We start from the raw sequence: 55598 nt of genomic DNA on the forward strand, positions 1-55598 counted from the left end.
GCAGCATTCGACATTAGGTTACCGCTCTCCCGTTCAATATCTGGAAGACTGGATGAAGAAACAAAATCAAGAGAATCTCGCTGCATGACATTCACCTGATGGTGAACTAATTATCGAGGGAAGCTCAAATTGAGCTTCTCCTCAAATTTAGTTCCCCAAAAGTGACGTAAAATAAACGCAACTTTGGGGAACAAAATTTCAGGGGAAGCTCAGGAGAATAAAAACGAACATTGGGATAGTGCAGACTGATAGAAGAACATTTGCAATGACAGCAATCCATACGCCTTGTTTGAAACCTAAAGTCCCGTTGTTGGCTGCCTGTGCTTTACTACCGAGATACCATCCGCCAAATCCAAGTTGCATTGCTAATCCTATCAATATCGTTACTGGTACAGGAATTAGGTGCTCTGTGAGTATGGTTAACGCTGCATAGGACATCGATACGACAGTAATGCCAGTGGTATATATAAAGGCATGCTTCCAACTTAAAATGGTTCTCTTGTATAAAAATGCCGCTAACTTGACGAGCGAAGTGTAGATGGCAAACATGCAGAGAATAGGTAAGAAGGAGAAGATCGACATGAAAATGGATATTGTTTGATTTGATTTAATATTTTATCAATCTTTATAGTACGTTACGATTCTTTTTCATTGTTCTTCGATTCCATTTCCAGTTGCGTCGTCAACCCTTGTGAACTCAGGCTATGAGTCACTTTCACAATCAACCATTCCGCATTTCCTATTGGCGCTTTTAATTCTGGTATCTGCACGCCCATCATGGGCGATACATCTGGTCGGCCAAGGGCAAGGGTGAATTGCAGTGTGGCTTTGCCGCGTTCTATGCGGTGCCATTCGGATTTGGCGGCGTCTTCGGCGTCTTTTTGATTGGCGTAGACGTGGCGTAGGCGTTTGGGGTTGTCGTCTTCGCCGATGAGTTCGGTTTTTTCTTTGGCGTCGTCGGGGTCATGCCATTGGGCGCGTACCCCGCTGTAGGCGTCGCGGTTGGCGGTATGGTAGCGGTGTTTGTCGCCATCGCGGCGGTGCAGGGTGATGGTGGGCAGTGCTTGTCCTTTGCTGTTCGTGGCTTCGCCTATTGGCAGAAACAGCAGGGCGTCTTTTTTGATCGTTGCTACTGCATCGAATTTCTTACCCAGGCGGTTTAAAAAGTGGATGTCTGATTCATTCGTTTGATCGATGTGGTCGACGATTTTGCCGATGAAGATTTTTCCGACACGCGGCGTCAGTTTATTGTCGCTGGCGATTTGGTTGACGATGGCGTCGATCGTTTGCGCATGAAAACTTCGACTCTTTTTTACGCGTATTGGCTTGGCCATCTGGGCGCTGCGGGCGCGTAAGGTGATGGTGTCGGGGGCACCTTCGTGTTCGACTTCATCGACGATGAATGTGCCTTTGTCGACCATGCCGCCGTTGGCGGTAAAGCCTGGGCCACCTAGTTTGAGCGTGATTTTGGCGCCAGTAGCGGGAATGGCGACACGGCCGTCGCTGTCGTCGATCGTGATGTCCAGTTGGTCAACGGCGTTGGCTCGTTCTTCGGTCAGGGTGAGACTAACCAGCCGTGGGTAAATCTTGCTGGTGATGTCTTTGCCTTCTAAGGTGATGCTAAAGGTAGGTTGTGGGTAGCTCATTCGGTGTCTGATTCTTGATGGGGTGAGCCGGAATAGGCGTCGATCTGGTCGCCGCGGTCTACCCGTTTAAGACTGACCGAAAATTCGATGCGGCGTGGCATGCCATCGGTATAGAACAGGGTGCGGCCTTCAGTTAGTTGGGTAATGACGAATTCACCAAAGATGCGGCCGGTGCCTTCTACCAATACATAGGCTTCGCCACGGCTGGCCATATCGCGAATGTCGTCGAGCGAGGTGATATCGCCGGTGAGTTCTGGGGCGATCCAACCAGAGAGGGTGATGGTGTCATCGCCTTCGCCCAGGTATTGATGCGCATCACGCTCACCAACGCGTGAGGTGGCGGGGTGCTTCCATTCTTGTTGTCGCTGAAATTCTTGATACGCCAGCGTCGGCAGACTGAATACAAATTGGTCGAGACTCATCATCATGAGGGCGTTTCCTTACATGTCATCGTAATCGTGCATGCTCGAGCGACGTGTCGCCGCGCGCTGCCGTTCGCGTTTGTCCAACTCCGCTGCCACGGCTTTGGCTATTGCCTGCGCATCGGTACCGGCTGGTGGGTTGATGGTGATTTGAATGGTGTCATTGCTGTGCATTGCCGGCGCTGCATTTGTACTGTTGCTGGCAACGGGTGGGCGCCGGTCCACATTCAACGGGGTGAGGTTGAGTGCGGGTTGATCTACGGCTTTGCGGGGTGATACTAACGGCGGTAACGTCGGTGCAGGGTATGATCGGATTGTTGGTGTCGCGGATGCGCTCAGTGGGTCAAATGTCGCATGCGGCATTGCTGCCATCGCTGGCACGATAGATGTGGTCAATGCGAGTCCGCCGGCCATTTTAGTCAGCCGATTGGCTAATTGACTAACCTGATTAACGGCTTGGCCTTCGCCATTAGCTAAACCATTTGATAAACCCTGCATTGTAAATTGGCCAAGCTCGGTAAAGACGACGCTGGGGCTGTGGATGCCGAGTTTTTCTTTAAACCAGTCGACGACGTTGCTGCCTAAGCTGGTGATGGTCTCTTTGACTGCGGTCATACCATTGCGGATGCCGTTGATTAATCCTTGAACCAGGTTGCTGCCAAATTCAGTAAATCTGCTGGTTAAGGCACTGAGCCAGGCGATGCCATCGTTAAAGCTTTGGCGTATCTGCGCCCACAAACCTACAAAGTAGGCTTTGACTGGTTCCCAGTTTTTGTACAGCAAGTAGGCGCCTGCAGCGAGTAGCGCAATGGCGGCGATGATGAGACCAATCGGGCTAGCCAAGGCAGCGATGCCAAAGCTGACCAAGGCGCGGCCAGCAATGAGCAAAAAACTGCCTGCGCGCATAGCGAGTGGACCAAGGCGTACGAAGGCGGTACCGAGTCGGGCCAGGATGCCTGGTGCAGCGGCGCTTTCTATTTTTAACAAAGTCATCCCATAGCGGAAGAGGGCGAAGGGACCAATGATCGACGCAAAGACGATGGTCAGTGTGCCCAGCACCACCAACAGCGCAGATAGCCCTGCAAAAGAAATTGCCAGCACCTTGGCGGTGGTGGAATGTTCTTTCATAAACGTGGTGACAGTTTGCAAGACGCTGGCGAGCTTTTCTAAAGCGCTGGCATACAGCGGCAGGATCTGTGTGCCGATCTGTTGTTTGGCGCTGCTGATCTTGGCTAATGCTTCAAGCTCACGGCCTTTGGTCGTGGCATGTGCGCCGCGGTTGAGTGTGTCTATATCGGCTGCACCGGCATTGAGCTTGGCGTTTTTGTGGATCTGCTCTCGCTGTAAGTACATTTGCGTGAACAGATTAGACGCGGTGCGATTGGTCATGATGGTCGCGATCGTGTCTTTAATTTGCTCTGGGTCTGTGATGCCTTTAGCGGCTAATTTGGGTAGCAAGACCGTTTCTAGCCACGCCATGGGGTCAGATTTGAGCACTTCACCGCCTGCCAATGCGCCAGGTTTGATCTGCTTGATCATGCCTATTTTGTTGTATTCGACCTTGCCGGGGTCGAGCAGATCGAGCCGGCCCATCTCTTGTGCGGCACGCACGGTAGTGTGACCTTGATACAGGTTGGCGTAGGCGGACATCAAACCGGTACCAACGCGGTGGCCGCCCATTTCTTGAATCAAGGGTTCCATCTTGTAAAAGAAGGCTTCATCTTGCAGCGATTTGGCAGCGACGCCGCCGGTCTTGATAAAGTTGAGCCATTCGTCGGGACCAACGCGGCCGCCGGTGGCGGTGAGCACTTTTTGCACCAGATTGGCTTCGTGTTCAAACTTCTTCTCGCTGGCGAGGCCACCACGTAGCTCGATGACCTTAAGCATGTTCATGAAGCTTTGGCCTTTTTCTGCACCGGTTTGTTCATCGTACATGGCGGCATTGGCAAACTTCATCTTGGCTAGGGTCGGTAAGACCATTTGCGCGTGGTGCAAGTCGGCAAAGACGGTTAATGAGTCGCGCATCAGTTCCAGATTTTCTAACGAACTGGTGCCGTAGGTTTGCATTGCCTGGCTAAATTTAATCGCATCATTTGAAATGGCGTCGCCCATGCCTAAAGCGCGGATGCGTTGGATCTCCGTCTCAAAATGTTTGGCCTCGCCGAGAGATTGGATGACCGGCACGCTCATGGCGGTGCCAGCCATCGCCATGCCCATGCCAGACATGGTGGCATTGCCCGCGGCTGTGCGAGTGCTTTCCATTTTCTTTTTTGCCGCGCTGACTTGTTCGTGGCGCTTGGCCAGCTCAGAAAGTTTGTGTTGCTGGGCGGTGATTTGGGCGTTGGTGTCGGCGATATTGTTGCGCAAACTGCGCTCGTGTTGGGCTAGCTGGTACGTGCTGATACCTGCGGCGCTGAGTTTGTCGCGCAAGACTTGCAGTTGTTGTGTTTCGCGTTGATGCTGTTCTTTGATGAGTTTGGCGGTTTTTGTGGCGCGTTCAAATTCACGCGTCATGGTGCGCGTTGGCTGCTCGGTTGCCTGCATTTGTTCAGCCAGCATTTTTGCGCGCTGGCGAGCAGCATCCAAGCGATTGGCGGTTTCTTGCAGGCCGGTATGTAATTGCCGAAAGCCAGATAAAGCTTTTTGCTGGCTATCGAGGTCCTTAAGGCGATCACGCAGCGCTTTGAGCGCCTTGCCGCTGGCGGTGGATTCGCCGATGATGCGTTTTAAGGGGGCGGTGATCTTCTCTATCATCGAGAACACCACCTGAAGTTTTAAATCACGCTCAGACATGGGTTTCCTTGAGTTATTCTGCACCGCTGCGGATTCTGGCGCGCTCGCGCCAGTCCATCAGTTCTGAGAGGCTTAAGGCATCCATTGCGGTGGGTGGCCAGTGGAACACCACCGCAATATCTGCCATGGCGTCTTCGACTATTTCTGGAATGCCGTACGGTCCGCTTTCTTGACCAAAAAAGAAGCCACCTCCGCGCCGATTTCTAACAGATCAGCCGGGTCAAGGTTCGCTACATCTTGCGCCGTCAAAATGGGTGTTGTAATGCGTGGCAAGACCTGCTGCAGGGCGACGACGTTGATATTACCCAGATCGACCAGCGATACGCCGCGCAGTTCGCCTGCTTTGGGTTTGCGTAGGGTGACTTCCTTGATGAGGGTGTCGCCACGTTTGAGCGGTTCGTCAAGAGTGATGGTTTTTTCTGTCATGGTTGTTCTCTTTTAGGTTCAAAGTGGGTCAAACGCCGATGGCGCGGCGTATCTCTTCGGTGCGATCGACGCCGCCGATCATCTCTACCCCGTTGATAAAATCAAGCTCGATGATGTTTTCACCGTTGATCATCAGCTTGTAATAGCTGCAGGTGGTTTTGTATTTGTGGTCGGATTTGTCACCCATTTTGGTGTTGCCCATCTCGATTTCTTTATGGCGACCACGGACGACAATTTCGACGGCATCGACTTCGGCAGTGTCATCACGCTGATATGCTCCGGCAAAGCGCAGTTGAACGGCATTGTGGCTGGTCGCGCCGTATTGCTTTAAAGCGTCGATCAATAAGCCACCGGCAGTCCATTCGAGTTCGATTTTTTCATTCATGTAATCGATCTCGATGGGGCCGGTCATGCCGCCAGCGACGTAGTCTTCCATTTTGCGGCTGAGTTTAGGCAAGGTGATTTCTGGCACCTGGCCGAGGTAAGAGATACCGTCGTTGAATAAATTAAAATTTTTGAGTTTGCTGGGTAAGCCCATGATTGCTCCCTATATGATTAAGCGGTAATGCGCTGCGCAAAGTTCGCCAGATAGCTGTCAGTAATACGTTGATGCATGATCAGATCTTCCAGCGGCGGTACCGGCGTGTAGTCGTAATCAATTGTCAGCGAGCCCATTTTTAAGCTGTCTTTGCTGTTCGATGCCGGATCAAACCAGGCATGGGCGTCGATGATGTAGCCTTCAGCTTTCAGTTCACGGAACTTAGCGTTGATTGATTCCAGCAGGTCACGCACCAATGATGGATGTACGGGCTTATCGACATAACTAAAATGCGCTTCGGCAATGCTGTCGGCCAGCACCTGGGCGGTACGCGTGTAGTTTTCGAAGAAGAAAAATTCGCCTACTTCTGCCGTGCGCGATCCCCAGAAGCGGTAGCCTGACTTATTGATCAGCGTAGTGACGCCTGCTTGATTGAGGTAGCCAGCATCGGTAGCACCGCTTTGCAAATCCCAGAACACATCACGAGAAATGCCCAGTGGGCCATTGACCACCACGTTAGAAAGCGATTTATGCCAGCCAATGTCATTGTCAATCTTTGCCCGTACACCTAAAGCATAGGCCACGGCTGAAATGGATGCGTTGGCGTTGGTGGAAGTATCCCAGTCAACAAAGTCTGGCCAGATAAGCATTAATTCGCGTTGGCCAAACTGCTCGCGGTATAAAGCAGCCGCTTCTTTGGTCTGCGCACCCCAGCAGTTGGCATAGACAAAGGCACGCAATTGTTGGGCGACAGCGACCATCTCTGTCGTCACCGCCTGCGTATCTAAACCCGGTGCGCCGATGATGCGCGGCTTCATGCCAAATTTGGCTTGTGCAGCCAGCAGGGCTTTGACACCCGTATATTGACCAGATGGCGAGACGCCACCGATGGTGTTGCTGGTTTGCTCTGCTTCGTGCTCTGCCTGTGGCACACGCACCACGATGGTAAAAGGATTGGTTTGTTTGCCAATCGCATCTAACGCGCGCGACAGCGTACCGCGTTTGCCCGCTTTACCAATTGCGCTGGTGACATTGGTCAACAGCACCGGCGTATTGAGCGGAAAGGTCGTCGCATCTGCATCATCCGCGGTGGCAATTAAGCCAATCACAGCGGTAGAAACGGTGCGAATAGGGCGTGTGCCTTCGTTGATTTCAATGACGCGCACGCCGTGGTGATAATCTCTGGACATAGATTTTCCTTAGGTTAAAGGTATAAATGCACCGCGATGAACACCAGCAATCCACCGCTGGTTGTCGCTATAAAATCCCAGAAATCACAAGTGTGTTTTTCTGGATGATAGGCGTCGTAGACTTCTTTAAATACACCCACGGCAACGACCACCATCAAGGCTTGTGGTGCAACCAAAGTGACGGGTACAAACTGCAATAGAGCGATGCTGGCAATGAGGTAAATCACCACACCCATCAAGGCATGGCCTTGTTTGTCGGCGGGGATTTTTGCTAGCAGGGCGAGTAGTTTTTCCATTACGCCGCTCCAGAAACAATCTTTTGAAGATTGGCAGGATCAGGATTGGTGCCGTTAGACCAGGCGCGGCAGGCGTCAATGAAAGCATCCATCTTGGCCTTTTCGTCTTTGGTACCAGAACGAAGAATATTGAGCTGCATGTACACTGGGTAAGTGCGCTCAATATAAGCAGAACAAAGATCACGGGCACGAATCTGCGCAGGACTTTCTAAGCCGCGCGTGGTCATGATCAGCGTACTTTCGTCACTTTGATCAGAATAATTGGTTGGTAAATTTCCCATGGAGAAGTCCTTTCTATTAACGATTGCCGCTATTGATGCCAGCGAAGGTTCCACCCAGCCCACTTAAGTTGCCACTACCGACCACGTCAATAATGGCGTCATAGATGTTGTGCACTTGTGGACAGCGGTGCTGTGGATTCCATTTGCCGGCAATAACTTGTGGTAAGGCCAGATACAGCGTGTCGCCTACGGCAATAGAACCGCTCAGGCCTATATCGATATGGGTGTATGCACCAGCGGCATCGCCGGCATAGATGTGATGTGTGACTTGGTTCCATACTTCTTTTTTGGCGTTATCCATCCATCGCCAATCAGCTTTCCCAACAATCTTGTGGTACACGACAAAGCTGTTAAAGGCACCTTCAAAAATATGCTGATACGGTGTGTAAAAGACATAAGGACCAAAGCTATTTGTAATCGACTTCACGGTCAGTTTTAAAATATTGAACCCTCCATGAAAATACAAACTATCCATATTCATGTACTGCAGCAGTTCACGAACGACAGGCGGTCTGGTAATTGGGTCAAGCCCTGATGTAACCGGGATCATCGTGACATCAAATTTGCTCCAAAAATCACCACCCGCATGCACGCCCATGGCAAGCGGTAACTGCTGTGGTGCGGTACCACCCAAGGCAGTCATGCGGGCATTAAAGTTAACGGCAATGGCAGGGTGCTCATCTAGATGGCTGCCACGCCAGGCTTCAAGTTCATTGATTTTGGCAGCGACTCGTGCATCAACTTGTGCCTGTTTGTTGCTGACTTCTTGGGTCAAGGCAGTGGTTGAGTCAACCAACGCAGCGATTTGTTGCTCTAGGCTCATAGTGGGTTCCTTTTATTGCAGATAAGGTTTGAGGATGGTGCGTTGTAGTTGCACGAGCGCTTTTGCCAGGCTCGCATATTCTCCGGCCATGTTGAGACTGAGCCCCGCTCCGGTAGATTGCACCGTGACACTGTCAGCCGGTACCGCTGACAAATTCAAGTCATACGCCAGCAGCAGATCGATGCCCGGGGCTTTGTAGGCGAGTGGTTTTGCCGGATCACTCCAGACGGCAAGACAAGTGCCATCGGCTAGGTAAAAGCCAACCTCACGCACCCAAAACTCTGTATTGCCATCAGCCAGAGCAGTCACGTGAATTTGACGTGGGCTGACGCGTTTGCCATCGGCGACAGGGTAGCGTGCACGTTCTGAACGCAGTCCTGCCTGGCCTTGGTTGGGTGCATAGCCAGCGTCGCCCAAGGCAATATGCGTGATTTGAGCGGCGACACCATCGTTACTGCCGCGCCAAATCGCATTGAGGCCGACTTCTAACATCGTCGGTAAAAGGGGCGTACTCATTGAACCTCCATCGCTACGCGTAAAACGGAAAGCGGCTTGACTGTGGATGCCAGCCGCAAAGAATTGATTTGCGCACCCAATTGCACCGCCACAGGCGTGGCCATATAACTGGCGACAGCGTTGATCTGCTTGACGTTGGCGACGCATGCGAGTTGTGCCGGGGTCGTGGTTTGTACTGCTTGCACTGTTCCACCATTGCGGCTGCAAGCAATGGCCTGCTGTACCTGCGCAAAGCCCAGATTAGTTTGATCAAACAGCGCACCGACCTTAAAGTAGTAGCTGGCACGTACTGGTTTGGCTTGATCAACGATGCGTTTGATGCGCTCATACAGGTCACGATCCAACACTGCTTCATGCGCATGCTGGCTGCTGGTAACCCACGCGGTTAAGGCAAAGGTGTAGGGTGCGGCCAGCGGTTGCTGCTGCCACCATTCCAATAATTCTGTGGTGATGTTGACCACGGAAAGCGCTTTTTTTACTGCCCAGACGGTGCCTTTTTTGCGATGCGTCGCTAGACTGGCTGCAATCGCCTGACGTTGGGTAGATTCGTCCCAGCGGTCATCCCATTCGTCGACCGAGGTTGCCCAGGCCAGCCATGGCAACAAATTGCTAGGGCAAAGTTCAGCATTCCATAGGCGGGTAACGACGCTGGCATCGACCTTGGGCACACACACCGTTGCGGTGGCCACTTCTAACGGCGATCGATTCGGTGGCAGCAAATTAAGCGAGTTGGCTAGGTCAGACATCGTTCACCCCCATTGTGAGGTTGATTGATGTGCAATACGCCGCCTGACGTTCGCTGATTACCAGATCGACAAGCGGGGTTTGTAAAATCACCCGTTGCACGCCAACCTGATGCAAACTCGCATACAGGCCAGATAGCGTGATGTCGTGTCCGAGCTTGTGATGTTCATTCACAAAATTCTGTACCGCGATTTGTGCGGCGTGGATGACCGTGGTAGAAGAGGGGCCAGGGTAGGTATTCAAGGTTGCATTAATCGCAAAAGGCACAATCTGCGCCGCTTCTACAATGACTTGATCAGTGAGTGGACGGCGTTCTTCTGCCGACAAATACGCCGCCACCGTTGCGAGTAGATCTGCATCTGGCACGCCATCGCCAGACGTTGCCAATACCGTGACCAACACCTGGCCAGGCTTAGGGCTAGTTACCGCCACGTCTTTGACTAAATTAGATGCCGAGAAGGTATGCGCAATATAGCTGCGGCGACTGCCCGCTACGGTAGTGCCTTCTAACGCCATTTGTGCTCTGAAGCGTAAGCGGCTATCGGTCTCTTGCTCTAAGCGCGTTACACCCAGTAAGGCCGTTAAATTATCCAGATCACTGCCTCTGGCATAGGCCAGCATTACGGCGTGTGCGGCATCATTGACGCGCTGCCGCCACAGCATTTCGCGGTAGGCGTTTTCTTGTAGTAGCTTGGTGATGGGTTCAGATTCCAAATCCAGCGTAGCCGCGATTGCTGCTCGCTCGTCTGCCGGATAGAGTGCTAGAAATTCTGCTTTACGTTGCGCAAAGATCGTCTCAAAGTCGATGACTTCAACGACATTGGGTGCAGGCAAACTGCTTAAATCAATTAAGCTCATACACGCCCCCGTATGGCTATAGGCATGCTGAGACCCACATTGATGGCATTGCGATCTTTCACCATCTTGCCTTTGAGTTCTAGTAACACGCGACCAGGCACATCAGTGCGGTAAATATTGACTTGCGTGAGCTTGATACGTGGTTCCCAACGCAAAAGAGCCTTTGCCGTTGCGGCATATAGGCGCAATTGCGTCACACCGTTGTGCGGCTGATCGATTAGTTCAAAGAGCAAACTGCCATAGTCACGACGCATGACGCGTGTGCCGATGGGGGTGGTCAAAATATCGGCAATGCTTTGGCGTAAATGATCGAGGCCATCAATCTGCTTGCCAGTGACGGTGTGCATGCCTCTCATAGCGGCTTACTCACGTTGTTGCCGTCGCCTTGTTCGCGATGTGTGTGGCCAGTGAGGCTGATGCCATTGGCGACGATGTCGGTATCGGATTGGATATGTTCTGTCGCGTGGACAGCACCTTTGATCACGGCCGCAGCACCTGTACCAGAGCCTTGACCACTCATGCCGCCCATATAGGTGAGGGCTTTTTGTACCAGCAAATTGCCAGTGCACGTAGTTTGTGGTGCATCGAGTGTGATGGCGGCAGAACGCACAGTGACAGACGCGGGCGCCTCAATCACGGCCGAACCGCCATCGGGTAAAGTCACATTGAAGGCATGCGATTGATGGTTGTAATCAATTTGCGCACCATCAGGATAAACGATGCGCGTATTGTGCGGGTCATCATCCGGCGCCTGTTGGTGGCTGCTATTAATACCTGCCAACACCACACCCGCCGCCAAATCACCTGAAGGAGAAAACACCAGGCATTGCTCATCGATCGCAGGTGGCGCCCAGGTCTTGGTCGCAGCAGCATGCGCAGTGACAACAGGCAGCCAGTTAGTCGTGATCTCACCCACCGTCACGCGCACACGCGGAATGCGGCTGTGCTTCACTTCGGCAATCGTGCCTAAGCGAATCAGATTTTGTAAGCGGCGGGAGAGGTCAGCAAGATTAAATTCCATGCTGACGATGATGAAGGGAAGTGCTTAGCTGGTCACGTGGCGGCGAGTTGCTATGGGGAATAGCAACTCCGTCCTAAGCACATACTAGAGTCGCGCATGCGATAGTAAAAAAAGGACGCGGCGACGTGACTGATGCGCTAACATCAAACACGCCACCGCTTTCGCAGATAGATCCTGCAAAATTGGCCGAAGACCGCGTCACCTGTGCACAGGCGCGCCAAGGCTACCATATTTTTCGTTACTATGAAAATGCAGGATATCCGCTGCGGGAGCTGCTCCCGCAAACTCGGTGAGGGAGAGTTCATTTCTCTCACCATCAAATGCCCACGTTGTAAAACCATGAATACCCTGAGAGTCACGCGCTCCGAACCAGTGTGCCCTAGCGCATCACCCATTGGAGTCTCCATTGAGCAAACCCATCATCCCGTGGATAGGCGGCAAACGTCGTATGGCTAAACACATCATTCCACAGTTCCCTGAGCACGAATGTTACGTCGAACCGTTCAGCGGCGCTGCTGCGATTTACTTTTTAAAACCTCCGGTCAAATGCGAAGTGCTCAACGACATTAATGGCGAACTGATGAATCTGTATCGAGTGGTAAAACACCACCTCGATGCGCTGATCGCCGAGTTTCGCTGGTCGCTTGTTAGCCGACGTCAGTTCGATTGGTATCTTAAACAGCCAACTGAACAACTGACAGACATCCAGCGTGCCGCACGTTTCTACTACCTGCAAAAGTTGGCGTTCGGTGGCAAAGTGAACGGGCAATCTTTCGGCACTGATACCACACGTCCACCGCGCTTGAATCTGCTGCGAATGGAGGAAACGCTAAGTGAAGCACATCTGCGCCTGACCGACACCGTGATTGAAAATTTGCCGTGGGCAGACTGCATCCGCCGCTACGATCGAGCGCATACCTTGTTTTACTGCGACCCGCCTTATTGGGGAACAGAAGGATACGGCGTTGATTTCGGCTTAGAGCAATACGCAATCATGGCGGAATTTGCCCGCACCATTAAAGGCAAGATGGTGATTAGTGTGAACGATATTCCGGCAATGCGGGAGGTGTTTGCGGGGTTGAATATGGAGAGCGTCACGATTAATTACACAATAGGCGGTTCGACGAAATCGAAGGAGAAAGCGGGGGAGTTGATTATTCGGAATTGGTAGTCAAAAGGGCGATTTTATATAGGGAATGATGCATGATCTGACGCTGATGGATACGGGAGTGCCAGATCATGACTGCCCGGAATGTGCCCATAACCGTCATAGGATTTTTGAAAAGCAGACAGTCAGCTTACTGGATAGAAAGCCACGAAGTTGTTTGCATTTAGTATGCTGCCCAGGGCTGCGATCTCGCCATCTATAATTAGCTGACAGGTCGTAGCCAAGACTGCCACGCCAAACCAGGCAGCAGCAATCTGGCGTAAGCAACTATTGATTGATATAAGCATCTATAAGACTAACGTCGGAAATCAGCGGCGGCGGAACGGCATCCGCTGGATTTACTTGTTATGTGTATTCGAAGTTTATGAAGCACTATTCTCTGGGAAAAGAGCCCTAACCTTTTCACGATGCTGCCTAGTGTCTCCGAGCATTTCAAAGAAAAAGAAATCAGGACAGTTATTATTAATATTCTTTATAAAATTCTCAACAATAATACGATGCATCAGTAGCGTTGGATTAGTAGGAGAATCCATATTTGCAATTGCACGAGTGGGTTCATAGATGCTATTCCCTTCAGCATCAGTAATCATATTGGTTATCTGGAATACCACATCAAGCAATGTATTGAACTGCCTAGTAGAGAAGTGTGAATATACAGTGGATGCTCCTTGGGAGGTTTCAATATAAGTGCCATAGGTTTCATATATGCCAAACAACATGCTGAGTAATAAGTCATCATTTTTATTAAGATGATATATGATTCCTTTTGCGTCTGCTATTGTAACTCCCTGAAGAGCGCCTAAAGACTTATGGATTTCTCCAATGCCATCTTTGTCCTTTGAATAACATCGAATGACGGTGTACTGGCTATTAATAATTAACGAATAATTGTCGAATAAAAGTGAACTTAAGCTAGGTATGTAGTCCTGACGCGGGCTGCATCGCAATAGTCACGCTCGAACGTAACGTTGTCTATAATACCACCATTAGAGAACAACTAGCTCTGCAATATTTTCCAAGCTACCGAGTTCAAGGTCGACGTATAGCAGATTGATCATCGGTTTTACTGGCCTCCACACAAAGCGGTATTCGCTCTGATACTCGTACCGGAAGTGCTTCGACATTGGGACATCAATGTTCGCAGTTGCGGGAAGGTGTGGATCGACGTAAATGGCTTTCCCATGGCGATGGCCTGTATCGGGAAACTTGGCCGCGCTCTGAAGCGTAAGGAGGTGTTGGAAGCGGTCTTTATCCTTGATGATGACACACGAGTCGGCTTGAAAATCTACGAACAGTCGAGGCTCAACTGCGCAACTTACACAATATAGCCAATAGTCCGTGCCCGCGTTGTAAGTAACATCTAGGCGCTGTAGAATAGGGCCATCTGGTACATCTTGCGGATTGAGGACGCCTTTGATGATGGCATCACGAGATAACGCTAGGGAAAGGGGCAAAGAAAGTTCATCATCTCTTATTGCGCCATTATGGTTTGGCGTGGCGTAGTAGCTTGCGGATTGAATGCGCAAGGATCCTTTTTCAACCAAAGACCTCATATGCTCAGCCTTTCCGAATTTGACGAATACATCGCCGGATCGCAATCCCTTTGACGCGAGGACACCTGCTGCCTTTGCGCCAACCTCTCCAGCAAAGTCTGGGAAAGGCTCGGAATGCAAAATATCTCGCGTAAAACCGTTTGGATATGGCCCGTGACGGAGTGCCATTTCTTCCAGCACGTGTGCCCAGATTTCCATTGCCTTCGCACCCTCTGGTTCCAATGGAGGAAGCCCTATCTTCACATCTGGCATCAAGCGAAGCATATTTAGAAATACGTCTCGGATGCGCTGATTCAACTCCTTCTGGCTAAGATGTCGACAGTATCGGTTTTCGCGATACATTTTTCTCCAAATCTCTTGACGTGGCATGCCAGTACTCATGTGATGCACTCAGCGCGGTTCTTGTTAGCTTGGTGTGTTTTTAATTTTTCTGCGATCAAGTCAGCGTATGAGATCAATATGTTGGTCAGTAAATTAAAACGACTTTGTGACAGAGTTAAATCGCTATGGTTGGAATAATGATCAAGAAGTAATATCGTATCTTTATATTCGTTCTCTCCAAAAAATTGACCAATGAAATCAACGTTTTCCTTTTTTGGGTGCCCATTATTGTACATGCCACAAGTATCAAAAACATCTCTCAGAAAGTCAGATCTGTTTTTTACAACACCACTTGTATGAACAATTTGATGGCGCAATTTCTCAATTAACGTTATTGAAAAATTTAGATCGATTCCTAGAGTATTTGTTTGTTCTACCGAAGTGAGTTCTTCCGAGAACTTATTTCTGAATTGAGTCAGGATACTTTTCGGACTATTTTTTTTCTTATCAGCCCGTGCTGCGTACCATTCCCAATTTTTTTCAGATATTTGATTCAATGAAATATCACCGAAATCAGATGCGTGCCAAAAATTGTGATCGCTCATTCCCGCGCTCGCATATGAAAGTTTTAAAAAATTCTCAAAATTCTCATACGCTTCTGCTAAAAGCCATTGATATTGCTTATTTAGATGTAGGACAACGTATTCTTTATGTTTATCAATTGTAAGTTTTCGTCGACCATAAAATTTAAATTCTCCCGAAATTGCAGTTTTATAGAACATATTATGTGATGAGAAACCGGTTGTTCTAAAATTTTCGTTCTCGGAAAGTATTTTTGAATAGTCATTGAATTTTTCACATTCACTCTTTGCACTTTCGCCAACCGATCTTTGATGTAAAGATATTTCTGTCATTTTTTCAAAAAAATGCTCTAAAATTTGGTTAATATTCATATAAATTTTTAATGTGTTATGTGCCGTATTTGGAATAGAAGATCAAATACGCCGATATTGATTATTTGTAAAAAGCTTGCTCATTTTACAGTTTTAGTTATGTAATTTAAAAATATTGTTTGAATTTCAGCATCGTAAGAACCAAATCCAAGCAGCTTACGTTCCTCATACTTGACCCGCGGCCCGTTACTGTTGACCCTATCCCTTAACCCAAACTGATGCACCCGCGCAATCCGCGCGACTCTTCCGTAAAACCCCACCTCGATCTGATTTGCGTCTACCTTGGTCTTCAGATGCGTATTTGTGCGCAGCTTGGTGAACATGGCTGCTTTCTGCTTTTTTATCCGGCCTTGTTTATTCTTGAATGCTTTGCGCTGTTTGCGCGGCGTGTAGGCGATGCCTTCTGGTGTTTGCTGTGCCTTGATTCTTTGTTGCTGGCTGCGGCGCAGGTTTTGGGCTATTTGTTGTGTGAATTTGCGGCGTGCGGCGGGGTCGAGCTGGGCGAGGAGGGTGCTTGCCCAGGTTTCTAGTGCCGTTAGATCGTGGGTCATGTGTTTGCCTGACTATCTGGTGTAGCCCATTCAGCCAATAGCGTGTTGCCTTTGTAGAGTTGCCAGTAGTCGGCGCTGTAATTGGGTGCCGGTTCTGGCTCGGCGGCGTGCTGTATCGTCAGTTTGGATTTGTCTTGCTGGACGATGACACGTTCGGTCAATTCGATCTCGAGCGAAATATCGACACTGCTGTGGTTGTTGAAATCGACGATGAAGCGGATGCCGCGTTCGCGTTTGTCGGGGTTATTCAGTAGATCGGGCTGATGATGGGCAAGCCAGTCTAAGAGCGGCACCATCAGCGCATCTTCATCGCCACCAAAATCGGTAATGATGACATTGAGTTTGTAGGCGTATTCAAACGAGCGTGAATGTGTACCGGTGGCGATCAGGCGGCCTTCGTCAGCAAACACTAATAGCTTGTCTGGGTCGCGTTTGAGATCGGGGTTCGCGGCCGTCAGGTGTTTGCGCAGGCTATTGGGCTTGTACATTCAATCGGTCCCGGACGAGGTTGTATGCCTTGACGCAGGCGTTGAGGTCATGGATGGCGTCGTCGCCGTCGGCGGCGATACTTGCCAAAGCTGCTGCAACCTCTGGCGCAAGTTCGGCTCGCGGGTTTGTATCTCCGCTGGCAGCGGCGGGATCTGTACCGTTGGTGGTTGTACTACACGTACGGACGGCGACTGACACCCGCTGAGTACCAGTGCGCAGAGCAGTAATGGTGGCGTTATTTTTAACTTGCTCATTTTGTTTTTCCTTTCGGTAGGTGCTTGCCTGGTGATCGATTTCGTCACGCAAGGCGCGTTCTTTTACGCGACTGGCTTGGTTTAGCTGTTCGTATTGTTCAATGGCGGCGAGATTGGCGCGATTGAGCGCGTTTTTGTTGTCCTGGCGTTCGACCAATAGATAGACGATGGCCAGCATCTGTATTGCCAGTAGCCATAGCGTTGGGTCGAGATAGTCGGTGAGCTTTTTCATGTGGGTGCTTTCAGGCAGAGTTCACGCTCGGCGGCGCGCCGTTTGGTGAGGCCGGGGTAGACTTTGCCCTCGGCTGTGTTCCAGAGGGGCAGTTGGTTACAGGCGCCGGCGATGTTGCTGGCATTAAGCATCGTCACCATGGTGGATGGTCGGCCAGATTTGAGTACGCAAAAGCCGTCTTTGACGCCAGCCTTGCCGTGACCGACATTGAACACAAACGAGGCGAACGCCGCGCGTTGGTTATCGTTCAACGGGGTATGCATACAGCTATCGATGGTTTCTTTTGCCTTGACCAAGTCTTGCAGCGTGTAGTCGTCGCATTGTTCTGGCGTGGCTACCTGGCCTAGCTGGACGCCGCCGGTATGACCGCGACAAATAGTCGGGATGCGCACCGGGTCGAGGTAGGCCGCATAGAACGTCCCTTCAAAAGCGACGATCAATGGCAGCGCTGCCGCAAGACCGGCAGCGGCTAAGCGTTGTTTGACGTTATCGATTGCCATGCTTGACCTCGCTTGCTCCTTGCGATTTGTGCGCCTTGCGACGACGTTCTAGCCAGGGGTTAATCAGCTTGTCGCGCAGCAGAAAAATGGTCAGCAAGACCGTGTAAATAATGGTGCAGATAAATACCCATTCGTTGAGCGGGATACCCATCAGTGAAATGGTGCTGATCGTGACGGGCGGTGCGGCTTTGGCGTATTCAAGGGTTTTTTCCATGCTTAGTCCCATAAATGAATCATCTGTATCGTTGTGCTCTGGGTCGGCTGGTCGGGCAGGGTGACGGTATACCCCAGCGGCAGCGTTACCCCGAGACTGGCGATGTCAGGATTTAGCTGCAACGCTTGCTCAACCACGCCTGCGGTACTGCCTAAGTGACGCCAGCACAGCAGATCGAGCGTGTCGTTTTGTTGGGCGATGACGCGCATACGGGTTAAATTAATTCGACGGTGGTATGCGGCCGGCCGATGATGTCGCTGATCGCCCAGGCGGCATTGCGGCGTTGATCGTCGGGGCCGTTACTGAGCCAGCCAACCAGCTTTTTATCGTCAAGCGAGGTCGCGGTTGTGTCGTAATCGGTATAACGCTCGATCAGATCGGCCTTGGCGGTGCAATAGACGGCACGCAGATAATGTGCGATCAGCACGCTGCTGCGGTTGATCTGGGCGGCGGGTATGTCTTGCAAGCGTTGGTAGCCCAAAAGCATGCTGGCTTGTTTGTAGTCGTTTAGTTGGTCATTGACATGAATGATTGCTGACACCGTCGCATCGATCAGCCTATCGTCCGTTACCGTGCCGTCGATGCGGGTTTTATCGCGCATCACAGGTAAATCAACATCGGGGAAGAAACCATCGTTGCTGATGATGCCTGCTTGCGATGCATCGTTCTGAGTGGAAGGGTTGGCGATGAATGACATGTAGATCTCACTACGAGTACGTTGCTTTGAAGAAGTCGGCGGTGGGCGGGCGTCAGACAGAAAGAACATCGTCATCGGTCATCAACCCGCGCCGCCGTGCGCCAGGGGGTGCTCTTTACTCTGGTGTGGCTTTTTTAATGCGCCGCTCCAGTCTTTCTATGTCTTTCTTGACACCGATGCCGTTGAACAAATCGAGTGCGCGTAGCAAATGCGTCATCGCGGTTTGTGCAGTGGGCAGTTGCTCTGGCGTCAGCTCATCGTCGCTACTCTGTGCGATGTAGGCGTACGCGAGCGCCTTATGCAGCTTTGCGCGTGCTTGGTCGGGCGCATCTTTGCCTGTAGTCAATTGGTCAACGCGCTGCAGAATGTCGATTGCTGCCGCATCGAGTGCTGTTCCTTGCGCAACCTCTTGCAGGTAGGCATCAGGAATTTCATCGAGCAGCAAAGTCGGTGCATCGCGCTGGTACTGATCGGGCAAAGGCAAGTTGTGCGCAATCACATATTCAGCAATTTGTAATGCTCGCGCAAATTCACCGGTGTCGATATGCCAGATCATGACCGTGGTCAATACGTCGTCTTTACCGCCGAGGCCAGCACTGAGGGCGCCATCGATCCACGGCTGATAATCTAGCAGCATGCCGCGTTTGGTTTCTATCTTGCGTTGCACCGACTGGATCTGCTTCAAACGCTGTTTATCAGTAATGAGCTTGGCGAAGATCAATTGATAGTCGCTGCCCGTGACAACGTCGCCATGCACGGTTGTCGCAGCGGCTTTCGCCGCCACCGTGCGCTGGTAGTGTTGCTGGGCTGGAGAAAGCCGCGTCATGATTACGCGAACTCGATTTGTTCAACCAAGGCTGCCATGCCGTACTGCTCGATGACATAGGCATCATTGGATGATTCATAGTTTTCGATACGATCGCGCTTAGCGTTGTCTAATACCTGGCGACGACGGGCGCCTTCTTGGTAATAGATCGACAGGTTATCGAAGCGGGTGATCAATACGGCGCGTGGTGGGAAGTAGGGTACGCTGACTGCTTGCAAGCCACCGATGCGTTTCTGGCTGATGATGATATCGGCCGCCAGCGTTTCGACATTGGTTTGCTTGGTATTGACCAAAGGGAAGTATTTGTCGTGCATGAGCTCACGGCCGACAATCGCAACCAAGCCAGCGTCTTCGCGGTACCAGGGATCGAGCAGGGTGATCGCATCAAAGACGACAGCATCTAAATTGGCGTAGTCGCCCGCATTGCCGACGATGAGCTTACCTGGTGCTTTGCCGGAGCTCAAAACGCGTTCTGGTGCGTGTTCACGCATCTGTTGCAGCCAGCCTTTGTTCACGTCTTGTAGCAATGGGTTGGCGGCGATATCGGTATCAGCTGCCACCGACGTGCCATGAAAGCCAATGACCATGCGGTCTAAAGCCTGACGCTGGACGATTACATCGCGAATACGGGTTTGAAAGTCTGGGAACTTGGCCCACGCATCCAGTTTTGCATACGGGATGTGGGTATCGAAATCGGTTTTAAAGCATTTGTAGCCTTCTGCGCTCAAGTCGGTCAGGTCGCGGGTTTGGCGGTCTTTTTTGGTCGTATCAGTGCGGCCAGCGACGGGGCTGGAGATGCCGAGTTTGAGCTTTTCACCTTCCATTTCGGTCACGCCGATGATGTTGATACGGGACAGAAAGGCGCTCGATTCCTGGATCTTGGTTTCCAGTTTTTGCTGTACGGATGGGGTGACGGCAAACTTTTGGGTGGCGTCGCTGACTTCGTTTAAGGTGCTGATGCGTGTCAATAAGCTGTTAAAGGCGACGCGGGTGGGGTTCTTCATTGCAGATTTCTCCGGTTATAGGTGATTCACAAAACTGCTGCTGGACTTGAATTAGCAGTCGGTTTGTTGCGTGCCGTCGCCACCAGTGGATGCGGCGCGTGATGTGCTGGCTGGTTCGGTTTCGAGCTTGGTTTTGAGACTGTTGAATTGCTCGGTGACGGTTTTTAGGCTGTTTTCTAGTTCTGTGATGCGCAAAGTGGCGGCGCTGAACTGTTCGTCCTGCTTAGTGAGATGACCGAGCATCGATTCGACCGCCTCAGTCATGTCAGCAAAACGTGCGTCGTCGCCGGTCTTTTTGCTATGGAAACGGCCGAGGATATCTTTGACCTTACTGGCAAGGGAGTTCACTTCGGTATCGACTTCATCGAATTCCAGCGTCACTTCGGTCGCTTCTGAGAACAGCGTATCCGGGCTGGTTTTACGTGAAGCCAAGGGATTGGCGCTTGGGTTTTGGGCGGCAAAGCTTAAAATGTCGGTACCAAGACTGGCTGGGCTGTCGGTGACGGCCAGGCCGACCAGGTAGGCTTCGCCGGTGTCGGCAAATTTGTCGTTGATTTCGATACTGGTGTAAATCTTTTGGCGGCCTTTGGTCATCTTGACCAGATCCGGTGTGGGTTCGATTTGTGCAAACAAGGCGAGTTTCTTTGCGCCATCGATTGTCACTTCTTCTGCCTTGACTGCCGTCACATCACCATAGGCACGGAAAGGGCTATCCGGCAGCGTGCCGCGGATATGCTCCATCCACACGCGGGCACCATAGGTGGTGGGGTTAAAATTTTTCGCCATTTGGGTAATCCAGCTGCGCTCAATCTTGCGGCCGTCGGTGGTCGCACCTTCAACAGCGACCCGGAAAAATTTAGAGGTGAATTTTTTAGACATGGTGTGATGGCGATCAGTTTGACGAAGAAGTCCACATGGTCGGCCTTGCTGCGACCGCCATCAACGAGCAATGGGTTAATAAATTTCTTACTAACTTCTTGCCAGTGCCTTCGTCCGCGCAAAGCCCCTACGCTGACGGCATGATTGAAACTGAAGACGATCTCGCCCCACCGATAGCTGCAGAAACGAGCACCGAGCTCGTTTTGCATACCCCTCAACGACCGCAGGGCGAGCCGGATGCCGACCTACGCAGGCAGGCACGCAGCTTGTACTTTCAGGGGTGGCGGGTGTCATCGATTGCGCAGCACTTAGCACTCAAACGCAGCACCGTGCAAAGCTGGTGCGACCGCGATAAATGGAACGACGTCCCCGTCATCGAAAAAATCGAATCGTCGCTGGAAGCACGGCTGGTGCAACTCATCGTCAAGGATCAGAAAACAGGCAGCGACTTTAAAGAAATCGACCTCTTGACCCGGCAAGTAGTGCAAATGGCGCGTGTGCGCCGCTATGAGCAACCGGGTGGCAATGAGGTTGATTTGAATCCCAAGCTGGCGAACCGCAATGCCGAACCCAAGAAGAAAGCCGCTCGCAACGATTACAGCGAAGAACAGCGCGAACAGTTGCTGGAATCCTTCCGTGACTCACTATTCGACTATCAAAAGGTCTGGTTGCGCAATGGCGATCAACGTACCCGCGTCATCCTTAAATCACGGCAGATCGGCGCGACCTGGTATTTTGCGCGGGAAGCGTTGGCCGATGCGATGGCGACGGGTCGCAATCAAATCTTTCTATCTGCCTCAAAAGCACAGGCGCACGTGTTCAAGCAATACATCATCCAGTTCGCCAAAGAAGCGGCAGGCATCGAGCTGGCCGGCGACCCCATTGTGTTGCCGAACGGCGCGCATTTGTATTTTTTAGGCACGAACGCCAGAACCGCGCAGGGCTATCACGGCAATTTCTATTTCGATGAATTCTTTTGGACGCATAAATTCCAGGAGTTAAACAAGGTCGCCTCCGGCATGGCCTTGCATAAGCAATGGCGCAAGACGTATTTTTCAACGCCGTCGAGTATCTCGCACGAGGCTTATCCATTTTGGACGGGCGATCTGTTCAACAAACGTCGTCCTAAAAAAGACCAGGTCAAGATCGATATCAGCCATACACGACTGCAAAGCGGCTACACCGGCGAAGATAAAATCTGGCGCCAGATCGTGACGATCATGGATGCTGAGCGGGGTGGTTGCAATCTGTTCGATATTGAAGAGCTGCGCACCTACGAATACAGCCCCGACCAGTTCGACAATCTGTTGATGTGCAACTTCATCGACGATACCGAATCGGTGTTCCCACTCTCGGAATTGCAAAAATGCATGGTCGATGCCTGGGTTGATTGGCTCGATTACAAGCCGTTCACCACACGCCCGTATGGCGATAACCCCGTCTGGCTCGGCTACGACCCGGCCAATACCGGCGACAGCGCTGGCTTAGTTATCCTGGCGCCGCCGCGCACAACGGGCGGCCAGTTCCGCGTTTTAGAAAAGACCCAGTTTCGGGGGATGGACTTTGCCGCTCAAGCTGAGGAAATACGGCAGGCGACGATACGCTACCACGTTGATTTCATCGGCATTGATGCGACCGGCATGGGGGAGGGCGTCTATCAACTTGTTAAACACTTCTATCCGGCGGTCACCAAGATCCAATACGACCCCGCCATCAAAAGCCGCATGGTGATCAAAGCGCAGGACGTGATCAGTAAAGGGCGGCTGGCCTTCGATGCCGGAGCAACCGACCTTGCACAATCGTTCATGTCCATCAAAAAAACGCTGACCGCCAGCGGCCAGCACGTGACCTATAAAGCCGACCGACATGAAGACACAGGCCACGCCGATCTGGCTTGGGCGTGCATGCATGCGCTCGATCACGAGCCGCTCGATGGCGGTATCAGCAACAGCCTATCCTTTATGGAGATTTATACCGGATGACTAACACCACTCAGACAATTAGCCAAAGTGGCATCGAAGCCTTTACCTTCGGCGAACCGACGCCGGTGCTCGATAAGGCCGAGATCCTCAGCTACATCGAATGCTGGTCAAATGGCCGCTACTATGAAACACCGTTGAGTTGGGACGGCCTGGCGCGCTCCTTCCGCGCCAGTGTTCACCACAGCTCAGCGATCTACGCGAAACGTAATCTGCTAGCTGCCACTTTCGTGCCGCACAAGTTTTTAACGAGAGAGAATTTTGCACGCTGGGCGCTCGACTTCCTGGTGTTTGGCAACGGCTACCTTGAGCACGTTAAAAACCGCCTGGGCGATACGTTGATGCTGAAACCGGCACTCGCCAAATACACGCGCCGCCGCACCGACGATCTGAGCGCTTACTTGTACGTGCAGGGTTGGAAAGAAGCGCACGAATTTGATCCGGGTGCGATCTTCCATTTGATGGAAGCTGACATTAATCAGGAAATCTACGGCCTACCGGAATATTTGAGTGCCTTGCACAGCGCATGGCTGAACGAAGCAGCGACACTATTCCGCCGCAAGTATTACCAGAACGGCTCGCACGCCGGTTTCATCCTCTACATGACCGACGCCGCCCAAAACCAGACCGACGTCGATGCACTGCGCCAAGCGCTACGCGAAAGCAAAGGACCTGGCAATTTCCGCAATGTGTTCATGTACGCACCGAACGGTAAAAAGGACGGGATCCAGATCCTGCCGGTGTCAGAAGTCGCAGCAAAAGACGAATTCTTCAACATCAAAGGAGTCACCCGCGACGACATGCTGGCCGCGCACCGAGTCCCGCCGCAATTGCTGGGACTCGTTCCTAACAACACCGGCGGCTTCGGCGCCGTCGAACCCGCCGCACACGTGTTTGCGCTGAACGAACTCGAACCCTTGCAGGCGCGATTTAAAGAACTCAATGAATGGCTAGGAGAGGAAGTCGTGCGCTTTAGTGAATACAAATTACTGCAAACAACGGGAGTCAAACCATGAGCGATATCGCCGACGTATCGGACAAACATATCGAAACTTTTATTAACTCAGCGATTGCGAATGCGAGCCGCAAAACACAGCTGCACAGTGATGGACATTGTGCATTTTGCGACGAGGCGGTGGATATCGGGTTACTGTTTTGTGATCGGGATTGTCGGGATGATTATGATAAACAGCAGCGGGTGATGAGGATTGTGGGTTGTAGATGAATATTTGATTGTCGGAAGAGAATTAACGTTTTTCTCGTTTTACTGGCGGCACCTCTCCAAGCACACACAACCAAGACTGTGCATAGTCAACAATACCCTTGACCGAAGACATGCGCTCGAAGCCCGTTATCGTCATTCGGTTACCCTCGATCCACAGAATTTGCGGGTCGAACAGCGTATCGGAATACTGTTTTGTATCACCGTATTCAAAGCGGGCGACTCGCGCAAGTCTGTGCAAGCCCTGATCGCTTGTTTCACGTAAGGAAAGCTCGCCAATCTTTCCGTGATGAAATCGGTCGAGAATTTCGCTTTTACGCAATGCAACCCCAGACAGACGCAGTTTAATGAGGTGAACTTGCATGATAAATATACTGATTAAATAATCAGTATTATGCACGAAATCTGGGCAATGTCTATACTGGCATTTTTACACGAATGTTTTGTCACCTATGTGCGTGAATTACACCCCGACCCGTCCGGAAAAAATTGAATATTACAACGCGACCGGCAAAGGCCTGGACGATTGGAAAAAAGAGACCTGGCAAGACTATGCCGCACCCATTATTCGTCACAGTACCGGCGGCAATCGCGAGGCGTTGCTGGCGATTTATAGCATGGTTCCTAAAACCAAAATGCCACCCGGTGTGAAGCGCTTTTCGACAATGAATGCACGCGCGGAAACGATCAGCGAATTGCGTACCTATGCCAAACCATGGCGCGAAGGTATGCTTTGTTTAGTTCCTATGCAGAATTTTTTCGAGCCCTGCTATGAATCAGGTAAAGCCGAACGCTGGCGTATCGGGCTAACTGAAGAGACTGATTTTGCGGTCGCTGGCCTATACAAAGAATGGGACGAGGGCGAAGGCAAGAAAAGTTATTCTTTCACGCAGATCACCATCAATGCCGACGACCATCCGTTGATGAAACGCTTCCATAAGCCCGGCGATGAAAAACGCTCGCTCGTTGTTGTTCAACGAAACGATTACGACGATTGGCTGTCGTGCAAGAACCCCGAATTCGCGCGCGCTTTTTTGCAGCCATATCCTGCGGAACTGATGTGCGCTGAACCTGTAGTGAAGCAAGAGGAAGTCCAACAACAGAATTTGGGATTGTTCGATTAGAGGAGGGAGTAAGTCGCGAATGTCCGCTTACGCCCCAAAGCGGTCAGTCGAGCCTCATCATTGCGGTCATTCAAAATGAGATGTTTATTAATTATGTGGATGTATTTCAACTAGGCGGTATATATAACTGCCCAAATTTTTCTTACATTGCGTCCTCAAACGCTTTTAAAATGTTGGGACGAAATTGGGTTCGCTGATTCAAGAGCAAAATAAAATTGGTGCGTATTTTTCATACTTTTGGACGCTTACCAGCAGAAAATAAGATACCCAGATGACGCTAGCACTTTTTTGCATAATTTAAATAAATTTCAAGAGTTTTAATAGTTCAAAAATATGAAAATAATGTTAAGAGAAAATGGCCGAACTGCGGGAATTTCAAAGATCGTTTCGGAGCTCGGCACTTTTCAAAATTATTTAGACACTTGCCCACTCGAGAATTTTGGCGGCGATATTGATCTAATCGGAATTTGGTACAAAGTCTCAGACGTATCGGAAGTGAAACTGAATTTTGTAAAAGTGCGTAAACCCTATAAATTGAGAACAATGATAGTTGGTAAATCGATACTCTTTAAAGGTTTTTTGGAAATTGAATTACTTGCTCCAAAGATTATTGAAAATATCATAGATATAAAAGAAATTTTTGAAGTAATTTTTTCTGCCCTTGACATATTTTCAGTTGATATTAAGAAAAAAATAGATGGGTTTGACATTAAAAAATTAATATCTTATCTAAAAAAATTCTCTTCAGATTGGATAAGAAATGAAAAAGAAAAAATTGAATTTAATTCACAAACATTATTCGAAAAACATATTGTCGTTCCAGATAATGATAACGATGAAAATTTTAGAAAATTAGCGACGCCAATTGATAATTTCTTGGAATCTAATTTTGTTAGTAATGATGCAGCTTTGATTTTTTTAGAAGATCAAAAGCTCAATATTAGTGACAACACTATTAGAGAATTAAAGAATCTATTAAAGCAAAGAGAAATTTTTGCTTTAACTCAAATTAGAAGCATTGATCAATATCGTCTGATAAATAATGATTTAAATGCAATATTGTCAGTTATTATAAATGGTATAGAAAATCATCCTGAAAAGCGCTGGTTCTTTGAAACTTTGAAACCATTTTTAGAAACCGTGATAATGGAAGATACCGAAGTGCGTGAAGTAATTGCAGTAGAGATTGAAAAAATGATGGATATCTTGGGAATTGTTAGTAGCGATGGGTTCGTTTCAATATATCTTTAACCCTTAAAAGCATTCGAAGATACTTTTAGGTGTACTAATTCATAATTGACCTGACACACGTTGCTCGACTGACGACCGGCAGCTTCCGCCCCAAAGCCGCTTGTCGCCGCAAAGCTGACGTCTGCTGCGACGATTTTATTGCCCGGAGGCTAATTCCATCTCGTCGCGTTGGGAAATCCTGGTTAATTCAGGCTCGCGCCTGAACTGCCTACAGGAAGACAGAGGCGAGGCGAATAATCTCTCGGGTATCTGCGGGATTTGCGTGATCGATCATCGCGATCTTCTTCCCAATCCCATTGAGAGATGTGCCGACCATTACTCCCTTGATGTTCTCAATGTCAATCCAGTAGCGATCGTGAAAGTCCTCTGTAACAAGGTCGTTGATCTGGATGCCCGGCGTTACCGTGGAAAAGACATTGTGCATCCCCGGTCGCATGCTCGCTCTCTTGCCATGAGTGATGACCGTGACCTTTTCTAGTTTGCTGGAAATCGATCTAACGATTCTCTCAAGCAAGAGCAAGCACTCTGGCTTGTCGTCATAGAAATACGCATCGATGATGAGGAGGTGCCTTACCCCGTCCAACTTGCTCATGATCCCTATGACAACTGCCTCGATCTCGTCGGTCGTGAAGCCCGGATGCATGACCGCATCGCAGGTCATGTGGCTATAAAAGAGCGACGACAAGCCGTGGTCGATGATGTGTTGCTGGATCAGTGGGCGAATCACATCCAGCGACAGGCGGTAGACGCCAAAGTCACGGCTTAGATCACTATCATAAAACCGCTTGAAGAAATGGCTTATGTTTTCGCCATCCTTGAGATTCTTGACGCCTACAACAGAGGCTGCGGGCAGAGATGCTTTGAGTTTTTCCATGTGTTAATAGTACCATTTGATTCTCTATGCTTGTCAGAGTGCCGCTTGCATGCATCAATAGCAGCTCCTAGCAGTCATGTGTCACCGGCATGGACGGTCTTAAGAGACCGTTTCGTCTTTTTCCATAAATACGCCCCGATTATTCCCATTGTAAAGCCTGCGCTGGACGCCATTGCCACAGAGAATGCACTTCGCTCCGCACCATTAGCCAGCACAATACGTACAAACTCTGCGGCGACGCAAAACAACAAGGCGAAAATCAGGCCGAATTTTGCGCTATAGAAGCCCCATTGGCGCCATCGTGGCGAGCACATAGCCCAAGCCACGCTCAGTATCGCCAGTGGACCGATTAGCGCGCAGAACACAAACAACAAAAAGAGTAAAAAAGTAATTGGCATATTAAGCAATGCAAGGTCCGCTCCTGGCCGATTGCCTGCATCTAAGCTAACTGACGCACTTGCATGTCGGTAGTGAGTGATGAGCTAAATTCCTGCTCAATTCTCAGATATTTGCTCCTCGCAACGATTGCGTACCAGAAGATTAGCAGAAGTCTTAAACCGCGTAGATTTGAACTAACAACAAAAGACAGCTGCTCTCCTTCCTTTGCGGTGAAATCTAAGGCAGAAGTCCTGCACCAATCAATTTTGGCGGATATGTTGTGTCGCCCAGGTTCAATCGAAAATTCCTTGGTTTCAGCATTACGAATCTCACCGATTTTTACACCATCTATCAAAACCGCATATGCACGCAAGCTGTCTGCATAGCCACTGTCTCTTGAAACTATCAACTTCATTCTCTAGTCCTTTAGTTTTATTTTCAGCCGCAAATTACTTGGTCAATCACAATAAGCCTGGTTTAAATGAGCTCCAGCAATTGACCTGTATAGTCGCAAAAGTGCGACGCGGCCGTAAGTCCGCTCCTGGCCGACTGCAGGCAGCCATCTACTCTCCATTCTTTGACCGAGCAAGTTGATATATCTTATCTTCGACTGAAGGAGCTCGCAACATCAAGGTTTCGACCGGAGGAAATACTTTGGTAACCGCATGATATACGCCAACTGGGAAGCAGCAAAATTCCCGCTCACGGATAATCGTTCGTGCCCCTTCAACTTCCACTTCAATCGCCCCTTTGAGAACAATGAAACACTCATCGCTTGAGGTATGGCAATGGGGTACTTCTCCATCGCCAACCCAGCTCTCATTCGTATTGTTGTACCAAATCTGAAGCTGGTTAGACTGGAAACCGATATCGTCGGGCGGGACGCGCCCTGACAAGAGAGTTGAATGGTCGGGTAATGATTTATGATGAATCAGCGCCATGCACTGTCCTTAAAAATGAACACGATTAGCAGCTAGGAACGACTGCTCATGGCCGTCTACAGGCTCTCACCTATCCTGCCATATATGGATTGGCAAAGCAACATCAAATAGGAGGGATAGTCGAGTGACCGCAGTTGGCCGTTAGCCGCAATCCCTAGCGTCAATCGGGGAAATGGCCTCAACTAGACTGCTACAGCATGGGTTCTGGCATGGAACTCAATTGCGAGTGGCGTTGCCCAAGCTATTGCGATCACTATCCAAACTAGGAACATCGGCATATTTCGGCGCATAAATATTCGCAACAACCAAGTCGTGTTCACAACAAAGAATAGGGCCAACACCGGCAATTCTGTTAGTCCAAAGAAAATTGCGTCATTTCCGGTAGCTATCAAGCCTTCATCAGTTGCAGTCGGCCAGGAATACTCACGTGCATTCAAATATACGAAGATGCCAATAATATTCGCCGAAACCCACAGCGAACTGTCCGCAAATAGATTTTTCAAGTGATTGCTTTTGTCCATTTTCCAGTTGATAGTTCAGATTTTCTCCAATTCCGACTGCCTGCGACCGTCTGCTCCTGGCCGCTTCCGGGCAATCAATTATCGCGCATGAACGGCATCGAAACGAGTCGACAGCTCTGAAAAGTCATCAGCAATTCGTATTGCCTCTTGTACGTCCAAGCCAATCATGGGAAGTTTAAAGACAGCGCCAACGCTGTCGAATGCGAGAACTTCACCACCGCCATCTCCGCCAAACGCAAGGTATCCGGGTGCGAGCTCTTCCATTTGAATGTCAGCATTATTTGCAGAAAGTTCCTCTAATGGCCAGAGAACTACATAACCTGGTTCAGCATCGTCGTATGTCAGCCCCTCAAATCCCCCAAAATCTTTAAGGAATTTCTCATACGCTGCTGGAATATTTGGTGTCATTCCCACCTCATCATAATGAATATAAGCGTCAATCTCGGAATTGCATTCGACCGTCCGGTTTTGGTCGTTCTGTGACCAAGTGATATGTGGCATTGTAGCTTGGTAAATATGCAATCTGCAATCATTTCCCCCTCGGCGCGCAGTCATCCCCCCACCACGCCTGCGCGCTAAATAGGTCGGTTTTGACGCAAATTTGCGTCACCAGTGAGACCCGCGCCCGTATTGGCTTTGCGTGCCAGTGAGTAGGTATAAAAACTGACGCAGTTTGACGCAGCAAAAGGGGTATTTCTGCTGGTTGGTGGTGAATGGGAATATTTGTCATTTGGGGGTGGCTTCGGGAAAAGGGTAACCTCGGTAACCTGTTCGATTTTATTGAGCTAAGTCTTTGATTTTAAATAGGTTTGATAGTTACCTTTAAAAGGTAATCTTTGGTAACCAGAAAGGTAATTTTTATCTAATTCATTGATTTCATTAGAAATAGATTTTAGAAGAAATTACTATTTTAAAAGGTAACCAGATTACCTGTAGGTTACCGAAAAGTTACCTTTTTAAAAGTACTGAAAAATCTATATATATCAATGTGTTATGATATGTTTTGAAAATGAGGTTACCTTAGTTACCCTTTTCCCGAGGCCTACTTTATTTTAGCGGCGGCAGGAAAATAGGGGGATTTTGAGGTTATTGTGATAATTTTTTGTGTTAATGACATTCTGCCTGCGGGAACGAATTTTTATATACCATTCTTGCAATTGGGCGTCCGTGACGTGACGCATTGGAGTAGTCTGAGGGCTAGGGAGTCCGGCCAGAAGCTGCCGCTCGTACTGCCCTTCTAACGCATGATCTTCCTGTAAGGAAGTAGTGCTATAAATACAATATTGATTCGACTGTTTGTTACATTGCGTGGTTTGTCTGTTTTGTTAAGCCTGTCTTCTTGTACATGTAATCGGCGGAAAGCGAGTGTCTGCAGCGGGCTGCCGAGTTAGATAGAAATTTTTCACCCTAATTTAAGTTATATTTCCTCAAAACATGAGCCGCACACGAGACATTATTCAAGAGATCGCCGACGTTCGTCAGCGCCGACGATTTGGCTCGGCGATGACGGAACTTCCGCTGAGACTGTTTGCACTTGAGCACGCCTTCAAAGATTATGACAAGTCCCAAATCGAACTGGCGCGTTACTTCCCTGTTGCACTAATCGCCTGTGTCGAAGGCTACTTTCGACTAGCAATAAAGGATCTAATTGATGCAGGTGAACCATTTCTCACCAATGCGGAAAAACCCGCATCGTCACTAAAGCTGGACTTCTCCGTGCTTAGAGCAGTGCACGGCAAAGCCATAACCGTGGGCGAGCTAGTGGCACACGGCGTTTCACTAAGCCGATTGGAACACGTTGACGGTGCATTGTCCAGCTTACTCGGAGTTGGGTTCCTACAGTCGCTCCGTACAACTACTGATCGGTGGGCGCACGAGGTAAGAGGCGAACCGAACACGCCAATCTTGTCGAATCCGGATGAGGTGTTCGCCAACGTGGCGAGGACTTTCGAACTGAGGCACATCATCTGCCACGAGATAGCTTCCGCATACGAGATTGAGTCTAACGAAGTGGCGCGCTGCTTTGAGAGTTGTGTTGCCTTTCTGCGTGCAGCTGATGAATTCATTTCTGAGACCATCCACCCCGGCGCTCCCCTTACTCAAACAGATATGAATATTGCAGCGGATGAATCCCTTACGGAAAAGCGAGAGCGGTTGGCAGAAGCAGTAGTAAAACTCAAGTCACGTCTTGAACCTGCGGAAGTCGCTGCATTTGCCGAATCTCAAGAAAAATGGCAGCTTTATTGCGACGCTTGGGCTGATTTCGTTGCGGGCGAGCGGGCTAACAGCGGAACTATCTGGCCGCTAATATATGCTGGTGCAGCGGAGGCGGTGGTAGATAGCCGCCTTGAAGAAGTCAGCAGTTGGAGGCGCCTCGGCGATGGCGGCGAGGAAATCTAACAATTAGGTCGAGTAGGGTTGGCCGGATAGGGCGCAGTTCATTGTTTAGTTGCCGGGCGGCCAGCCGCTCACCATTACGTTAGGCGGCAGGAGTTCCAGATGCTTAAGTATGTTGAGGTTTCTGAAGTTTTATGGGGGCATAAATGAAAGTTTTTTCCGCAAGATGCGAAAACTGCCCTAGTAACCATGCGGTTTTCAAGAGGGGTTATATTTCGTTAAATTGGTGCAAGTAATTGATTATTAAGGATTCAGTACGAGGATTGTGATTCCTGTTGTCGTGGGTTCGAGCCCCATCGTCCACCCCACAGAATACGTTGTAAATGAAGGGCTTAGCGATTATATTCGCTAAGCCCTTTTTCATTTTTGAATGGAAAATAGGCATTTTCCAACCGCCATTCTGTCACGATCGCTTTTTTTTCTTTTGAAAGAATCTGATGTCAACTTATATTTTGCAATGGTAGTGGCTGCTTTAGACTGAAAGCAGCCGTTCGATTTTCTTTACTGATCGTCTGCTTGTTACCCTTGGGTGACTGATGAGGCTGTCGGAAGCGGATATTCATTACCCAACCTACCTAGCATCATGTCCTACGATGTTGTCGATTAGTAACTCAGGTTGGTCGAGATACAAGAAAATCGGCCCGTCACCGCCGCGTGTGAGTTGGAATAAGGTCAATTGCACGTCGCATCCGGGCTGCAGCAGCAGAACCACGTTGGGCGCATCGAATGGCGTCAGTTTGCGTATGGCGTACGACGGATAGGCATTGCGAATGCACCATGCTTGGGATGGTTCATAGAGACGGTCGCATCTAGCAATGGCGTTCAAGGGAATGCTGCCAAAACCGCGCGCACCAAGGTCGAGTTCGAGGCTGGTGTCAGTCAATGTATGGCAGCGCCGTCCTTGTACATACCAGCGGTCACCCAGCACCCAAACAAGACTGTAGGCCATTATCAGACCGAATGCCAGGTGCAGCGTGCGTATTTGTCCGGGAGACTTTGCTATGACGGAAGCAATCAACACGTCGAATGGGATTTCGACGAACATCGCAACGAAGATTATGCCAATTACTGTCCCATAGGATCCACGCTCAAGATAGCCCAGCGGCTTTCCTGTTGGTCGCGCAGGCAGTTGACGCCGCAGCACCCAGTTAAGCAGGCCGCGCCACATCGTGCGCTCAAGTCGCATAAACGAGAGAAATTCAGGAGGTAATACCGCACACAGTCGATGCGGCCAAGCGGCACCTCGCGCCTTTGCGGCTTTCATGCGTCCCACGCTCAGTGGAAAACACGCCAGGTCTTTTGCCAAAATTAAGATCAATGGTGCGGTCAGAAGAAAACGCAGGAAGGAGCGTTGCCACGTGGCGGGTAAAAACAGCGACACCAGCAGGCCATTCAATATAATCAGCACGCCGTAACCTGTCAGCGACAGCCAGGGTACTTTTTGCAAACTATCACGATAGAATCGCATTGTTGACGAGAATTGAGAATGCATAATTATTCATTCAATCCTTAAATTATAATTATAATTATCATTGTAGCATTGCATGATCAATCGCGAGTTCAAAAAATCTGCAGCAAAATAGAATTGCTAGTAGGCTTAGCTAATCGAACTCGCTTACTGGAAATGGATCGTGATATATGGAACAAGATTTTGATGTGGACTTTTTCGTCATTGGTGGTGGTTCTGGAGGTGTGAGGGCTGCCAGGATTGCAAGTCAATTGGGTGCGAGAGTTGCCATCGCAGAAGAGTTTCAATATGGCGGTACTTGTGTAGTCAGGGGCTGTGTTCCGAAAAAACTCATGGTCTACGCCTCGCATTTTTCGGAATTTTTTGAGGATGCTAAAGGTTTTGGGTGGTCGGTGGGCGATCGCTCATTTTCTTGGAAATCCTTCATTGAAGGGAAGAATGAAGAGATTGCCCGGTTAAGTTCTGTGTATGAAAAAAACCTGCTCAATGCGAATGTGAGAGTGCTTCGCGGTCACGTCACTTTCATTGACGCACATACGATTGAAATCAACGATGGGCAACATGCCCGCATCACGGCAAAATATATATTAGTTGCCACAGGCGGTCGTCCTGCTTTGCCGTCTATTGATGGTGTTGAATATGCGATCTCCTCCAATGAAGTGTTCCATTTAAAAGAGCAACCAAAGCACATCGTGATCGTTGGCGCGGGATACATTGCACTTGAGTTTGCCGGGATATTTCATGGGCTAGGCACCAAAGTCACTGTCGTTCATCGTGGGCAAGAGCTATTGGGGGCGGGTTTTGATTCTAGTCTCCGGGCTCATATCAAAGAAGAGCTCATCAAAAAGAATATTCAGTTTGAATTTTCTTGTGAAGTAGAACGTATAGAAAAAAATTCATCCGGCACCCTAAACGTTTACTTTAAAGATCAACAGCAAGCTCTGTTTGGTGTTGATCAGGTGATGTTTGCGACAGGAAGGTCTCCCAACGCAGATCATTTAAATTTGAGTTCTGTTGGTGTTCGTTTTGCTAAAAATGGATCCATTGAGGTGGATGAATATGGCAAAACTTCTGTTGATTCCATTTACGCAGTGGGTGATGTTTCTAGCCGCGTGGCGCTGACACCAGTTGCCATAAGAGAGGGTAATGCAGTTGCGCAAACGCTATTTGGTGGCACACCGACATCGGTTGATTTATCGCTGGTGCCGAGCGCCGTATTTACACAGCCAGCAATCGGAACTGTCGGTTTGAACGAAGCGCAAGCCCTGAGTAAATATAAAAATATCGATATTTACGAAAGCCATTTCAAGCCTTTAAAGCATGTCTTATCGGGGCGAGCAGAAAGGGTGCTGGTGAAGCTCATTGTTGACGTAGAGACGCAAAAGGTACTCGGTGCACATATGATAGGAGATGATGCGCCTGAGATTATTCAAATAATCGCCATTGCTCTGCGGATGGGGGCGACTAAGCAAGACTTTGATTCAACCATTGCTTTGCATCCGACCGTTGCTGAGGAGTTTGTGACGATGAAATCCGCAGTCAGAAAGACCTTATGAAGCCGGCACTATGCGAAAGAAAGTTATCGACGATAAATTACTTTTTACCTTGTGGTTTATGCTGGTAGATTTAAGATAGATTTTTAATTTTATTGAAGGATAAATACGATGAATATTTCTGAAGAAATGCGTCCGCCATTTCCTCCATTTAACCGCGAGACTGCTATCCAGAAAGTAAGAATGGCGGAAGATGGATGGAATAGTCGTGATCCTGTCCGCGTTTCATTGGCATATACAACCGACAGCAAATGGCGCAATCGTTCTGAGTTTCCGCGAGGTCGTGAAGAAATTGTCCAGTTTTTAACGCGCAAATGGGAGCGCGAAAAAGAATATCGACTCATCAAGGAATTATGGGCTTTCGATGGCGATCGTATTGCTGTCAGGTTTGCTTATGAGTGGCACGATGCAGAGGGGCACTGGTTTCGTTCCTATGGTAATGAGAACTGGGAGTTTGATGCCCATGGCTTAATGAAGCTGCGTTATGCGAGCATCAACGATCTGGCGATTTCAGAAAGCGACAGGAAATTTCATTGGCCACAAGGACGCAGGCCAGATGATCATCCGGGGCTAAGCGAGCTCGGCTTGTAATGTGCCCTATTTGGGGTGAGGTGAGGGGGCGATTGTTCTTTATCTGAGGTGGTCATTGATCTGAGGAGTCAAGTGGGTGGTTCAACATACCAAAAAAATTGTTGGCACTGAAATGCTCCCGCTTCAATATGGGCCGCTGGCAACTGGTGTTACTACCATTGTTGCTTTGCTTGTGTGGTTGTTCTTCAGTCAGCAAGAACGGTTGGCCGTGCTGTTGGTGGTGGGGGTCTTGTTTGGTTTGAGCTTGTATCACGCGGCGTTTGGATTTGCTGGCGCTTATCGGCGTCTGTTGGTTGCCCGTGATAGCGCTGGTGCGCAAGCGCAGGTGGTTATGCTGGCGGTTGCGATGCTATTGTTTGCGCCGGTATTGGCCACTGGCTCCGTGTTTGGTGATCTTGCGAGTGGGGCTGTCGCGCCTTTAGGAACACAGGTAGTGATTGGTGCATTGATGTTTGGTGTTGGCATGCAACTCGGCAATGGATGTGGATCTGGCACCTTGTTCGCTCTGGGTGGCGGTAGCACCCGTATGTTATTCACTCTCTCTACCTTTATTGGCGGTTCCTTTCTCGCCAGTCTGCACATGGCATGGTGGCAAAGTTTGCCTTCTGCGCCGCCAATTGTGCTCGGTGAGCTATTGGGTTGGCCCACTGCCGTTGCGCTGCAGGGCGGGTTTCTTGCAGCGCTATGGTTTGTTCTGCGCCGTTGGAATCGCGTGCAGGTAGTCACTTCAGGAGCAATAACCTGGCGTCGCTGTTTGTCCGGACCCTGGCCTTTACTGATGGGGGCTCTGGCCTTGGCATTGTTGAATTTTGCGACGTTGTTAATCGCTGGCGGACCATGGGGCATCACCTGGGGATTTACTTTGCTGGGGGCTAAAATAGCATTGTTGTTTGGATGGGATCCTGCGCTGAGTAGCTTCTGGAATAGTGGATTTCAGCAGGATGCGCTGGAATCAAGCATCTTTGAAGATGTTACCGCCGTGATGGACATGGGTTTAGTGCTGGGCTCTCTATGTGCTGCGGCATTGGCTGGCAAGTTTTCTCCCACCCGCGTCATTTCTCGACGTTCTCTGATGGCAGCCTTGATCGGTGGTTTGTGTATGGGATATGGCTCCCGCATCGCTTTTGGTTGCAATGTCGGGGCTTTTTTCTCTGGCGTCGCATCTACCAGTTTACACGGCTGGCTTTGGATCGCGTGCGCACTTCCAGGTAGCTGGATCGGTATTCAATTGCGTCCCTTTTTTGGCTTACCTAAGCTTTAATCATGGGTGATCGGGAGATAACTTAAGCTGCAATCACCTTGCTTTGAGCAATATAAGCTGCACAAGTTTCGGCACAGGCTGCGCATGGTAACCTTGTTGGGCTATTCTGCCATCCAAAATACTATTTTCGCCATGTATTTAAGAAGTTGCTTTACGGTAAAAAATAAACTGTAAAAAGTAAATTCTAAAGAGTTAAAACGACTAAATTATTATCCACAGTTTCTGTGTATAACTTTGCTGAAAATGGCGCCCAGCCTCGCTCTCCTCGTAGATGCTAAAAATTAGGCAATCATCAGATTCCCAGAGAAAGTGCGCTAATAATATGCTTTTTGATATTTCGCATTGGCAATTTGAAAGTCCTTCAGATCGTTGCTAATATTGACAATGTCTGGCGTGACGACGAGAGATAAATTGTCGATTGCTTACTGTTAAGTCGCTTATTCGATCTGAGGGGCGAGCTGCCGTTGAATTCGCATGATTTGCGGGAGAGGCGTGGCACGTATGTTATGCTAGAGGACTTTGTGAAATTTTACTTTTATATTCATGCAAACTACAAGTAAGTCTATTCCTGTTTCAGCTGCACAGGCGCTGTTAAAAACCTTGAAAGAGGCGTTTCCGGTCTTTTTGAATAGCGAACCGCTGTCAATCGGTATTGATAAACAGATTATCGCTAAGCTGCCAGACGTGGATCGCAAAGTGTTGCGTATGACGCTTGCCTATCACACGAAGTCAACGCGCTATTTGCAAAAACTCGCAAAAGCGGAAACTCGTTTTGATCTCGAGGGCAATCCAACTGATGCACTGAATGATACGCACAGAGCCTATGCGGTGACGATGCTCAAAGAAAGAGCACAAAAAAATACTGCGCGTATCAAAGAGCAGGCCGCTTTTGAACGGCAGAAAAAAGCCGAAGCAGAAGAAGCGGAAAACGCCAAAAAACGTGCTGAGAAATTGAATCAACTGGCAATGAAATTTGCCAAATAAACTTGTCGTTTACTGATAAGCGTCGCAAAATCTTCAAATAGAAATGCGGCGCAAATTCACTAACGTTGCTACGAGCTATGCACTTCATATCACAAACAAAATGCCTGTGATAATTGGGCGATAATAGGCCATGCGGTTCGCAACAATGTTTTGTATCGTTGAGAATAAGCGGTTTAGTTTTGCAGGTAGTTAGTTTTACAGGTAGTTAGTTTTATTAATGGACTAACGCCGTTTTTTTATTGCTGCATTCAGTTTCTGAATAGTCTCATCCCCCACCATTTTGCTGCAATACAGATAACGTGGCTTGCCTTCTGGCGAATCGTGAAGCTGTCTGAAAGTAAGGCCATTTGCTTGCGTACCGAATTGTTTGATTTGATACGCTGCTTCTTCAGGCGTAAACAGAGCCGCGTCCACTATTGCCATTGCAACTAATTTCACTCTTCCATGACTATCATCTGATGGACGAAGGACGCGCGCTTTTGACTGCAGCAGGAGCTTATCTACCGTTTCGCCATACGAATAACCGTGACGCAACGCGATGGTGAGTGAGGGATCGTCTAATAGGCTTTCCATGGTGTTGATAGCGTGCATCTTTGGATTATCACTACGAATAATGATCCCTTGCGACATGCCATGCGCAATAGCTAGGGTGTATTTGCCTGATTTGGCGCGGTCGGTCGTCCAATAGTAGCCGATTGCACATGCCGCCTCTGTATTGTTCGTGATCGTTAATTCCTGGCGGGCCACGGGGGCTTCTGATAACGTGAACGCTATCCCGGCAGCTTTGAACGTCTCCGTGGCAGGCAAGCCCAATGTTCCTTTAAGTTGGTTATTCTCCAAAAACATGAATGGCACTCTGTTTTCGTAGTACAGCTTTATCGGCTCGGCATAAAGGTTTGTTGATATCGTCAACGTGACAATGAGTGGCACGAGCAAATGTCGTCTCTGTTGTGGACGCTGGACAAAAGAAAATCGATGAAGGATTTTCTTGAGAATATTTTTTAGAGTAAGTGTCACCGGCATTATCAACTTTCATGCAGCCTGAAAACCGAGTGAGTTGATTACAGTTCAAGCTGTCGAGATGCACTTTGTTTGCGGTGCTAACGCAGTTTTCATGGTTTTATAGGTTACTTTCTGGATTTGTTGCTTTGGCTTGAAAGTACCGTTTGCCCAAAAGCATTATATCTGGTGGAATCACCTAGTTAATTGGAAATTGGTCGGCACGTATCAGAATTCACATTTCTTGTAAAATTTATTGTGTAAATTATATTTTTACGTGCATTAAGATAACTACTTTCGATGAAATCATCAGTTTTTCATAAAAAACGATGGTGTTTTTCTCCAGTATTTCTATAAAAAAAGCCCGCAGCTTTTAAGGCTGAGGGCTCTGGTTTTATGGCGCATTGATACGCCAGTTCGCTTAACTTCTTATTGCATATGCCAGCCGTGGCTTACAGTCACGGATTGACCTGTCAACGCATTGGTGCCAAAAGCAGCGAGGAACAATGCGGTCTGAGCAACGTCCTGAACAGTCGTAAATTCACCATCGACTGTTTCTTTCAACATCACGTTTTTGATGACTTCGGCTTCTGTGATGCCTAGCTCTTTAGCTTGTTCTGGGATTTGCTTATCGACCAATGGTGTGCGAACAAAGCCAGGGCAGATGACGTTGGAGCGAATATTGTGTTTCGCACCTTCTTTCGCAACGACTTTTGCCAGTCCGATCAAACCATGTTTGGCAGCTACGTAAGGAGCCTTCAATGGGGACGCTTCATGGGAGTGAACCGAGCCCATGTAAATCACGCTGCCGCCTTTGCCGCTGGCGATCATCGCGCGCATGCATGCGCGTGTAGTCAGGAAAGCGCCGTCAAGGTGAATGGCGGTCATTTTTTTCCAGTTATCGAGGCTCAGATCAACGATGGGGCTGATGATTTGAATGCCAGCATTGCTGATTAAAATATCGACTGTGCCGTAGGCGGCGACTGCATCGGCAACACCTTTATCAACTTGTGCTTCATCCGTCACGTTCATGGCAACAGCCATCGCTATGCCACCGGATTGTTCGATTTCTTTAGCAGTTGCTTGTGCTGCTTCTAATGCCATATCAGCGATGACAATCTTTGCGCCTTGTTTTGCGTATTCAATCGCAATTTCTTTACCGATACCGCTGGCAGCGCCAGTAATCAGAGCAACTTTATCTTTGAGTAACATAGGTTTCCTTTACTTGGTTGGGGCGAGATAATCGTGAACGACTTTGCCGTAAGGCAGAGTCAGATCCGACAAAATATGCACAGCAGAGAGTACTTCCAATACCGGTAAGTTGGCGACAGGTGCGAGCGCATTGGCAAACAATTCCAATGCTCCCGGTCCACCCCAGGCGCCTTTCACAACGATATCGGTAAAGTTGACTTGCACCAGTTCGCAAATGCGAGGCGTACCGTCAACATGGGGAACCACTTTAAACAGAAAATTCGGTACTTCCAATGAGGCTTTGATTGCAGCGTGATCGAGTTGTGTGTGCTTGAAACCCATGGTGCCAGTAGCAACGCGGGCATCACTGTAATCTAGTGTGCCGATCAACGTGTCTTTGTGTACCCGTAATTCAGGATCGCCTAATTTTTTGGGGAAGCCCCAGATTTCACGGCCACCAGCAATTGGTGGATGATCGTTCAGGTACATGCTGTGGACATAAGAGCCATGTACGCCATCGAGCGTGACTGGAATAACTTGTCCAGATTCGCAATAGTGGCCAAAGCCAGTTGAGTCCGGCATGTTGATGAACTCATACTTCACGATGGGTTCAGCCAATTTTAATGGTGCTGGAATAATTTTTTCCAGCAGCGCAGGATCAGTGCGATAACTAATGATCAGGAATTCACGGTCGGTGAAGCGGTATGGTCCTGGAGGAAACGCAGGATTAGTGTATGGCATTGCAAATGCATTACGGCGAATTTCTTCTTCGGTCATGGTCGTCCTATTCCTGTGGAAGTTCGTGGATGATAAGCCCTGCGTGGGGTGGCAATGGTTGTAGCCATGCTTTGTGTCTGAGCGCCCGTTTGCAATCGTGGATTCCCGATTCCCAGCGCGTTTGTATGGTGCTGGAGCTGAAATCTACATCTTTGAAATAATGGTCGTCAGGCAAAGCTTTCATGATCAGATTGACCACGTTGATGGTGTGATCGCATCCGAGTGAAATCAGTGGTTTGAGTTTTTTGTTATTACGCTCAGCTTCAGGCAGATGTTCAGATAAAGTCCTGATCGCCTTTTGCAAATCATGAATTTTTTGATGTGCCAGCAATTGTTCTTTGGAGCGACTCGCGTACTGAATATTTTTGTAGCGTGCCATTGCTTCTGAAATTGAAGACGGACGGGTTTCTGTGGGGTCCCATAAATCAATCATGAAGCAGAGAGCGTCGTTTTTATCGCCTTCTTCCAAAAAAATTTCTAATGGAGAATTTGAATACACGCCACCATCCCAATAGGCTCGCCCATCAATTTCAACTGGTGGAAAGCCGGGAGGCAATGCGCCGCTTGCCATGATGTGTTCGGGACGGATAACTTGTTTTTTGCTGTCAAATACCGCGCTTTGTCCGTTGTCCAGATCGACGGCGCAGACAGAAAGGCGCACCTTGCCTTGATTTAAATAATCAAAATCAACGTATTTTTCTAAGGTGCTTTTAAGTGGGGAGGTATCGTAGAACGCCACCTGATTCAAAGGAACTTTGGCGTTGATGTCCCATGCTGCACCTGGCCGTGGTTTAAAAAAACCATCAACCCCGTTCATCATTGTGCCTACGGTATTGAGGGTGCTGCTAACGCCTGCCCAAGGGGTCATAGAAGGCCAGAAGCTGGAGCGGTGCAATGCGTTTGGAGCTAAGCTATCCCAAAAGGCACGTAGTTGTTCAACGCGTTTTTCCGGTGGATTGCCGGCGATAAGTGCGCCGTTAATCGCACCAATTGAGGTTCCTATGACCCAATCAAGCGGGGTGTGATGTTCATGTAATTCTTGGTAAACACCACCCTGGTAAGCGCCTAGTGCGCCTCCGCCTTGCAAGATGAGAACTGTGCTTTGTTGCGTCATGCTGTCCTTTCGGGATGAAGACTGAATATCTTTGGATCTTTGAATCTGAACAATCATTCGATTGTAAATATTAACCGAATCTTGCATTAATTGTATGACCGCTTTGTTACTTAGGGGAACTAATTTAATGCAAAAATGTAAAATAAATTTTTAATATTAAAGCAACTGTTTCAAGGTGGGGTCTTTTGTTACTTTTGCAAGCTTCACTGTTTGATACATTACGTTGAATATTGTTTCTTGTGATTATTTATACGCATGTATAAAATAAATTCATGAAATCAAACTCGAAATCATCAAAGAATCTCAGTACCCGCGAATCACTATTGCAAAGTGGTTTGGTTCTGGTGGAATTAACAGGCTTGCGTGGGCTCACTGTGCGTGAGTTAGCGGCGCATGCGAACGTCAATTTAGGTAGTTTCGTGTATCACTTCCGTAATCGCGATAATTTTTTGGCTGAATTGGTAGAGATCTGGTATCAGCCCATGTACCAACAACTGCGAATGACGAGTGAAGCTGCTGGTAATGCGTCAGCGTTATCTCGTTTAAAAAGCACCGTGGAAAATCTGATCGATCTGGTGAGTGCCAAAGCGCCATTCATCAGCCACTTATTTGCCGATGCCTTTGCCGGGGAAGTTGCTGCGCAAAAATTTTTACTGAATCTACCAAATCGCCACCCACAAATTATTTATCGCCTGATGAGTGAGGCGCAGCAAGAAAAATCGGTGGCTTCTGGCTCAACCTTGCATTTGGTAATTTTTGTGATGACAGCTGTGGGTATGCCTTTGTTATTGGCTGGTGAAATGATGCAGGGTTGTGATTGGTTGCCTGACGATGCGCAAAAAATTCGTGATCTGATGCGTGACCCTGATTCGGCTAAACAGCGATTGCTTTGGGCATTAGCCGGCATCGCTTTTCAGAAATAGTTTTGTGAATAAAAGAATGTCGTGCGTTCGAGAATATTGAATTGATTAAGGATAGCTATGAACAAGAAACTGATTGTATTGGCGGTGGTGCTGGGTTTATTGGCGGTTGCGTATGTTGGATTTATTTCGAAAAGCAAAACAGATGCTAATGCGACCATCTACGGCAACGTCGATATTCGTGAGGCGACCCTGGCGTTTCGTACCGGCGGACGGGTTTCTGAGGTCAGGGTGGACGAAGGCGCAATTGTAAAAATAGGTGATGTACTTGCCGTACTGGATGTAGAGCCATTAAATAATAGCTTGCACAGTGTTACGGCGAATCTGGCGGCATTGAGCGCTCGCAATAGCATGATGCATTCAGGTTATCGTCAGGAAGATGTCGAGCAGGCGAAAGCAAAGGTAGCTGCCGCAGAAGCAGCTCTTACCAACGCTGAAAAGCAATTTTCCCGACAAGGTGCATTGGTGGCAGAGCAAGCATCGACGCAGCATTTTTTGGATGACGCTAAGTCAGCGCGCGATCAGGCGGTCGCGCAATTAAAAGTTGCACAGCAACAGGCGTTGGAATTGCAACGTGGTTACAGAAAAGAAGAGATTGCAGAGTCCGATGCACAATTAGCTCAGGCGCGAGCCAACCTGGCGACGGCAGAATTGGCGGTGCGCGATGCCAATCTGCTGGCTGCTAGTGATGGCATTGTCCTGACGCGAGCGATTGAAGTTGGCACGATGGTGCAGGCAGGAACACCTGCGTTTAATTTGTCGCTGACGAAACCGGTCTGGGTGCGTGCCTATGTGCCTGAGCCGCAATTGGGGCACTATCCAGCTGGCGCACACGTGCTGCTGAGCACGGATACTCGCCCGGGAAAGCCTTATCACGGTGTCGTTGGTTTTGTCTCTCCAACTGCAGAATTTACTCCAAAATCAGTTGAAACGACGGATTTACGTACTTCGCTCGTTTATCGCATCCGGGTTGTCGTTGAAGATGCGGATGTTCAGTTACGGCAAGGTATGCCAGTTACCATCGGGCTGGCTCAATGACATCGGTGACACCATCTTCTTCGTTGTCAGGTGGTGATGACGCGATTGTCATTACCGATCTGGTGAAGCGGTTTGAAGGCCAGCATGTTGACGCAGTCGCGAGTATTCATACTTCAATTTCGCGCGGAACGATCACTGGTCTGGTTGGTCCTGATGGTGCTGGTAAAACGACTTTTTTGCGTTTGCTTGCCGGTTTGCTACAACCTACTTCGGGTACTGTCAGCATCAATGGCATCAATCCGTTTACACAAAGTGATGAGCTGCATGAGCACGTCGGCTATATGCCACAAAAATTCGGTCTGTACGAAGATTTGAGTGTCATCGAAAACCTGACTTTGTATGCAGATTTGCGTAATGTGACTGGTGCGGAGCGTGAGCAGAGTTTTGCAAAATTATTGGCATTCACGGATCTGACTCGTTTCACTGATCGCTATGCTGGAAAATTGTCTGGCGGCATGAAGCAAAAGCTTGGTCTGGCATGCGCGCTCTTGGGTACGCCGCAAGTATTGCTGCTCGACGAGCCTGGTGTTGGTGTTGATCCGATCTCGCGGCGTGAACTGTGGAAGATGGTGCGCGAGTTGGCAAAAGGCGGGATCACCGTCCTCTGGAGTACCGCGTATCTGGATGAAGCCGAGTTATGCGATGACGTGCGCTTAATGAACAATGGCACTATTTTAGCCAGCGGCGCGCCGCAAACATTAATGGATCAGATGCGTGGCCGCTGTTTACATGTGAGTGGCATTACTGGTCACCGACGTGATGTCTTGCGTAGAGCCTTACGTTTACCTGAAGTGATGGACGGTGTGATTCAAGGGCGAAACGTGCGTTTGGTTCTGCGTGATGTAAGTAAGCGCCCTGATATGCAGTTGCTTGATGCTGGCCTGGATGCCGCGCTATCAGAAGTGGCACCACGATTAGAAGATGCGTTTATCAGTGCCTTAGGTGGTGGCCCGGGTGGAGAATCGGTGTTAGCGTCGTTGATGCCTGATTTGAATAAGCTTAATTCGTCTCATGATCAGAACCCGATACCTGTGATTGAATCCCGCGATCTGACTAAGCGCTTTGGTGATTTTGTGGCGACCGATCACGTCAGTTTTAAAGTGGCACGTGGTGAAATTTTTGGCCTACTCGGGCCCAACGGTGCTGGCAAATCGACGACTTTTAAAATGGAATGTGGCTTGTTGAAGCCGACATCTGGTCAGGCTTTGGTGATGGGCAATAATCTAAAAGATAGCCCATCCAAAGCGCGTCAGTTACTTGGTTATATGGCGCAAAAATTTTCTTTGTATGCGCAATTGTCGGTGCAACAAAATCTGGAATTTTTTTCTGGTATTTATGGCTTACGCGGAAATTCACAGCAGAAAAAAATAGCGCAGATGCTTGATGCGTTTGCTTTGCAACCCTATCTGAATACACCAACCGAAAAACTACCCCTTGGTTTCAAACAAAGGCTGGCGCTCGCCTGTGCGGTGATGCATGAACCTCAGGTGCTGTTTCTCGATGAGCCTACTTCTGGTGTTGATCCGGTGACACGGCGCGAATTCTGGACACATATTAATGGTTTGGCAGATAAAGGTGTGACCATTATGGTGACGACACATTTTATGGATGAAGCCGAATATTGTGATCGTATCGCTTTGATTTACCGTGGCAAACTGCTGGCGCTGGGTACGCCAGATGATTTGAAACGCAAGGTCGCGACGGAGCAACGACCCAATCCGACGATGGAAGACGCGTTTATCGAATTAGTGCTGGAGGCCGATCAATGAGCCATTCGAAAATGCCCACTTTATCTATCCGGCGTTTGTTTGCCTTATGTCGCAAAGAAACCTATCAGATCGTGCGTGACCCGAGCAGTATTTTGATTGCATTTGTCATGCCGTTAATTTTGCTGTTTGTATTTGGTTACGGGATTAACCTTGATGCCAACTATTTGCGCATTGGTTTGCTGGTAGAAGATACCGGATCAGCTGCTTTGCAGTTTGAGCAAACGCTGCGTGCCGGTAACGCGTTTAATGTCCGTAGCGGAAATAGCCGTCAGGCATTGATGGCAGCATTGGTGCGTGGCGAAATTCGCGGCATGGTGATTATTAAAAGCGATTTTTCCGCCAAGGTGCAACAAGGGCAAGGCGCGGCCGCAATTCAAGTGTTGGCGGATGGCTCCGAACCAAATACGGCGCAATTTGTTTCTGCGTATGTGAATGGTGCATGGGCACGCTGGCAAACGGCGATGGGACAAAATCGCTCTATCCAATCGGGGCCGACGATTAATGTAGAAACGCGAACCTGGTTTAATCCATCGAACGTAAGTAGAAACTTTTTAGTGCCCGGTTCGATAGCGGTCGTCATGACAATTATTGGTGCTTTACTGACCTCATTGGTGGTGGCGCGCGAATGGGAGCGTGGCACGATGGAAGCCTTGCTTGCCACACCAGTGACCAAACTTGAACTGCTGTTGTCAAAAATTCTGCCCTATTACGTGTTGGGGATGGCAGCAATGACTTTGTGTTTGATGGTAGCGGTGCTGGTAATGGCTGTGCCGTTTCGTGGTTCACTGCTGGCGTTATTAGGGATTTCTAGTTTATTTCTGGCATGTGCATTAGGGCAGGGACTATATCTTTCGACGGTATTACGTGTGCAGTTTAATGCAGCACAGGCGGCTTTAACCGTCGCATTCTTACCGGCCATGATGTTGTCCGGATTTGTGTTTGAGATATCCAGCATGCCTCACTATTTGCAGTGGCTGACGCGGATTATTCCAGCACGCTATTTTGCGAATTCTTTACAGACTTTATTTCAGACCGATTTAGTGACATCTGCCTTGTATCTGAACGCCCTTTATCTGAGCGCGCTCGGCGTGCTGTGGTTGGGTTTGACTGCCTTGAAAACTAAACGAACATTGGATTAATTCATGATCTACCGACTTATCAGGTTAATTCGCAAAGAATTGCAGGCGATATTGGGTAGCAAGCAAGGGCGCATGATGTTGATGGTGCCAGTGATTTTGCAGACGGCGATTTTTCCGTTTGCTGCTACCTTGGAAGTAAAAAATGCCAGCCTGGCGATTTACAATCAGGACGATGGCGTGGCAGGGCGTGAACTGATAGAGCGCTTATCGCACGCGGCTGCATTTACTCACATCATCATGGTGCATAGTCAGGACGAATTGAATCATACGATAGATACGCAAAGCGCTTTGCTTGCAGTGGTTGTGCCAATGAATTTGTCGCGTGATCTGACTACCAATCGACCCGCTAAAGTGCAGATGATTGTTGATGGTCGTCGTTCGAATAGCGGTCAGATTGCTAGCGCTTATGCGTTGCAAGTCATCAATGATTATGGTGTTGAAGTCGGTGTAAAACCAGCCGCCAACATACAGATCAGAAATTTATATAACCCGAATCTTGAATACAAGTGGCATGTCTTGCCCAGTCTGGTGGCGATTATTACCACCATTGGGTGTTTGATTGTTACTGCTTTATCGGTCGCGCGAGAACGCGAAGAAGGTACCTTTGATCAACTGCTCGTCTCTCCACTGACGCCTGCTTACATTATGGCAGGTAAAGCGATTCCCGGTGTAATGGTAGCGTGCGTCCAAGGCAGTTTTATTGCTTCGGTCGCTCATTGGATTTACGGTGTTCCCTTCACTGGGTCCTTGTGTTTGCTGCTGGCCGGGATGGTTGGCTATGGTCTTGCTCTGGCTGGTGTCGGTTTATTTATTTCATCCATTTCATCGACCCAACAGCAAGCGTTTTTAGGTGTGTTTTGTTTTATGACGCCGGCCGTGATGTTGTCGGGTTATGTTGCACCGATTGAAAATATGCCTGTGGTCTTGCAATGGATAGCGCATATGAATCCATTGACCTACTTTATTTTGATTTTGAAGGGGGTTTTTCTAAAAGGTTTAGGTTTTGCTGGTGCGTGGGCTTATATCTGGCCTTTGTTGGTGATTGCATTGACCAGCCTGACTTCTGCATTGTATTTATTCCGTCGGCATATTGCTTGATGAGATGCATTGACCTCGCCTGCCGAATTTGTTTATAGATGAGAAAATCATGAAAAAAAATGTGACCGCCCTCAGTATCATTGGTGTTTCTTGGTTGATGGCAGCTTGTAACGCCGTAGGGCCAAATTATTCTTCGCCAGAAAATCATTTACCCTCGAGCTTCAGTATGACCAGTAATGGAACGCAAGAACTGAGCACTTGGTGGAAAAGTTTTGGCGACGCTGATTTGAATGCATTAGTTGAGCATGCGTTGGCAAACAATCCTGACATCGCAGCCGCGGAGGCGAGATTGCGTCAGGCTCGCGCTTTGCAAGGCATACAGGATGCTGCTACCGGTCCGACTTTGGAAGCTGCTGGACGTGTTTCAAAAGATAAACTCAGTCAGAATAGCGAACAGTTTGCCAATGTGCCATTAAAGCATCCCTTGCTAGAATTTACTAATCGTCAGATTGGCTTTGATGCGTCTTGGGAAATTGATTTATGGGGACATCAGCAAAGAATATCGGAAAGTGGACTAGCCAAAGTGCAGGCTACAGCAGAACGTCTGCAAGATGTGCGTATCGTCTTAATGGCTGAGGTGGGGCGCAATTACATTGAGTTGCGGGCAGCGCAGCAGCGGTTTCATATTGCGACCTCGAATTTGCATAACTATGAAGAGTCATTGCGTTTGACGCAATTTGCTCAGAGGCATGGCGAAGCGAGTCAGTTAGACGTACTAAAGTCGCAAGCCTTGCGCGATAACTATCTGGCGACCCTGCCAACTTTGCAGCAAATGATGCGACAAAATATTGTTGCGCTCAGTAACTTAACGACATGGCCAGTGGAAGACCTGGAGCAACGATTAGGTACCCCAAAAGCATTAATGTCTGTACCGCAAACGCCGGCGATTGGTATTCCGGCGGATTTGTTACTGCGTCGTCCGGATATACGTGCCATAGAGCGCGATTTAGCTGCTGCTAGTGCTGACGTCGGCGTCGCCGTTAGCGACTTATATCCGCGGTTCTCGCTGGTCGGTAATGCAGGTTGGGCATCAATACAGTCATCAAGCTTGTTGGACGCCGCCAGCCGCACCTGGAGTATTGGGCCGCAATTTTCACTACCGATTTTTAATGGAAGGCGTTTACAAAATCAGGTCAAATCGAATCAGGCTGCTTTTGATGTGGCGTCGGATAATTATAAAAAGTCAATTTTAAATGCTATTGGGGACGTAGAGATTGCCTTGTCGCGGGTGAGTCGTAATGAGGAAAGTCGGCGTCAGTTATTAACCGCACTTGATCAGCAACAGCAGACGCTGGTGAAAACGCAGCGGCAATTAGCGCTTGGAGAAGTCAGTCAATTCAATGTGCTGGAAACGCAGAAGATAATTGCAGTTGAACAAGATCAAATTGTACAGACACAAATGCAAAGCCTGAGTGGATTGATTGCACTTTATAAAGCCGTTGGTGGTGGTTGGAATCAGTGAACTTTGTTGTTCGTTTTTTTGCGGTGTGCTAAAGCAACGCTTTTTGGCAGAAAATGAAGTAAAGCTGTGACTTTAAAGCTAAATCTTGTTACCTCTCGGCAAAAAAATGTTAATTTATTCTGGACATGGTAGACAGTGTCCGGATTTGATCTAAATTGAGTTTCAGGTTGATGACTTATTCAAACCCTTACTGAATTCGAATTGATCCGAAAGTCGCTGTCTTTCTTGGGGAAGCTACGAAAAATAGCCACTGCACGTAAATCACTTTTAACTGTCTGTCTATTTGGTCGGATGGTAGTGACTTGATTTGCCTGCCAGAAATGGACGAACATGAGACGATACTGCACACGTATTTCTCGCTTTAAGAGCGTGAGCAATGGTTTTGCTTTTTTAGTACTTCTTTGCCTGACTGCCTTTTCGACCGCGCAAGACTTGACGATTTATACAGAAGATTGGCCTCCGATTAATTTTAAAACTGTCAATGCAATCGATGGTATGGCTGTTGATCTTGTGCGCGCATTGCAGTCTCGCATCGGCGTAAACCAAGAAATTCATCTAGTGCCTTGGGCTCGGGGTTATAAAGCTGTATTGGAAGAACCTAATGTCATGTTGTTTAGCGTTGGTCGCACACCAGAACGCGAAAAATTAATGCGCTTATTAGGACCGATTGCGATTTCGGATACCGTGCTCTATACCAGAAAGGGAAGCGCAGAACGCCTGCGCTCCCTACGTGATGGTATTTATGCTTTACCGGTTGGCGCGTATCGCAGCAGTATCTTTGTTGATGTCGCCAGAAAAAAAGGATTTCAACATATAGAGCAGGCGAATTCACCGCAAATTGAAGCAAATATGTTGCTAGCTGGTCGTTTTGATATGTTGGTTGAAAGTAGTGTCGCGATCAATCAAATACTCAAGGGAATCGGTCATACGAGTGGTGAAATAGAAAAGGTCGCTGTACTTGATAGCCTTGAGCTCTATCTGGCATTCTCACTGAATACTTCTCCTGAGATTTTAAACGCATGGGAAAGCGCCTTGCGTGCTGCCAAAAAAGACGGCAGCTTTCAAAAAATTTATCAAAAATGGTTTCCTGATGAGATGCCTCCAATGGACGTGCAAAGGTTAGGTCCTGTAGATCGTTTGTGAAATAGTAAGTAATTAACGAGCTATTTAATGAATTATTTTTGATTCGTAGATTGCAGATTAAAATTTATATTTGGATAAAATTTTTCCAGATTTTGATTACTCACAACGTGAATAATTGTTAATGCAGGGAAAGTGTTTTTCTCCGCGTGATATGCTTTCGCTAACTGGATTTCTCGCGTGACAAGCATTTCAATTCATGCATTCTCATGTGTGTAATAAGTCTTCAAATTAATTAAGTTGCATGGCATTCGTTAAACCTTATCAATGACCTCGTGAAAAAGTTGCAATAGCTGGAAGTTGAGGCTAACTTGATTGAGACGCAGTCTATTTTTCTTAGGTAGGCCGATGCTGCATACTGTGCAATACAACTTTAGCAAATGCATGACAATGTCATACGTGTTTTAAATTAAAGTTTAACGAGCCCTTGCTCCTTGAAAGAATTGTTCCACCTTGCTTTTGTTAGGAAGCTAATTGGCTGGTCGCTTATTCGTTTCATTGTGCGCTAAAAAATACCATTATTAAAAAATTCATTTCAATTTTTTGTGTAGAACATTTATACAAAAATTGACGGATTGTTTTTCATTTTAGGGAGTAGGTATGACTTCGTTGTCATTGCGTCAAAAACTCATCGCTATCTGTGTTTCAACGATGATACTGGGTATGGTTGCAGTTGTTTTTACGAATTTCTTCACAACCAAATCGCGTATTCTCGAATCGATCAATGCGCAAATGTCTCAACTCTCGCAAAAGAGCGCCACGAGTATTGCTGATTGGGCAAAATCTCAAAAGACTGTGGTTTCCTCTTTGAAGCTTGCGGTAGAGTCACCAGATCCTTTGCCAGCAGTGAAGGCGGCACAAATGGCTGGTGGTTTTGACCTCTCTTATATTGGCTATGCCGACAAACATTTTGTGTTTTCTGAAGAGCGCAAGCGTGCCGCTGATTATGATCCGACTGCCCGGCCTTGGTACAAAAAAGCGTCACAGATATCAGGCCCTGTTTTGACAGCACCATACGCAAGTGCTAGTACCGGAAAACTTCTTGTGACATTTGCTGAAGCTATCGGCGTAACGGGACAAACCACTGCTGTGGTCGCTTCAGATGTGTTGCTTGACTCTGTGATTGCCAACGTAAACGCAATTAAACCAACACCAGAAAGCTTTGCGTTTCTGGTTGATAAAAGTAAAGAAAATATTATTGCTCATCCAAATAAGGATTTGATCTTAAAGCCACTGAAGGATTTGGACGCGAGCCTGACTCTGGATAACTTGCAGGAAAATATCAAATCTGGTGGCGGTAAAGCAACGCATCTGAATGGGCGCGACGGCTTACTCTATACAATACCGGTCGATGGTACTGATTGGCTGCTTGTTATTGTCTTAGATAAGGCAGAAGCAACGCAGGTGTTAGGTGCTTTATTGGTTTCATCGGCAATCACAGCTATCGTGCTGTCGATTGCTGCCGTATTGCTCCTAACCTTCTTGATTACGCAGTCATTAAAACGCATGGAAGCTGTTCGTGATGCCATGATTGATATCGCGTCAGGTGACGGTGATCTCACACGTCGTCTGGATGCGGATGGAACGGATGAGCTGGCGCAGATCTCCGGTGCATTTAATCGTTTTGTCGATAAAATCGCCAAGGTATTATTTGAAATTCGCCATGCCAGTGAGTCGGTTAAAGGGGCATCAGGTGAAATTGCTGCTGGTAACGCCGATTTGTCCTCACGTACTGAAATGCAAGCAGGCTCACTTGAGGAAACCTCCAGCACCATGGAAGAGTTGACTTCCACTGTGAAGCAAAATGCGGAGAATGCTCGACAGGCAAATCAAATGGCATTGGCGGCGTCTTCTGTTGCCGTTTCTGGTGGTGAAGTTGTTGCCCGCGTAGTAGAAACGATGGGATCGATTAAGGACAGTTCACGTAAAGTCGTTGATATTATTGGCGTGATTGATGGTATTGCGTTCCAGACCAATATTCTGGCTTTGAACGCAGCGGTGGAAGCGGCCAGAGCTGGCGAACAGGGACGTGGTTTTGCGGTAGTGGCTTCCGAAGTGCGTAATCTGGCACAACGTTCTGCTGGTGCTGCGAAAGAAATTAAAGAGTTGATTGGAGACTCAGTAGCCAAAGTGGATATTGGTAGTACCTTGGTCGATGACGCAGGTAAAAATATGGAAGAAATCGTCGCTGCGATCAAACGTGTCGCGGATATTATTTCTGAAATTGCTGCCGCTAGTGAAGAACAAAGTTCAGGGATCGGCGAGGTTAATGGTGCGATTTCTGACATGGATGATATGACGCAACAAAATGCCGCATTGGTTGAACAAGCGGCTGCCGCCGCGCAAAGCTTGCAACAACAAGCAATGAATCTGGCAAGTACGGTTGCGGTATTTAAACTCGACTAATTTCAATATTTATCAAAAATCCCCATGATGATCTGTTCATCAAGGGGATTTTTTTTGTCTATACTCAGTTTTTACTACTTGATTTTCTCAGTACTAGGTGGCTGGCGATACCTAATAAAATTCCCCAGCAAGCAGCGCCTAGTCCCAGTAGCGTCAAATTGGATGCGGTCACGATAAACGTGATCAGTGCAGCTTCCCTTTCTTCTGGCTCTGCCATGGCGTTGACTAAGCCATTCTGTATTGCACCCAACAAAGCGAGCCCGGCCACGGTGCTGACCAGTGCATGCGGTAACAGTAAAAATAAATCCTTAAGTGAGCCAGCAAAACACCCGATCAATACATAAAAGATGCCACAAGCGACGCCTGCTATCCAACGCTTTTCTCTCTTTTGATGTGCCTCTGATCCAGTGCAGATGGCTGCAGTAATTGCCGCCAGATTGATGCCATGCGCACCAAAAGGCGCGAATATCAAACTGGTAAAACCGGTAACACTGATTAACTTGCTGACGGGCACTTTGTCGAAACCAGCTGCTCGCAAAACGGCAATACCTGGAACCTGTTGACCCGTCAAACACAAAACAGCTAAAGGTATGGCCAGGCTAATGATCGCTTTGACAGAGAATTCAGGGGTGCTCCAGATTGGTTTTGTGAGAGCGAAGTGCCAGACGGATTCAGTTGTGAGCTTAGCTGCTTGATTGTCCCAGTCAACTATTCCCCAGACTACGACACCTGTCATGAGCGTTAACACGACCGCGTAACGTGCAGATTGACGTTTGTATGCGAGGTAGGCAAAGAACATGATTGCTGTCAGCCAGGGTGCTCCTTTGCTTTCGCTATGCGTATTAGCAAATACCTCCACGCCAAATCTGAATAAAATACCGGCTAGCATGGCGGCACACAGGCTCTTCGGTATTGCTGACATTAATCTATTGAAAGCTCCCGTCGCGCCAATAAGAAAGGTGATCGCTGCCGCAACAAGGTATGCGCCGATAGCTTGATTGTAGGGGACAGTCATCAGTCCAGTAACTAATAGTGCGGCACCTGGCGTATTCCACGCGCAAATAACAGGAGTTTTGTAGCGGTAACTTAATCCTATGCTACAGATACCAGATCCAATCGATACTGCCCATAACCACGAACTACTGAGATCTTTACTTAAGTGTGCTGCTTGTGCCGCTTGCACCATCAACAGCATGGGGCCTGCGTAAGAAATTAAGACAGCAATCAGTCCCGCGAGAATGGCCGGAAAATAATCCGTGGCCAAATCGGAGAATGGCTGGTTGGTCTTGCCAAGATCAGATGAGAGGGGGGAGATAGGTGTTTTCATGCACTTAGTATAGAGTCCGTTCAGACAGCATTTGCGTACAGTCTGTGTCTGCTTTATGCTATACAGATTGCTATATATTGGATCTGTTATGCAGCACAGTTATCGACAAATTGCGGAACAGTTAAATCAGCTTATTCGCACGCATCAATATCAAATTGGTGAGCGTCTGCCATCGGTACGTACATTCGCTAATCAGCATCACGTCAGTGTTTCTACCGTACTTCGTTGCTATCGCTATCTTGAAAGCCTTGGCATGATTGAGGCACGGGCGAAGTCCGGCATGTATGTCGCGGATTGGACAGTAAGGCATTCGAGCATTTTGGGTGAAAAGTCTGCCCAAAAAATACCGTCTGAAATGCGGGTAATAGAATTCGATAAGCTGCGCTCTTTGCAGCACCGAATGACGGAACTGTACTCATTGACTGATCAGCCTCTGGAGTTGCGTTTGCATCTCGCCAGTGCTGCACCAGAATGGTACCCAACCAAAGAAATGTCAAAAATCGCACAAACGATACTCAGGCAATGTCCGGAGATGTTGGGCGAATATCCGACAGGAACTGGCTTAGCTGCATTGAAAGAGCAGTTGGTCCATTGGCTTGCGACCTTTAGTCTTGATGTGCAAACATCGGAATTGCTAATCACTAATGGTAGTACCGAGGCGCTCAGTGTAGCTTTGCGCGCAGTCGCGCAAGCGGGAGACGCGATTGTGGTTGAGTCACCGGTCTATTTTGGTTTGTTGCAAGTGATAGAAAATCTCGGTATGAAAGCGATTGCTGTGCCTTGTATTGAAGATCAGGGCATGAGTATGGAGGCACTTGAGTATGTGCTGGAGCACCAAACCGGTCTTAAAGCGATCGTCGTCATGCCGAATTTTCAGAATCCCCTGGGTTGTACCATGCCAGATAAAAATAAAAAGCATTTGTTGCGACTGGCTGAACAATATGATCTAGCCGTCATTGAAGACGATGTTTTTGCTGATTTGTCGCCACACTATGAGCGCCCACGACCTATGAAAGCATGGGATAAGCATGGTCGGGTGATTTATTGTGGCTCATGTAGCAAGAGTATGGCACCAGGTTTTAAAGTTGGTTGGGTTGCAGGTGGTCGTCATCATGCAAAGATCGCGTCTTTAAAGCTAAGTCATTCCTTGGTAACGCCCTTGTTTGAACAGGCAGTGCTGGCAGAATTCATGCAAACTGGTGCGTTGCATGCGCACTTAAGAAAATTACGAGAACGTTTGGCGGCGAATATTCCAGCCGCGACCGTGGCTTTGCAAACCTATTTCCCCCTCGGCACACGACTAGTGAGTAGTGCCGGAGGGTGGTGGGTTTGGATCGCTTTGCCGCAACAGATTGATGCATTGGTATTGTTGCGACGTGCCGTTGCGATGGGTTTGTCATTTACGCCGGGTTCATTATTTTCGAACTCAGAAAAATTCTCACATTACTTGCGCTTGAATATCGCTCAACCATGGGGGAG

General features: G+C 48.5%; 62 protein-coding genes (1 of these 62 running past the window's edge). 21 read left to right on the forward strand and 41 right to left on the reverse strand.

Features of this window, described 5'->3' with window-relative positions; all coding sequences use genetic code 11:
• Positions 1-635: 635 nt before the first annotated feature.
• From H8K32_RS00010 to H8K32_RS00080, 15 genes are read right to left on the reverse strand one after another with little or no spacing between them, the layout of a single operon-like run.
• Entirely contained in the window at positions 636-1646 is a 1011-nt protein-coding gene (locus H8K32_RS00010; protein WP_186910421.1) for a contractile injection system protein, VgrG/Pvc8 family, read from the reverse strand.
• Complete coding sequence (locus H8K32_RS00015) at positions 1643-2074, reverse strand: phage tail protein (protein ID WP_186910422.1); 432 nt, start codon at positions 2072-2074, stop codon at positions 1643-1645. The genes H8K32_RS00010 and H8K32_RS00015 overlap by 4 nt, the downstream gene beginning before the upstream one ends.
• Positions 2075-2086: 12 nt before the next feature.
• A complete protein-coding gene (locus H8K32_RS00020) occupies positions 2087-4861 on the reverse strand; it encodes a hypothetical protein (protein ID WP_186910423.1) in 2775 nt (924 codons plus the stop codon).
• 13 nt (positions 4862-4874) lie between these two features.
• Positions 4875-4988 (reverse strand): GpE family phage tail protein, encoded by a 114-nt coding sequence (locus tag H8K32_RS00025; RefSeq protein WP_186910424.1) that lies wholly within the window; start codon positions 4986-4988, stop codon positions 4875-4877.
• 11 nt (positions 4989-4999) lie between these two features.
• The gene (locus H8K32_RS00030) at positions 5000-5287 is read right to left on the reverse strand and encodes a phage tail assembly protein (RefSeq protein WP_186910425.1); all 288 of its coding nucleotides are present in this window, start codon (positions 5285-5287) and stop codon (positions 5000-5002) included.
• Positions 5288-5315: 28 nt separating this feature from the next.
• On the reverse strand, positions 5316-5825 hold the full coding sequence (locus H8K32_RS00035; RefSeq protein WP_186910426.1) for a phage major tail tube protein: 510 nt from the start codon (positions 5823-5825) through the stop codon (positions 5316-5318).
• Positions 5826-5842: 17 nt separating this feature from the next.
• Complete coding sequence (locus H8K32_RS00040) at positions 5843-7015, reverse strand: phage tail sheath protein (protein ID WP_186910427.1); 1173 nt, start codon at positions 7013-7015, stop codon at positions 5843-5845.
• 14 nt (positions 7016-7029) lie between these two features.
• Positions 7030-7311, reverse strand: a complete 282-nt coding sequence (locus H8K32_RS00045; protein WP_186910428.1) for a hypothetical protein — start codon at positions 7309-7311, stop codon at positions 7030-7032.
• Positions 7311-7592 carry a hypothetical protein gene (locus tag H8K32_RS00050; protein WP_222612964.1) on the reverse strand — a complete coding sequence of 94 codons (282 nt, stop codon included), beginning with the start codon at positions 7590-7592 and terminating at the stop codon, positions 7311-7313. Before H8K32_RS00050 ends, H8K32_RS00045 begins: the two co-directional genes overlap by 1 nt.
• 16 nt (positions 7593-7608) lie before the next feature.
• Positions 7609-8415, reverse strand: a complete 807-nt coding sequence (locus H8K32_RS00055; RefSeq protein WP_186910429.1) for a hypothetical protein — start codon at positions 8413-8415, stop codon at positions 7609-7611.
• A gap of 12 nt (positions 8416-8427) precedes the next feature.
• Positions 8428-8931 (reverse strand): phage tail-collar fiber domain-containing protein, encoded by a 504-nt coding sequence (locus H8K32_RS00060; protein WP_222612965.1) that lies wholly within the window; start codon positions 8929-8931, stop codon positions 8428-8430.
• Positions 8928-9677 (reverse strand): phage tail protein I, encoded by a 750-nt coding sequence (locus H8K32_RS00065; RefSeq protein WP_186910430.1) that lies wholly within the window; start codon positions 9675-9677, stop codon positions 8928-8930. Before H8K32_RS00065 ends, H8K32_RS00060 begins: the two co-directional genes overlap by 4 nt.
• Positions 9670-10533, reverse strand: a complete 864-nt coding sequence (locus tag H8K32_RS00070) for a baseplate assembly protein (protein ID WP_186910431.1) — start codon at positions 10531-10533, stop codon at positions 9670-9672. Before H8K32_RS00070 ends, H8K32_RS00065 begins: the two co-directional genes overlap by 8 nt.
• A complete protein-coding gene (locus tag H8K32_RS00075) occupies positions 10530-10880 on the reverse strand; it encodes a GPW/gp25 family protein (protein WP_222612966.1) in 351 nt (116 codons plus the stop codon). Before H8K32_RS00075 ends, H8K32_RS00070 begins: the two co-directional genes overlap by 4 nt.
• Positions 10881-10885: 5 nt before the next feature.
• A complete protein-coding gene (locus H8K32_RS00080; RefSeq protein ID WP_186910433.1) occupies positions 10886-11554 on the reverse strand; it encodes a phage baseplate assembly protein V in 669 nt (222 codons plus the stop codon).
• Positions 11555-11803: 249 nt separating this feature from the next.
• Here H8K32_RS00080 and H8K32_RS00085 point away from each other — a divergent pair, with 249 nt between their 5' ends.
• Positions 11804-12010: a Com family DNA-binding transcriptional regulator gene (locus H8K32_RS00085; protein ID WP_186910434.1), complete on the forward strand. Its 207-nt coding sequence runs from the start codon at positions 11804-11806 to the stop codon at positions 12008-12010.
• Entirely contained in the window at positions 11961-12725 is a 765-nt protein-coding gene (locus H8K32_RS00090; protein WP_222612967.1) for a DNA adenine methylase, read from the forward strand. The genes H8K32_RS00085 and H8K32_RS00090 overlap by 50 nt, the downstream gene beginning before the upstream one ends.
• A 359-nt stretch (positions 12726-13084) precedes the next feature.
• On the opposite strand, the gene H8K32_RS00095 is transcribed toward H8K32_RS00090, so the two are convergent.
• From H8K32_RS00095 to H8K32_RS00155, 13 genes are all read right to left on the reverse strand, one after another.
• The gene (locus H8K32_RS00095; RefSeq protein WP_186910435.1) at positions 13085-13312 is read right to left on the reverse strand and encodes a hypothetical protein; all 228 of its coding nucleotides are present in this window, start codon (positions 13310-13312) and stop codon (positions 13085-13087) included.
• A gap of 396 nt (positions 13313-13708) precedes the next feature.
• On the reverse strand, positions 13709-14644 hold the full coding sequence (locus tag H8K32_RS00100) for a hypothetical protein (RefSeq protein WP_222612968.1): 936 nt from the start codon (positions 14642-14644) through the stop codon (positions 13709-13711).
• A gap of 8 nt (positions 14645-14652) precedes the next feature.
• Positions 14653-15549 carry a hypothetical protein gene (locus H8K32_RS00105; protein ID WP_186910437.1) on the reverse strand — a complete coding sequence of 299 codons (897 nt, stop codon included), beginning with the start codon at positions 15547-15549 and terminating at the stop codon, positions 14653-14655.
• Between the two features lie 80 nt (positions 15550-15629).
• On the reverse strand, positions 15630-16100 hold the full coding sequence (locus H8K32_RS00110; protein WP_186910438.1) for a phage virion morphogenesis protein: 471 nt from the start codon (positions 16098-16100) through the stop codon (positions 15630-15632).
• The gene (locus H8K32_RS00115; RefSeq protein ID WP_186910439.1) at positions 16097-16588 is read right to left on the reverse strand and encodes a phage tail protein; all 492 of its coding nucleotides are present in this window, start codon (positions 16586-16588) and stop codon (positions 16097-16099) included. Before H8K32_RS00115 ends, H8K32_RS00110 begins: the two co-directional genes overlap by 4 nt.
• Positions 16572-17075 carry a hypothetical protein gene (locus H8K32_RS00120; protein ID WP_186910440.1) on the reverse strand — a complete coding sequence of 168 codons (504 nt, stop codon included), beginning with the start codon at positions 17073-17075 and terminating at the stop codon, positions 16572-16574. Before H8K32_RS00120 ends, H8K32_RS00115 begins: the two co-directional genes overlap by 17 nt.
• Positions 17072-17575 (reverse strand): lysozyme, encoded by a 504-nt coding sequence (locus tag H8K32_RS00125; protein WP_186910441.1) that lies wholly within the window; start codon positions 17573-17575, stop codon positions 17072-17074. The genes H8K32_RS00120 and H8K32_RS00125 overlap by 4 nt, the downstream gene beginning before the upstream one ends.
• On the reverse strand, positions 17562-17789 hold the full coding sequence (locus H8K32_RS00130; protein WP_186910442.1) for a phage holin family protein: 228 nt from the start codon (positions 17787-17789) through the stop codon (positions 17562-17564). Before H8K32_RS00130 ends, H8K32_RS00125 begins: the two co-directional genes overlap by 14 nt.
• 2 nt (positions 17790-17791) lie before the next feature.
• A complete protein-coding gene (locus tag H8K32_RS00135) occupies positions 17792-17998 on the reverse strand; it encodes a tail protein X (RefSeq protein ID WP_186910443.1) in 207 nt (68 codons plus the stop codon).
• A gap of 5 nt (positions 17999-18003) precedes the next feature.
• Positions 18004-18486 (reverse strand): head completion/stabilization protein, encoded by a 483-nt coding sequence (locus H8K32_RS00140; protein WP_186910444.1) that lies wholly within the window; start codon positions 18484-18486, stop codon positions 18004-18006.
• A gap of 115 nt (positions 18487-18601) precedes the next feature.
• Complete coding sequence (gpM, locus tag H8K32_RS00145; RefSeq protein ID WP_186910445.1) at positions 18602-19312, reverse strand: phage terminase small subunit; 711 nt, start codon at positions 19310-19312, stop codon at positions 18602-18604.
• Between the two features lie 2 nt (positions 19313-19314).
• Complete coding sequence (locus tag H8K32_RS00150) at positions 19315-20316, reverse strand: phage major capsid protein, P2 family (RefSeq protein ID WP_186910446.1); 1002 nt, start codon at positions 20314-20316, stop codon at positions 19315-19317.
• Between the two features lie 51 nt (positions 20317-20367).
• The gene (locus H8K32_RS00155; protein ID WP_186910447.1) at positions 20368-21195 is read right to left on the reverse strand and encodes a GPO family capsid scaffolding protein; all 828 of its coding nucleotides are present in this window, start codon (positions 21193-21195) and stop codon (positions 20368-20370) included.
• A 35-nt stretch (positions 21196-21230) separates the two neighbouring features.
• Here H8K32_RS00155 and H8K32_RS00160 point away from each other — a divergent pair, with 35 nt between their 5' ends.
• The 3 genes from H8K32_RS00160 to H8K32_RS00170 are packed head-to-tail and all read left to right on the forward strand — an operon-like array spanning position 21231 to position 24399.
• Positions 21231-23177: a terminase ATPase subunit family protein gene (locus H8K32_RS00160; RefSeq protein ID WP_246447045.1), complete on the forward strand. Its 1947-nt coding sequence runs from the start codon at positions 21231-21233 to the stop codon at positions 23175-23177.
• A complete protein-coding gene (locus tag H8K32_RS00165) occupies positions 23174-24190 on the forward strand; it encodes a phage portal protein (RefSeq protein ID WP_186910448.1) in 1017 nt (338 codons plus the stop codon). The genes H8K32_RS00160 and H8K32_RS00165 overlap by 4 nt, the downstream gene beginning before the upstream one ends.
• Positions 24187-24399 carry a DUF2116 family Zn-ribbon domain-containing protein gene (locus H8K32_RS00170; protein WP_186910449.1) on the forward strand — a complete coding sequence of 71 codons (213 nt, stop codon included), beginning with the start codon at positions 24187-24189 and terminating at the stop codon, positions 24397-24399. Before H8K32_RS00165 ends, H8K32_RS00170 begins: the two co-directional genes overlap by 4 nt.
• 22 nt (positions 24400-24421) lie before the next feature.
• On the opposite strand, the gene H8K32_RS00175 is transcribed toward H8K32_RS00170, so the two are convergent.
• A complete protein-coding gene (locus tag H8K32_RS00175) occupies positions 24422-24760 on the reverse strand; it encodes a hypothetical protein (protein WP_186910450.1) in 339 nt (112 codons plus the stop codon).
• An 88-nt stretch (positions 24761-24848) separates the two neighbouring features.
• On the opposite strand from H8K32_RS00175, the gene H8K32_RS00180 reads away from it, so the two are divergent.
• On the forward strand, positions 24849-25520 hold the full coding sequence (locus H8K32_RS00180; protein WP_186910860.1) for an SOS response-associated peptidase: 672 nt from the start codon (positions 24849-24851) through the stop codon (positions 25518-25520).
• A gap of 342 nt (positions 25521-25862) precedes the next feature.
• Positions 25863-26771 (forward strand): DUF4844 domain-containing protein, encoded by a 909-nt coding sequence (locus H8K32_RS00185; RefSeq protein WP_186910451.1) that lies wholly within the window; start codon positions 25863-25865, stop codon positions 26769-26771.
• Between the two features lie 208 nt (positions 26772-26979).
• Here H8K32_RS00185 and H8K32_RS00190 read toward each other — a convergent pair whose 3' ends face one another.
• From H8K32_RS00190 to H8K32_RS00215, 6 genes are all read right to left on the reverse strand, one after another.
• Positions 26980-27645 (reverse strand): hypothetical protein, encoded by a 666-nt coding sequence (locus tag H8K32_RS00190; protein WP_186910452.1) that lies wholly within the window; start codon positions 27643-27645, stop codon positions 26980-26982.
• A gap of 74 nt (positions 27646-27719) precedes the next feature.
• A complete protein-coding gene (locus tag H8K32_RS00195; RefSeq protein ID WP_186910453.1) occupies positions 27720-28043 on the reverse strand; it encodes a hypothetical protein in 324 nt (107 codons plus the stop codon).
• Positions 28044-28084: 41 nt separating this feature from the next.
• Positions 28085-28438 carry a hypothetical protein gene (locus H8K32_RS00200; protein WP_186910454.1) on the reverse strand — a complete coding sequence of 118 codons (354 nt, stop codon included), beginning with the start codon at positions 28436-28438 and terminating at the stop codon, positions 28085-28087.
• A 148-nt stretch (positions 28439-28586) separates the two neighbouring features.
• Complete coding sequence (locus H8K32_RS00205; protein WP_186910455.1) at positions 28587-28964, reverse strand: cupin domain-containing protein; 378 nt, start codon at positions 28962-28964, stop codon at positions 28587-28589.
• A gap of 182 nt (positions 28965-29146) precedes the next feature.
• The gene (locus H8K32_RS00210) at positions 29147-29485 is read right to left on the reverse strand and encodes a hypothetical protein (RefSeq protein WP_186910456.1); all 339 of its coding nucleotides are present in this window, start codon (positions 29483-29485) and stop codon (positions 29147-29149) included.
• 78 nt (positions 29486-29563) lie between these two features.
• Positions 29564-29893, reverse strand: coding sequence for an SMI1/KNR4 family protein (locus H8K32_RS00215; protein ID WP_222612969.1), 330 nt, complete (start codon positions 29891-29893; stop codon positions 29564-29566).
• Positions 29894-30919: 1026 nt separating this feature from the next.
• On the opposite strand from H8K32_RS00215, the gene H8K32_RS00220 reads away from it, so the two are divergent.
• On the forward strand, positions 30920-31885 hold the full coding sequence (locus H8K32_RS00220; protein WP_186910458.1) for a lysozyme inhibitor LprI family protein: 966 nt from the start codon (positions 30920-30922) through the stop codon (positions 31883-31885).
• Positions 31886-32453: 568 nt separating this feature from the next.
• On the opposite strand, the gene H8K32_RS00225 is transcribed toward H8K32_RS00220, so the two are convergent.
• Complete coding sequence (locus H8K32_RS00225; protein WP_186910459.1) at positions 32454-33374, reverse strand: hypothetical protein; 921 nt, start codon at positions 33372-33374, stop codon at positions 32454-32456.
• A 146-nt stretch (positions 33375-33520) separates the two neighbouring features.
• Between H8K32_RS00225 and gor the strand changes: the two genes are divergently transcribed.
• The 4 genes from gor (at position 33521) to H8K32_RS00245 (ending at position 37739) form a co-directional block, all read left to right on the forward strand.
• Complete coding sequence (gene gor, locus H8K32_RS00230) at positions 33521-34906, forward strand: glutathione-disulfide reductase (protein WP_186910460.1); 1386 nt, start codon at positions 33521-33523, stop codon at positions 34904-34906.
• 108 nt (positions 34907-35014) lie between these two features.
• Positions 35015-35494, forward strand: a complete 480-nt coding sequence (locus tag H8K32_RS00235; RefSeq protein ID WP_186910461.1) for a nuclear transport factor 2 family protein — start codon at positions 35015-35017, stop codon at positions 35492-35494.
• Positions 35495-35570: 76 nt separating this feature from the next.
• Positions 35571-36755, forward strand: coding sequence for a YeeE/YedE family protein (locus H8K32_RS00240; RefSeq protein WP_222612970.1), 1185 nt, complete (start codon positions 35571-35573; stop codon positions 36753-36755).
• A gap of 543 nt (positions 36756-37298) precedes the next feature.
• On the forward strand, positions 37299-37739 hold the full coding sequence (locus H8K32_RS00245; protein WP_186910463.1) for a ProQ/FINO family protein: 441 nt from the start codon (positions 37299-37301) through the stop codon (positions 37737-37739).
• Between the two features lie 222 nt (positions 37740-37961).
• On the opposite strand, the gene H8K32_RS00250 is transcribed toward H8K32_RS00245, so the two are convergent.
• The 4 genes from H8K32_RS00250 to H8K32_RS00265 all read right to left on the reverse strand — a co-directional run bounded on the left by H8K32_RS00250 (position 37962) and on the right by H8K32_RS00265 (position 41820).
• The gene (locus H8K32_RS00250; RefSeq protein ID WP_186910464.1) at positions 37962-38762 is read right to left on the reverse strand and encodes a hypothetical protein; all 801 of its coding nucleotides are present in this window, start codon (positions 38760-38762) and stop codon (positions 37962-37964) included.
• Positions 38763-39167: 405 nt separating this feature from the next.
• Positions 39168-39950 (reverse strand): 3-hydroxybutyrate dehydrogenase, encoded by a 783-nt coding sequence (locus tag H8K32_RS00255; protein WP_186910465.1) that lies wholly within the window; start codon positions 39948-39950, stop codon positions 39168-39170.
• Positions 39951-39959: 9 nt separating this feature from the next.
• Positions 39960-40706, reverse strand: coding sequence for an acetoacetate decarboxylase (locus H8K32_RS00260; protein WP_186910466.1), 747 nt, complete (start codon positions 40704-40706; stop codon positions 39960-39962).
• Between the two features lie 7 nt (positions 40707-40713).
• The gene (locus H8K32_RS00265) at positions 40714-41820 is read right to left on the reverse strand and encodes a patatin-like phospholipase family protein (RefSeq protein WP_186910467.1); all 1107 of its coding nucleotides are present in this window, start codon (positions 41818-41820) and stop codon (positions 40714-40716) included.
• Positions 41821-42092: 272 nt separating this feature from the next.
• On the opposite strand from H8K32_RS00265, the gene H8K32_RS00270 reads away from it, so the two are divergent.
• The 8 genes from H8K32_RS00270 (at position 42093) to H8K32_RS00305 (ending at position 52792) form a co-directional block, all read left to right on the forward strand.
• On the forward strand, positions 42093-42743 hold the full coding sequence (locus H8K32_RS00270) for a TetR/AcrR family transcriptional regulator (RefSeq protein WP_186910468.1): 651 nt from the start codon (positions 42093-42095) through the stop codon (positions 42741-42743).
• Positions 42744-42800: 57 nt separating this feature from the next.
• On the forward strand, positions 42801-43778 hold the full coding sequence (gene hlyD, locus H8K32_RS00275) for a secretion protein HlyD (RefSeq protein ID WP_186910469.1): 978 nt from the start codon (positions 42801-42803) through the stop codon (positions 43776-43778).
• On the forward strand, positions 43775-45547 hold the full coding sequence (locus H8K32_RS00280) for an ATP-binding cassette domain-containing protein (RefSeq protein WP_186910470.1): 1773 nt from the start codon (positions 43775-43777) through the stop codon (positions 45545-45547). The genes hlyD and H8K32_RS00280 overlap by 4 nt, the downstream gene beginning before the upstream one ends.
• Positions 45544-46686, forward strand: a complete 1143-nt coding sequence (locus H8K32_RS00285; RefSeq protein ID WP_246447047.1) for an ABC transporter permease — start codon at positions 45544-45546, stop codon at positions 46684-46686. Before H8K32_RS00280 ends, H8K32_RS00285 begins: the two co-directional genes overlap by 4 nt.
• Before the next feature lie 3 nt (positions 46687-46689).
• Complete coding sequence (locus tag H8K32_RS00290) at positions 46690-47784, forward strand: ABC transporter permease (protein ID WP_186910471.1); 1095 nt, start codon at positions 46690-46692, stop codon at positions 47782-47784.
• Positions 47785-47833: 49 nt separating this feature from the next.
• Positions 47834-49246, forward strand: a complete 1413-nt coding sequence (locus tag H8K32_RS00295; RefSeq protein WP_186910472.1) for an efflux transporter outer membrane subunit — start codon at positions 47834-47836, stop codon at positions 49244-49246.
• Positions 49247-49576: 330 nt separating this feature from the next.
• The gene (locus tag H8K32_RS00300; protein ID WP_186910473.1) at positions 49577-50389 is read left to right on the forward strand and encodes a substrate-binding periplasmic protein; all 813 of its coding nucleotides are present in this window, start codon (positions 49577-49579) and stop codon (positions 50387-50389) included.
• Positions 50390-50986: 597 nt separating this feature from the next.
• On the forward strand, positions 50987-52792 hold the full coding sequence (locus H8K32_RS00305; protein ID WP_186910474.1) for a methyl-accepting chemotaxis protein: 1806 nt from the start codon (positions 50987-50989) through the stop codon (positions 52790-52792).
• A 64-nt stretch (positions 52793-52856) separates the two neighbouring features.
• Here H8K32_RS00305 and H8K32_RS00310 read toward each other — a convergent pair whose 3' ends face one another.
• On the reverse strand, positions 52857-54119 hold the full coding sequence (locus tag H8K32_RS00310) for a benzoate/H(+) symporter BenE family transporter (protein WP_186910475.1): 1263 nt from the start codon (positions 54117-54119) through the stop codon (positions 52857-52859).
• Positions 54120-54207: 88 nt separating this feature from the next.
• Here H8K32_RS00310 and H8K32_RS00315 point away from each other — a divergent pair, with 88 nt between their 5' ends.
• A protein-coding gene (locus H8K32_RS00315; RefSeq protein WP_186910476.1) for an aminotransferase-like domain-containing protein crosses the window boundary here: on the forward strand, positions 54208-55598 show its 5' portion. 55 nt of this gene lie beyond the right edge of the window; only the first 1391 of its 1446 coding nucleotides appear in the window; the start codon lies at positions 54208-54210; the stop codon falls past the right edge of the window.

This window comes from Cognatundibacterium jejuense (assembly GCF_014284255.1).
Lineage (GTDB): Bacteria > Pseudomonadota > Gammaproteobacteria > Burkholderiales > Burkholderiaceae_D > Undibacterium > Undibacterium jejuense.

What these genes read in the sequence shown, in the direction of transcription:
- H8K32_RS00010 (WP_186910421.1), bottom strand. Translation starts at nt 1,646, where the DNA reads ATGAGCTACCCACAACCTACCTTTAGCATCACCTTAGAAGGCAAAGAC.
- H8K32_RS00015 (WP_186910422.1), bottom strand. Translation starts at nt 2,074, where the DNA reads ATGATGATGAGTCTCGACCAATTTGTATTCAGTCTGCCGACGCTGGCG.
- H8K32_RS00020 (WP_186910423.1), bottom strand. Translation starts at nt 4,861, where the DNA reads ATGTCTGAGCGTGATTTAAAACTTCAGGTGGTGTTCTCGATGATAGAG.
- H8K32_RS00025 (WP_186910424.1), bottom strand. Translation starts at nt 4,988, where the DNA reads ATGGCAGATATTGCGGTGGTGTTCCACTGGCCACCCACCGCAATGGAT.
- H8K32_RS00030 (WP_186910425.1), bottom strand. Translation starts at nt 5,287, where the DNA reads ATGACAGAAAAAACCATCACTCTTGACGAACCGCTCAAACGTGGCGAC.
- H8K32_RS00035 (WP_186910426.1), bottom strand. Translation starts at nt 5,825, where the DNA reads ATGGGCTTACCCAGCAAACTCAAAAATTTTAATTTATTCAACGACGGT.
- H8K32_RS00040 (WP_186910427.1), bottom strand. Translation starts at nt 7,015, where the DNA reads ATGTCCAGAGATTATCACCACGGCGTGCGCGTCATTGAAATCAACGAA.
- H8K32_RS00045 (WP_186910428.1), bottom strand. Translation starts at nt 7,311, where the DNA reads ATGGAAAAACTACTCGCCCTGCTAGCAAAAATCCCCGCCGACAAACAA.
- H8K32_RS00050 (WP_222612964.1), bottom strand. Translation starts at nt 7,592, where the DNA reads ATGGGAAATTTACCAACCAATTATTCTGATCAAAGTGACGAAAGTACG.
- H8K32_RS00055 (WP_186910429.1), bottom strand. Translation starts at nt 8,415, where the DNA reads ATGAGCCTAGAGCAACAAATCGCTGCGTTGGTTGACTCAACCACTGCC.
- H8K32_RS00060 (WP_222612965.1), bottom strand. Translation starts at nt 8,931, where the DNA reads ATGAGTACGCCCCTTTTACCGACGATGTTAGAAGTCGGCCTCAATGCG.
- H8K32_RS00065 (WP_186910430.1), bottom strand. Translation starts at nt 9,677, where the DNA reads ATGTCTGACCTAGCCAACTCGCTTAATTTGCTGCCACCGAATCGATCG.
- H8K32_RS00070 (WP_186910431.1), bottom strand. Translation starts at nt 10,533, where the DNA reads ATGAGCTTAATTGATTTAAGCAGTTTGCCTGCACCCAATGTCGTTGAA.
- H8K32_RS00075 (WP_222612966.1), bottom strand. Translation starts at nt 10,880, where the DNA reads ATGCACACCGTCACTGGCAAGCAGATTGATGGCCTCGATCATTTACGC.
- H8K32_RS00080 (WP_186910433.1), bottom strand. Translation starts at nt 11,554, where the DNA reads ATGGAATTTAATCTTGCTGACCTCTCCCGCCGCTTACAAAATCTGATT.
- H8K32_RS00085 (WP_186910434.1), top strand. Translation starts at nt 11,804, where the DNA reads ATGCAGGATATCCGCTGCGGGAGCTGCTCCCGCAAACTCGGTGAGGGA.
- H8K32_RS00095 (WP_186910435.1), bottom strand. Translation starts at nt 13,312, where the DNA reads ATGATTACTGATGCTGAAGGGAATAGCATCTATGAACCCACTCGTGCA.
- H8K32_RS00100 (WP_222612968.1), bottom strand. Translation starts at nt 14,644, where the DNA reads ATGCCACGTCAAGAGATTTGGAGAAAAATGTATCGCGAAAACCGATAC.
- H8K32_RS00105 (WP_186910437.1), bottom strand. Translation starts at nt 15,549, where the DNA reads ATGAATATTAACCAAATTTTAGAGCATTTTTTTGAAAAAATGACAGAA.
- H8K32_RS00110 (WP_186910438.1), bottom strand. Translation starts at nt 16,100, where the DNA reads ATGACCCACGATCTAACGGCACTAGAAACCTGGGCAAGCACCCTCCTC.
- H8K32_RS00115 (WP_186910439.1), bottom strand. Translation starts at nt 16,588, where the DNA reads ATGTACAAGCCCAATAGCCTGCGCAAACACCTGACGGCCGCGAACCCC.
- H8K32_RS00120 (WP_186910440.1), bottom strand. Translation starts at nt 17,075, where the DNA reads ATGAAAAAGCTCACCGACTATCTCGACCCAACGCTATGGCTACTGGCA.
- H8K32_RS00125 (WP_186910441.1), bottom strand. Translation starts at nt 17,575, where the DNA reads ATGGCAATCGATAACGTCAAACAACGCTTAGCCGCTGCCGGTCTTGCG.
- H8K32_RS00130 (WP_186910442.1), bottom strand. Translation starts at nt 17,789, where the DNA reads ATGGAAAAAACCCTTGAATACGCCAAAGCCGCACCGCCCGTCACGATC.
- H8K32_RS00135 (WP_186910443.1), bottom strand. Translation starts at nt 17,998, where the DNA reads ATGCGCGTCATCGCCCAACAAAACGACACGCTCGATCTGCTGTGCTGG.
- H8K32_RS00140 (WP_186910444.1), bottom strand. Translation starts at nt 18,486, where the DNA reads ATGTCATTCATCGCCAACCCTTCCACTCAGAACGATGCATCGCAAGCA.
- gpM (WP_186910445.1), bottom strand. Translation starts at nt 19,312, where the DNA reads ATGACGCGGCTTTCTCCAGCCCAGCAACACTACCAGCGCACGGTGGCG.
- H8K32_RS00150 (WP_186910446.1), bottom strand. Translation starts at nt 20,316, where the DNA reads ATGAAGAACCCCACCCGCGTCGCCTTTAACAGCTTATTGACACGCATC.
- H8K32_RS00155 (WP_186910447.1), bottom strand. Translation starts at nt 21,195, where the DNA reads ATGTCTAAAAAATTCACCTCTAAATTTTTCCGGGTCGCTGTTGAAGGT.
- H8K32_RS00160 (WP_246447045.1), top strand. Translation starts at nt 21,231, where the DNA reads ATGGTCGGCCTTGCTGCGACCGCCATCAACGAGCAATGGGTTAATAAA.
- H8K32_RS00165 (WP_186910448.1), top strand. Translation starts at nt 23,174, where the DNA reads ATGACTAACACCACTCAGACAATTAGCCAAAGTGGCATCGAAGCCTTT.
- H8K32_RS00170 (WP_186910449.1), top strand. Translation starts at nt 24,187, where the DNA reads ATGAGCGATATCGCCGACGTATCGGACAAACATATCGAAACTTTTATT.
- H8K32_RS00175 (WP_186910450.1), bottom strand. Translation starts at nt 24,760, where the DNA reads ATGCAAGTTCACCTCATTAAACTGCGTCTGTCTGGGGTTGCATTGCGT.
- H8K32_RS00180 (WP_186910860.1), top strand. Translation starts at nt 24,849, where the DNA reads ATGTGCGTGAATTACACCCCGACCCGTCCGGAAAAAATTGAATATTAC.
- H8K32_RS00185 (WP_186910451.1), top strand. Translation starts at nt 25,863, where the DNA reads ATGTTAAGAGAAAATGGCCGAACTGCGGGAATTTCAAAGATCGTTTCG.
- H8K32_RS00190 (WP_186910452.1), bottom strand. Translation starts at nt 27,645, where the DNA reads ATGGAAAAACTCAAAGCATCTCTGCCCGCAGCCTCTGTTGTAGGCGTC.
- H8K32_RS00195 (WP_186910453.1), bottom strand. Translation starts at nt 28,043, where the DNA reads ATGCCAATTACTTTTTTACTCTTTTTGTTGTTTGTGTTCTGCGCGCTA.
- H8K32_RS00200 (WP_186910454.1), bottom strand. Translation starts at nt 28,438, where the DNA reads ATGAAGTTGATAGTTTCAAGAGACAGTGGCTATGCAGACAGCTTGCGT.
- H8K32_RS00205 (WP_186910455.1), bottom strand. Translation starts at nt 28,964, where the DNA reads ATGGCGCTGATTCATCATAAATCATTACCCGACCATTCAACTCTCTTG.
- H8K32_RS00210 (WP_186910456.1), bottom strand. Translation starts at nt 29,485, where the DNA reads ATGGACAAAAGCAATCACTTGAAAAATCTATTTGCGGACAGTTCGCTG.
- H8K32_RS00215 (WP_222612969.1), bottom strand. Translation starts at nt 29,893, where the DNA reads ATGACACCAAATATTCCAGCAGCGTATGAGAAATTCCTTAAAGATTTT.
- H8K32_RS00220 (WP_186910458.1), top strand. Translation starts at nt 30,920, where the DNA reads ATGAGCCGCACACGAGACATTATTCAAGAGATCGCCGACGTTCGTCAG.
- H8K32_RS00225 (WP_186910459.1), bottom strand. Translation starts at nt 33,374, where the DNA reads ATGCATTCTCAATTCTCGTCAACAATGCGATTCTATCGTGATAGTTTG.
- gor (WP_186910460.1), top strand. Translation starts at nt 33,521, where the DNA reads ATGGAACAAGATTTTGATGTGGACTTTTTCGTCATTGGTGGTGGTTCT.
- H8K32_RS00235 (WP_186910461.1), top strand. Translation starts at nt 35,015, where the DNA reads ATGAATATTTCTGAAGAAATGCGTCCGCCATTTCCTCCATTTAACCGC.
- H8K32_RS00245 (WP_186910463.1), top strand. Translation starts at nt 37,299, where the DNA reads ATGCAAACTACAAGTAAGTCTATTCCTGTTTCAGCTGCACAGGCGCTG.
- H8K32_RS00250 (WP_186910464.1), bottom strand. Translation starts at nt 38,762, where the DNA reads ATGCCGGTGACACTTACTCTAAAAAATATTCTCAAGAAAATCCTTCAT.
- H8K32_RS00255 (WP_186910465.1), bottom strand. Translation starts at nt 39,950, where the DNA reads ATGTTACTCAAAGATAAAGTTGCTCTGATTACTGGCGCTGCCAGCGGT.
- H8K32_RS00260 (WP_186910466.1), bottom strand. Translation starts at nt 40,706, where the DNA reads ATGACCGAAGAAGAAATTCGCCGTAATGCATTTGCAATGCCATACACT.
- H8K32_RS00265 (WP_186910467.1), bottom strand. Translation starts at nt 41,820, where the DNA reads ATGACGCAACAAAGCACAGTTCTCATCTTGCAAGGCGGAGGCGCACTA.
- H8K32_RS00270 (WP_186910468.1), top strand. Translation starts at nt 42,093, where the DNA reads ATGAAATCAAACTCGAAATCATCAAAGAATCTCAGTACCCGCGAATCA.
- hlyD (WP_186910469.1), top strand. Translation starts at nt 42,801, where the DNA reads ATGAACAAGAAACTGATTGTATTGGCGGTGGTGCTGGGTTTATTGGCG.
- H8K32_RS00280 (WP_186910470.1), top strand. Translation starts at nt 43,775, where the DNA reads ATGACATCGGTGACACCATCTTCTTCGTTGTCAGGTGGTGATGACGCG.
- H8K32_RS00285 (WP_246447047.1), top strand. Translation starts at nt 45,544, where the DNA reads ATGAGCCATTCGAAAATGCCCACTTTATCTATCCGGCGTTTGTTTGCC.
- H8K32_RS00290 (WP_186910471.1), top strand. Translation starts at nt 46,690, where the DNA reads ATGATCTACCGACTTATCAGGTTAATTCGCAAAGAATTGCAGGCGATA.
- H8K32_RS00295 (WP_186910472.1), top strand. Translation starts at nt 47,834, where the DNA reads ATGAAAAAAAATGTGACCGCCCTCAGTATCATTGGTGTTTCTTGGTTG.
- H8K32_RS00300 (WP_186910473.1), top strand. Translation starts at nt 49,577, where the DNA reads ATGAGACGATACTGCACACGTATTTCTCGCTTTAAGAGCGTGAGCAAT.
- H8K32_RS00305 (WP_186910474.1), top strand. Translation starts at nt 50,987, where the DNA reads ATGACTTCGTTGTCATTGCGTCAAAAACTCATCGCTATCTGTGTTTCA.
- H8K32_RS00310 (WP_186910475.1), bottom strand. Translation starts at nt 54,119, where the DNA reads ATGAAAACACCTATCTCCCCCCTCTCATCTGATCTTGGCAAGACCAAC.